Source organism: Paenochrobactrum pullorum (assembly GCF_041929845.1).
GTDB lineage: Bacteria > Pseudomonadota > Alphaproteobacteria > Rhizobiales > Rhizobiaceae > Paenochrobactrum > Paenochrobactrum pullorum.
In genome coordinates this window covers 546,200-603,870 of sequence record NZ_JBHEEH010000001.1, presented here as the reverse complement: position 1 = coordinate 603,870, position 57,671 = coordinate 546,200, and the positions used below count along the sequence as shown (strand labels likewise).

Sequence of the window (57,671 nt, the reverse complement as noted above, 5' to 3'; positions counted from 1 at the left end):
CCGAGGCCGCGCAGGTCAGCCTCAACGATGCGGCATACATTACGGGTAATGTCTTTGGCCTTAGACAAGTGGTCAGGACTCAGAAGGCCAAGCGCCACGATTGTGTCGTCATTGATCAACGGATCACCGCGTTCATCGTCTTTAACCGTGATTTCAACCAGATAATCAAACTTCTGTTCTGTATCACGTATATATTGCTGATAACGGCGAATGAAGCTGCCCCAAGGGCGTGTGCGGCAAACAAATTCAAAACCGCCGGTGCCGTTGATATCCTTGCCCAAAGGCTCGGCACGGCGCACTTCCATCGTGCCTTTTTCAAGATCAAGATTGACCAGATGGGTGGCGACATCAGCAGCATGTAAACGCTTAAAGAAATAATCCGTCATAGCCAGAGACTTGCGTCCCTTGCCTTCAACCTGACCGATAACGGTATTTGCGCCCGGATCAATCACACCGTCCGCGCCGGTTACATCATCCTTGAACACCAGAAGAACGTTGCCGTTCTCTAGTGCGTAGAGGTCTTTGGTCTTGCCGGAATAAATCTTTTCGCTGCTGTTCATTTACTTGCTCGCTAAGGTTTATGCGCTCATTATAGATCCAAAAAGAAACAATGCGCCAATCGGCGCATTGTTCTTTAACTTATTCCCACTCGATGGTGCCCGGAGGCTTCGAAGTGATGTCATAGACGACGCGGTTGATACCGCGCACTTCATTGATGATACGAGTGGCGGCTTTCGCCAAGAAGTCCATGTCGTAGTGGTAAAAATCGGCAGTCATACCATCAACGGAAGTGACTGCACGCAACGCACATACGAATTCATAGGTACGGCCATCGCCCATCACGCCAACGGTTTGCACCGGCAGCAGCACGGCAAAAGCCTGCCAAATGGTGTCATAAAGACCGGCTTTGCGTATTTCATCCAAGTAAACCGCATCGGCTTCACGCAGGATTTCCAGCTTTTCGCGGGTGATGCCACCCGGGCAGCGAATAGCAAGACCCGGACCCGGGAACGGGTGACGGCCAATGAAGCTATCCGGCAAACCAAGCTCTTTACCCAACACGCGCACTTCGTCTTTAAACAATTCGCGCAAAGGTTCGACGAGCTGCATATTCATGCGCTCAGGCAAGCCACCCACATTGTGGTGCGATTTGATCGTAACCGACGGGCCACCGGTGAAAGAAACACTTTCAATCACATCCGGATAGAGCGTACCTTGAGCGAGGAAGTCAGCGCCGCCTAGTTTTTTAGCTTCTTCTTCAAACACTTCGATGAAGAGACGACCAATGGTTTTACGCTTCTTCTCAGGGTCGGTTTCACCTTCCAGTGCGGAAATGAAACGATCCTGTGCATTCACCAAAATCAACGGAAGATTGTAATGTTCTTTGAACATTGCAACCACGTCAGCCGCTTCATTTTTGCGCATCAACCCGTGATCAACCAGAATGCAGGTCAGCTGATCGCCAACCGCTTCATGGATGAGAAGAGCTGCAACGGAGGAATCCACACCACCTGAAAGGGCGCAAATCACTTTGCCCGAACCCACCTGCTTGCGGATGGCTTCCACAGCCTGCTGGCGGTAAGCGGTCATTGTCCAGTCCGGCTTGATGCCAGCGATATTGTGGACGAAATTTTGCAGGAGTTTCGCACCGTCCGGTGTGTGCACCACTTCCGGATGGAATTGCACGCCATAATATTTGCGCTTTTCATCAGCGATAGCAGCATATGGCGCGTTGGTGGAGGTTCCGATAATTTTGAAGCCTTCAGGCAGCGCAGTTACGCGGTCACCATGGCTCATCCAAACCTGATGACGGGTGCCTTTTGCCCACAGACCGTTGAACAGCGCGCTGTCTTCCTGAACGTCCAGGAAGGCACGACCAAATTCACGGTCATGGCCGCTTTCAACTTTACCGCCGAGCTGTTCGCACATGGTCTGTTCACCATAGCAAATGCCAAGCACCGGAATGCCGGCTTCAAACACTGCCTGCGGCGCACGCGGGCTGCCGATATCAGTGGTTGAGTGCGGGCTTCCGGACAGGATGACAGCACGCGGATTGATCCGCTTGAATGCGTCATCGGCCAGCTGGAAAGGCACGATTTCAGAATAAACTCCGGCCTCACGGACACGACGCGCTATCAGCTGCGTGACCTGACTTCCGAAGTCGATGATAAGGATGGTGTCGGGATGATTGGTGCTCATGTGAAGCATCTAAAGAAAAAACTGTCTTGTTGCAATGGGCATTTTCGTCGCTTTTAACAACAGTGCAAGCAGAAATACAGGAAAACCCGTTACTCCACTCCAAAAGCCGTGTCTGTGACTTTTTAACCCTGCAACCCTTTACGATCCTGCACGACCATCACGGTCGCTGTCATCGTCGCAATCAAGCGCACTTCCGTGTCGGTCACGGCAAAGGCCTGTCCGTCGCTCACCATGATGGTGCGACCAGGCTTTGTGACTTCGCCACGGAATAAAAACCTGTCGCCCTGCCCCGGTGCCAGCAAATTGACCTTGAACTCGATGGTCAGCACGGCTGCATCTGCCGGCATCAGCGTGAAAGCTGCATAACCACAGGCAGAATCAAGCGCTGCCGAAATAATGCCGGCATGCAAATAGCCGTGCTGCTGGGTGAGATCATTGCGAAACGGCAATTCGATTTCCACAATACCCGGTTCGCAGCGCGTTAAATCCGCGCCGATCAGCTTCAAGGCCGGCTGCCTTGCGAAGCTTTCCTCAACACGCAGCTGGAAATCAGCTTCGGCTATTCTCGCATCTGACATAAGTCCTCCCAAAACATACCTGATTTCATATGACAGTTTTGTATTTATGCAGTCCGTTCTCAAAGAAGCTAGTTATTCTTTTCCTATACTGCCTGACAGATGATAAATAATCTGTTGTCAGGCGCGCTTCTTTAGAATTGCTACATAAAAACCATCAGTCATGGTTTGTTTTGGTGCGAAAACACAGCCTTTGGACAAGAAAACCGGCTGTATATCGCCAAAATCTGCGCCGGAAATGCATGAAAGGTCGATTTTCTCTTCAGAGAAATTGCTGTTTTCAGTCAAGAACTGCTCAATTTGCAGATTGTTTTCACTGTCGAAAACCGAACAGGTGACATAAACGAAACGACCACCCGCTTTCAGATAATGTTTGGCGCTGTTCAGCACCTCCTGCTGATCTTGCTGGCGCGCGGCCAATTGCTGGTCGGTCAAGCGCCATTTTGCATCCGGGCGACGGCGCCATGTGCCTGCTCCCGTGCATGGTGCATCAGTCAGAACCAGATCCATCTGGCCTTTCAAAGGCTCCAGATCAGCCTGCTTATTATAGCCTTGCGTGTTGCGCACACCGGCACGCTGCAAACGATCATAAATCGGTGACAGACGGGCAGCTTCCGCATCAAAAGCATGGATTTGGCCGCGATTTTCCATGGCAGCCGCCAGTGACAAGGTTTTGCCCCCTGCTCCGGCGCAATAATCGAGCACCTGCTCGCCAGCTTTTGCATTGGCGAGTTTCGCCGCAATTTGCGAACCTAAATCCTGCACCTCAAACCAGCCATCCTGAAATGCCTGTCCGGTTTGCACATTGGGATGGCGACCCAGCGCTTCAATGGGTGGAATACGAACCGCATCATCAAGGAAAGGTGCAGCAGTCGCATCTGTGCCATCCAATGCCTGCAACACCTGATCACGGGTGGCTTTAAGGCGATTAACACGTAAATCTACCGGCGGACGATCAGCCAAAGCGGCAGATTGGGCCACCCAATCATCGCCGAATGTACCGCGCAATTTATCAACGCACCATAAAGGCACATCCGCCTGAATATACTCTTCGGCTTTGGTAATATCGCTGTTCTGCCAATGCTCAAGCTGTTCGCCCGACAATTCCGGCGGGCGAAATTTGTCATTCGCGATAGCGACCATGATATCTTCATAAGTCAGGCCACCATCACGCAGCAATGCGCCATAGGCAAGCGATGATGCGCTGTCGCTGCCCATCAGCCAGCCAAGCGAAAGCTTGCGGCGCAAAGCATCGTAAACGATATTACCAATCACTGCGCGATCCCCCGCGCCGGCAAAACGATGCGATGAGCCCCAATCTTTTAAAGCATCAGAAGCGGGGCGCTTTTTGGCCTCAATATCTTCCAGTACTTCTATCGCCGCCTGTAGGCGTCCGCCAAGCCGCATTATTTTTCCCTAGCCATCCTTATTACCAGTATTACCAGCTCCGCATAATCATGCCCGGCTGCAAATGGCAACATAAAACACAATAAGGATGGTATATTGATGCGGCTTAAGCCATTGATCAGACCCAACTTCGCTTTTTGGATTATTTCAGCAACGCATAGCCCATTGTATGGCACTGCCCTGCACCGCATTGCAATAATACTGAAACCGTGTTCACAACAGCAATGAGAAGCACATAAGAGCTCAGAACGGTTGCTGCGATCTTAAGTAACGGAAATGCTTTGATTTTTGCATTGCTGCGATAGTTGATGCCGCCCCATAGCATCATTTGTAATGCTGTCGCCAAAATAAGAGCCAAACCAATTAAAACTGACCATACCGGCATATGCAAACCAAAAACAGCACTGCCAATATATTCATGCCCTGGACGGACATAAATATCGAGAAGTGTTTGGCGTACAGAAACAATCATCAGGAATATCGCAAAAAACAGAGTGACGCCAGCATGTTGGAACGTCAGACCGTAGCGAAATTGCAGCATCACACCAAAGCACACACCCAACATGGCAAGACGTTGCAGCAAACAAAGCGGACAAGGCAATTCACCATAAGCATATTGCAATATCATTGCTGCGGTCAAAATCGCAGCAACAACAAACATCATACCGAGTAAATATAAGAAATGAAATCCCGTCCATTGGTGCTGCCTAACGGAGCCATTCTGATCACCTGTATTGAAAATACTCATATCAATCCGCCTTCAAATTGACTTCAAATCATAGCTGAAGCCACGGCATGCTATAGCCATAATCAGAGCTGTGAATTTCCCATAAAAACTCTTTAATCGCGAAACTTAGGCAAAAAACTAAAAAAACCAGCGATAATTTTCGATAGCCAAGCCAATTAAAACCGAGTGCCATCGTCATAAAAACAAATAAAAACAACATCATCTTATTCGCCTTCCGTCATAGAATCAAAAGCGATTACCTGATTAAGATAATTCAAAGATCAATAAAAATATATCATTAAGAACTATAGATAGTAATTTGCCTCGATAAGATGACAATCAATTATATAAATTGAAAATTCAAAACATAATATTCTATTTATTTATATAAATGGCCATAACAAATCTATATGATCAACATCAAAATATTAACAATGCAGTAAAGACATTTTAATCATCTGATTGCTCTTTTTAAAAAAGAGGGGTTGCCCCCTCCTTTTCAATCCGTTCGATTTATCACACGCCTTAAGCGTTGATACCCGCTTTTTCCTCGTTGGAAATCGTATTGGCATCATAGCCGTGGGCTTGGTGGAGAGCCTTACGTACACCCGCTTCATAATCCGGATGGATCAGCTTGAAATGGCCAAGCTGGCGCTCGATGATAAAGCCCGGCACGCCACCCATTGCTGCAGCAATATTCGAGAAAAGACGTGCTTTTTCGCCATCATTAAAAAGATTAAACAAAGCGCGTGGCTGTGAATAATCATCGTTGCCGATACGGTGATTGTAACGCTCGGCATCACCGTTGATTCTCAGTGGCGGCTCTTTGGCAGAAGGCTGCTCGACCGGGCCATTGAAAGAATTCGGCTCATAATAAGCATCAGGATTGCCGGTTGCGATACCACCGAATGTATTCATCTGACCATCGCGGTGATAGTGATGCACAGGGCATTTCGGCTGGTTGACCGGAATATGCTCATAATGGGTGCCCAAACGATGGCGATGTGCATCCGCATAAGAGAATAAGCGTGCCTGCAACATTTTATCCGGCGAATAGCTGATCCCTGGCACAATATTGGATGGAGAAAAGGCTGCGTTTTCAATTTCCGCAAAATAGTTTTCCGGATTACGGTTCAATTCCATCACACCAATATCAATTGGCGGATAATCCGCATGCGGCCAGACTTTGGTCAGATCAAACGGATTATAAGGCGTCTTGTCGGCATCCGTTTCAGGCATGATCTGCACCTGCACTTTCCAGCGCGGAAACTCGCCTTTTTCAATAGAACCGTAGAGGTCTTCCTGTGTCGATTCACGGGTTTTACCCACAACATGCTCAGCTTCATCATTGGTCCAATGCTTGTGACCCTGCATGGTTTTAAAGTGGAATTTTACCCAATAACGCTCACCCTGATCATTCCAGAAAGAATAAGTGTGCGAACCATAACCATTGATGTGGCGCACATCGGTCGGCAAACCGCGGTCAGACATCAAAATTGTCACCTGATGCAGACTTTCCGGTGACAATGACCAGAAATCCCACATCGCTGTGGCCGAGCGCAGATTGGTTTTCGGATGGCGTTTCTGCGTATGGATAAAATCCGGGAACTTCATCGGGTCACGCACAAAAAACACCGGCGTATTATTGCCAACCAAATCCCAATTGCCTTCAGGCGTATAGAATTTCAAAGCAAAGCCGCGTACATCGCGCTCGGCATCCGCTGCACCCTGCTCACCGGCAACGGTCGAAAAACGCGCCAACATCGGGGTAACAGCTCCCGGCTGCAATGCGGAAGCCTTGGTATATTTGGAAATGTCACCAGTAATGGTCAAAGTGCCATGTGCACCCCAACCTTTCGCATGCACAGCACGCTCAGGAATGCGTTCACGATTTTGATGCGCCAGCTTTTCAATCAGCTGATAATCCTGCATCAAAACAGGGCCGCGCTCACCGGCGGTCAACGAGTTTTGATTGTCCGGAACAGGTGCACCACCGGTTGTGGTCATAATCGGGCGATCGGTCATAAATGGTCTCTCCCTTTTGGTATAAACATGTTAAATGCTCCTGAATGGAGCCAAGGCTCACGTCTATAAATACAAGTCTCTCACAGACGCGCCCTTTGATAAAGGCAGTTTAGAACTATTCTTATCATAATCTCTAATTGCATTTTCATGAAAGACTGATAGGAATACCTTATCATGTTTACAGTCAGACAAATGCGCTATTTCGAAGCGCTCGCCACTACGCTTCATTTTCGCAAAGCCGCTGAAACAGTGCATGTTTCGCAGCCAGCCTTGTCGGCACAAATTGCCGAAATGGAAGATCTCGCCGGTGCGCCTCTTTTCGAGCGCACCCAGCGCAGTGTGATCATCACCGAGCTTGGCAAAATTCTGCGCCCGCGTATTCAGGCAATTTTGATGGATATTCAGGCACTGGAAGATGTCACGGCAATTAATAAAGGCTTGCTTAGCGCCCGGATGCGGCTTGGTATCATTCCAACCATCGCGCCCTATATTGTGCCGCTGCTCATCCCGTTACTGCGTAATCAATATCCGCAATTCCGCCTTGAACTGCGCGAAGCAATGACGGCACGCTTGCTGGAAGATCTCAACAATGGCGAGCTGGATGCCATTGTCGCCGCACTGCCCGTCGACGATGATCGCTTGGCGCATACATCGCTTTTTAACGACCGTTTTCTTATTGCAACCGCCACCAATGACACTGATATTCTCGATGGACCAATGACACAGGATCGCGTTGCACTGGATCGGTTGCTATTGCTGGAAGAAGGTCATTGTCTGCGCGAACAAGCACTGGAATTCTGCACCAAACCACATCAACGCCAATTGGTGAAATATGGCGCCACCAGCATGGCCACGCTGCTGCAAATGGTCAGTCACGGCATGGGGTTGACGCTCATTCCGGAAATTGCTGTACGTGCCGAAGCAAGCCACATGAAAATGCGAATTATCCCTTTCGAAGGCGAACAGCCATCACGCGAAATCGGCATGTTATGGCGCAAACAAAGTCTGCGACGGGCTGATTTTATGGCGCTTTCTGATTGTATTTCAAAAGCTGTGCAACAGCTTAAGGTCAGCGATCAGGAGCTGAAATCACTCGCGAAGATGCAAAATTAACGCAAAAAAGCCCGCTTTGAGAAAAGCGGGCTTTTTTAATGTAATATTCAATCAAGCTTATTATGCGCTTGGGTAATTCGGGCTTTCACGGGTGATGGTCACACCATGTGAATGGCTTTCCCTCAAACCTGCATTAGAAATACGTACGAAAGTTGCTTTTTCGCGGAATTCTTCCAGATTTTTTGCGCCCACATAGCCCATTGATGCGCGAAGACCACCAGCCAACTGATGCAGCACATTGCCGACAGGGCCTTTGTAAGCCACCTGACCTTCAATACCTTCCGGTACCAGCTTCAGTTCGTCACGTACTTCTGCCTGGAAATAACGGTCGGCAGAACCACGAGCCATTGCACCAACCGAACCCATACCGCGGTAAGCTTTGAATGAACGCCCCTGATGCAGGTAAACTTCGCCCGGGCTTTCTTCCGTACCGGCAAGCAAGGACCCAGCCATAGCAGCAACCGCACCAGCGGCCAGTGCCTTGGCGAAATCGCCGGAGAATTTGATACCACCGTCAGCAATCACCGGAATATTGTGTTTCTGCGCCACTTCAACAGCCGACATAATGGCTGAAAGCTGCGGAACCCCAACGCCTGCAACAATTCGGGTGGTGCAGATTGAGCCAGGGCCAATACCAACCTTAACAGCATCGGCACCGGCATCTATCAGCGCCAAGGTACCACCGGCGGTTGCCACGTTACCAGCCAGAATGCGAACACCGCTGGAGAGTTTTTTGATGCGGGTCACTGCATCGAGAACGCGCTGCGAATGGCCGTGGGCTGTATCAACAACCAACAGATCAACGCCGGCATCAATCAGACGTTCGGCACGTTCAAAACCGTCTTCACCAACACTGGTGGCCGCAGCTGCACGCAGACGGCCTTGCGCATCTTTGGCAGCATTCGGGTTTAGTTGGGTTTTTTCAATGTCTTTGACTGTAATCAAACCAACGCAACGACCGGCATCATCAACAACCAGCAATTTTTCAATGCGGTGTTGATGCAGCAAGCGCTTGGCTTCGTCCTGATCCACATTTTCACGCACGGTGATCAGGTTTTCATGGGTCATCAGCTCATGAATTTTCTGATCAGGATTGGATGCAAAACGCACATCGCGGTGGGTTAGAATACCAACCAGACGACCTGGTGTACCATTTGCCCCTTCAACAACCGGAATGCCGGAAATGTGGTGCGCGGACATCAAAGCCTGTGCTTCAGCCAGAGTAGCATCCGGAACAATCGTGACCGGATTGATAACCATACCGGATTCAAATTTCTTGACGCGGCGAACTTCTTCAGCCTGACGTTCCGGTGTCAGATTACGATGAATAACGCCAATACCACCGGCCTGCGCCATCGCAATGGCCAGACGCGATTCGGTTACAGTATCCATTGCAGCTGAAAGCAGCGGCAGGTTGAGTTCAATATCACCGGCAATAATTGTGCGCAGATCTGTCTGACCCGGCATCACCTCAGAGTGACCCGGCTGCAGCAGCACATCATCAAATGTTAGGGCTAAATGTCCCGTAGGCGTTTCAATAATTTTTGCCATTGCCAGTTCCTTTAAATAACAAAAGGCTGCTCAGTCATACATTGGTTCTAAAACAACCATGGGGGGCAGAGCAGCGAATTCTCAAGTATTTTTCCTTGGATTGGCAAGGGCTGGTAACACGATTATGGCAAAATGAAAAGTCAAGAATAAAAACTATTTGTTGGAACTCTCAATTTTGTGAAAATTCGCCGTCAAATCAGCGCTTTTCATCAAGGCTGTCCGTTCCGACCAACCGATTGGATTCTCAATTCATGATAAATCTTGAAAATGGTGCTTGACGCAGACCTGTTCCCACCTAATACTTTAAGCATAAACTATTTTTAAAGCCGGCAAAGATCGGTGCGTCGAACAAGGGAACATATCATGCGTATCGTCTGCATCGGCGGTGGTCCGGCAGGGCTGTATTTTGCACTTTTGATGAAGAAACTGCACCCCGAACATCATATTCGTGTGGTTGAGCGCAACCGCCCTTATGACACATTCGGCTGGGGTGTAGTGTTCTCTGACGCAACGATGGAATCCATGCAGGAATGGGATCCTAAAAGCGCCAATGAAATTCAGGATGCATTCAACCATTGGGATGATATTGAGGTGCTTTTCAAAGGCACCAAACAGCGCACATCCGGCCACGGCTTTGTTGGTATCGGGCGCAAAAAACTGCTCAATATTTTACAGCGCCGCTGCGAGGAATTGGGCGTGGAGCTGGTTTTTGAAACCGAGGTCAACAGCGATCTCGATTATCAAGATTCCGACCTGATCATTGCCAGTGACGGCGTGAACTCGAAAATCCGCAATCACTATGTCGAAATTTTCAAGCCGGATATGCTCAAGCGGCCAAACCGTTTTATCTGGCTTGGTACCGACAAACTCTATGATGCTTTTACCTTTGATTTCCGCAAAACCGAACATGGCTGGTTTCAAGCGCATATTTATAAATTTGACGATCAGACCTCGACATTTATTATCGAAACCACCGAAGACACCTATCAGGCTTCCGGCTTCGACGCGATGGATCAGGATCAGGCCATCCACTTTTGCGAAAACCTGTTTTCGGAAGTGCTTGAAGGTGCATCGCTCAAGAGCAATTCCCGTCATTTGCGTGGCTCTGCATGGCTCAATTTCAACCGTCTGATTTGCGAAAAATGGAGCCATTTTAACGGTCATTCGCATGTGGTGTTGATGGGTGATGCAGCGCATACCGCGCATTTTGCCATTGGTTCAGGCACCAAGCTTGCCATTGATGATGCGATTGAACTGACCCGCCAATTTGAAATTCACGGCCATGACAAGAGCCATATTCCGGCAGTGCTGGAGGATTACGAGGAAATCCGCCGTGTTGATGTGGCGCGCATTCAAAATGCGGCTCGCAATGCGATGGAATGGTTTGAAGTCGTCGGCCACCGTTATGCCGATGTAATGGCGCCGGAACAGTTCATGTATTCGATGCTGACCCGCTCGCAGCGTATCAGCCATGAAAATTTACGTCTGCGCGATGCCACATGGCTTGAAAATTACGAGCGTTGGTTTGCCAAACAAGCAGGACTTGCGATAAATGATGAGCGCTCGCTGCCGCCGATGTTTACGCCTTACACCATGCGGGGCACAGTGCTGCCAAACCGCATTGTGATGTCGCCAATGGCGATGTATTCGGCTGAAGATGGCCTGATTAATGATTTCCACATAGTGCATTTAGGCAGCCGTGCCATTGGTGGCGCGGGGTTGATTTTTGCCGAAATGACCTGCGTGTCACCCGATGCCCGCATCACGCCGGGCTGTCTGGGGCTTTGGAATGATGAACAGATCGAGGGCTGGAAACGCCTCGTCAATTTCATCCATCAGAACAGTTCAGCCAAGGTCGGTATTCAGCTTGGTCATGCAGGGCGCAAGGGTGCTACTAAAGTCGCTTGGGAAGGCATCGACCAACCGCTGGAAAGCGGTGGCTGGCCGCTCTATTCCGCATCAGCGATTGCCTATCTGGAACATGGTGTCACGCCAAAAGCGATGGATCGCGCCGATATGGACCGCGTCAAAGCGGACTTTATCGCCGCCACCAAACGAGCCGCCGAAACCGGTGCCGACTGGTTGGAATTGCACGTTGCCCACGGCTATCTGCTGGCAAGCTTCTTATCGCCGCTCACCAATATCCGTACCGATGAATATGGCGGCTCTCATGAAAACCGTGCTCGCTATCCACTGGAAGTGTTTGAAGCGGTGCGTGCCAATTGGCCGGAAGTCAAGCCGATTTCCGTGCGCCTTTCCTGCCATGACTGGGTGGAAGGCGGCAATACGCCGGATGATGCTGCCATTTTTGCAAAAATGTTCAAAACGGCTGGTGCGGATATGATCGACTGTTCTTCCGGCCAGACATCAAAAGCTGAAAAGCCGGTCTATGGCCGTCTGTTCCAGACACCATTTTCCGACAAAATCCGCAATGAAGTGGGCATTGCGACCATTGCTGTCGGTGCGATTTCGGAAGCCGATCACGCAAATTCCATTATTTCCGCAGGTCGTGCTGATCTATGCGCCATCGCCCGTCCGCATCTGGCCGACAATGCATGGATTTTACATGAAGCGGCCAAAATCGGCATTAAGAGTATTGCTTGGCCGAAGCAATATCACTCGGCCAAATATCAGTATGAAGCCAATCTCGAACGAGCGGCGGCGCAAAAATAACAACAGGAATTGCCATGCAAAAAGATGCAGCATTGCTGAACGGCCATCATGCATTGATCACCGGTGCTGGTTCGGGCATCGGCGAAGAAATTGCGCGCCAGCTTCATGGTGCCGGAGCCAAGGTAACATTGGCTGGACGCCGTTCCGAGCCATTGCAAAAGCTGGCAAATGACTTGGGCAGCGGCAGCTTGGCGCTTGGTGATTTTGACGTTACATCTTCTGCCGCCATTCACGCAGGCCTTGAAAAAGCGCGTGCGCAATTCGGCACGGTTTCAATTCTCGTCAATAATGCCGGACAAGCCCCAACCGAGCTGTTTGAAAATATGAGCGACGAGCAATGGGAAGAGATTATCGCGGTTAATATGACCAGCGTTTTTCGTCTTTCCCGTGCGGTATTGCCTGACTTAAAACTGCACGGCGAAGGGGCAAGGCTCATCAATATTGCATCCACTGCGGGGCTGAAAGGCTACCGCTACGTGTCTGCTTATTGTGCGGCCAAACATGGCGTTATCGGCCTCACCCGTGCGCTGGCGCAGGAGCTCGCCAAAACCGGCATTACAGTCAATGCGGTCTGCCCCGGTTTCACCGACACGCCACTCATTCAAAAATCCATTGAAAAAATTATTCACAAAACAGGACGTACGCGAGAAGAGGCTGTGGCGACACTGGCCAGCACCAATCCGCAAGGCCGCCTCATTCAGCCGAAGGAAGTTGCCAATTGTGTTTTATGGCTTGCAGGCTCCGCCAGCGGTGCCATTAACGGACAAGCCATCAGCGTCTCGGGAGGAGAAATATAATCATGGTTACACAGAGCAGTATGGGCGCGATGCAAAAGCCTTTAAAAGATTATACGCCTAAGCACTTTCTGTGGTCGGTCAGTGATGATGGTCGTGTGGCGACATTGACCCTTAATCGGCCAGACCGCAAAAACCCGCTGACTTTTGAAAGTTATGCCGAGATGCGCGATTTGTTTCGTGATCTTGTCTATGCCTCCGATATCCGTACGATTATTTTAAAGGGTTCCGGCGGCAATTTTTGCTCCGGCGGCGATGTGTTTGAAATCATCGAGCCGCTGACAAAAATGACCATGCCCGACCTCATAGCCTTTACCCGCATGACCGGCGATCTCGTCAAAGCAATGCGCAATTGCCCGCAGCAAATTATTGCCGCTGTTGATGGTGTTTGTGCCGGTGCCGGTGCGATACTTGCTATGGCGGCAGACTTACGTCTCGCCACCCCTGAGGCTAAAACCGCATTTTTGTTCACTCGCGTTGGTTTGGCCGGTGCGGATATGGGCGCTTGCGGAATTCTGCCGCGTTTAATCGGTCAGGGACGGGCGGCTGAACTGCTTTATACCGGTCGCTCAATGAGTGCCACAGAGGGCGAGGCATGGGGCTTTTACAATGCGCTTCATGCTAAAGATGAGCTGGATGCAGCCGCTGAAAAGCTAGCCCGTACGATTGCCGATGGCCCGTGGTTTGCCCATGGCATGACCAAAAACATGCTCAATCAGGAATGGTCAATGGGCTTGAACGAGTTGTTGGAAGCCGAAGCTCAGGCGCAAGCCATCTGCATGGCGACACAGGATTTCACCCGCGCTTTTGAAGCCTTTGCCAACAAACAACGCCCAGCCTTTGAAGGAAATTAAGGCGATGGATAAAACCAGCCTTGCCCCTTCCACCGAGCATCTGCAATGGCCGTTTTTTGACGAAAACCATAAGGCTATTCATACGAAATTGCATAGTTTTGCCATCAGTGGCGCGCTTGAACATATCAATCATGAAGATACCGACAATAGCTGCCGTAAATTGGTGAAACAACTTGGCGAAGCAGGATTGCTGGCAATCGCCACCGGCAATGCAGGGCAGAATATTATTGATTCACGCGCTGTTTGTCTGGCACGCGAAACACTGGCTTGGCATGATGGTTTGGCGGATTTTGCCTTTGCCATGCAGGGGCTTGGCACCGGCGCCATCGGCCTTGTCGGTTCAGATCAGCTGAAACAAGACGTGCTGCCGAAGGTCACCAGTGGCGAATGGATCGCAGCTTTCGCACTCTCGGAAGAAGAGGCTGGTTCCGATGTTGCAGCCATGCAATGTGCAGCCACTCGCGAAGGCGACTATTATGTGCTGAACGGCGAAAAAACATGGATTTCCAATGGCGGCATCGCCGATGTCTATACGCTCTTTGCCAGAACCGGCGAAGCGCCGGGCACAAGAGGCATTTCAGCTTTGGTCGTCTATGCCACGGATCCGGGATTTTCGATCACCAAACGTATTGATGTGATCGCGCCCCATCCGTTGGCAACCATCCGTTTTGACAATTGCCGCATTCCGGCAGGTCGGCTGCTTGGCAATGCTGGTGAAGGCTTTAAAATCGCCATGCGCACTCTCGATATTTTCCGCGCCTCAGTTGCCGCCGCCTCAGTGGGCTTTGCCCGCCGCGCCTTGGATGAAGCGTTAAACCACGCCAAAACCCGTAATATGTTTGGGGCGAAACTCATCGATTTACAGCTGACCCAAGCAACCCTTGGCGATATGGCAACCGACATTGATGCGGCCGCCCTCCTCACCTATCGCGCGGCATGGCGGCGTGATGTGCAAAAACTGCCGACAACGCGTGAAGCGGCGATGGCAAAAATGCAAGCATCCGAAATGGCGCAGCAAGTCATTGACCGCGCCGTACAGATGTTTGGCGGACGCGGTGTCGCACGCGGTGAAATTGTTGAAAGCCTTTACCGCGAGATACGGGCTTTGCGCATTTATGAAGGCGCCACCGAGGTGCAAAAACTCATCATCGCCCGCGAATTGATGAAAACATGAGACTTAAACCTGCTCGCATGAGCGCCGACCAATCCTTGGCCGTGAAGGCTCTTAATTATCCGGAGTAGACATGAAAAAAATCTTGCAACCTGAAGGTTGGGCAGCACCAATCGGCTATGCCAATGGTATTGAAGCACAAGGGCGCACCATTTTTGTCGGCGGACAAATCGGCTGGAACGGTCAATGTCAATTTGAAACTGATGATTTTGTCGGCCAAGTGCGCCAGACTTTGCAAAATATTGTCGATGTGCTGGCTGTTGCCGGTGCAGGGCCTGAGCACCTGACCTCAATGACATGGTATTTTATCGACAAAAAAGAATATCTCGACAATATGAAAGGCATTGGTCAGGCTTACCGCGAAGTAATCGGCAAGAACTTTCCGGCCATGGCCGCCATGCAAGTGGTGGCGCTCATTGAAGACCGAGCGAAGATCGAAATTCAGGCCACTGCGGTTATTCCTGACTAAGCCAAATTCAAGAAAGGCTGCCTGATGACGAGCTCCCATTCAAGCACACAATTTTCTGATACAATCAGTGCGATTGTTGAAGATAATGTCATGCTGATTACCATTGATAACCCGCCGGTCAACGCAGTCAGCGCCTCGGTGCGACAGGGTTTGATGGCGGCTCTCGATCAGGCAGAAACAACAGACACCATTCAAGGTGTTGTGATAACCGGTGCGGGCAACACTTTTGTTGCCGGTGCCGATATTAAAGAATTTGGGCAACCCGTCACCGAGCCAACCCTGCCGCAAGTGACCCAGCGACTGGCAAATTTCGGTAAAACCATCATTGCCGCCGTCAATGGCGCGGCCTTGGGTGGAGGTGCCGAAATTGCCATTGCCTGCCATGGCCGTGTAGCGAGTGAAAAAAGTATCTTCGGGATGCCGGAGGTGAAGCTCGGGCTTGTACCGGGTGCTGGCGGAACACAACGTCTGCCGCGTATGATTGCTGTCGATATAGCACTCGATATGATCGGCACAGGCCGCACGCTCAAAAGCGTTGAATGCTTGGAAATCGGGCTGATTGACGAATTAGCAGATGAAGATACGCTGATAGCACACGCAAAAAATGCAAGCCTCAAACCAGCACCAAAGCGCGTGACACCGCAATATGATGCGCAAAAATTCGCAAATATTAAAACCGGTATTTTGCGTAAAAGCCGCGGGCAAAATGCGCCACGACAAGCCGTCGAACTAGTGGAACAAGCCAAACAGATAGACTTAAACGAAGGACTAGCACAAGAGCGGCAAATATTTTTGCAACTTAGAGACAGCGATGAAGCGAAGGCGCTGCGCCATGTTTTTTTGGCTGAGCGTATGGCCAAAAAACCAGCAATGCTGGAAGGTAGCAGCCCGAAAGATGTTAAAGTTCTAGGCATCGTCGGTATGGGGCTGATGGGCTCCGGCATTATCGTCTCGGCACTCAATGCCGGTTATCAGGTGATCGGCGTTGAACAGACAGAAGAAGCAGCCCTTGCCGGACATCAGCGAATTTTAGGACTTTTGGAGAAAAACCTGCAATCTGGTCGCTTAAGTGCGGATGCCTTCGAGCGCCAGAAAAAAGCGCTGACCATTGCCGGAAATCTGGAAAGTTTGGGCGTAGCTGATCTCGTCATTGAAGCGGTGTTTGATGATTTGGAAGTCAAGGTAAAACTGTTTCAGGCACTGGATCAAATCATTCGTGCCAATGCGATCCTTGCCACCAATACCAGCTATTTAAACCCTGACGAGATTGCCGCCGCCACACTTTATCCGCAGCGCGTTATCGGTATGCATTTCTTTTCACCAGCCCATATTATGCGGTTAGTGGAAGTCATTCACACGGGAAAATCTGATCTGCAAGCCGTTGCTACCGGTTTTGCTGTCGCCAATAAAATGCGCAAGCTACCGATTTTAAGCGGTGTGATTGAAGGTTTTATCGGCAACAGTATTTTTTCGGCCTATCGGCGTGAAGCAGAATTTTTGTTGGAAGATGGTGCCTATCCGCAAGATATTGACGCGGCGCTCGAAGACTATGGTTTCGCCATGGGGCTTTTTGCCGTTTATGACATGGCAGGTCTGGAAATTGCCTGGGCAAAGCGCAAACGCGAGGCTCTCACCCGTGACCCGCAATTGCGCTATGTCAAAATTGCCGATCAGCTTTGCGAGCTTGGTCGTTTTGGCCAAAAATCCGGCCTTGGCTGGTATCGATACACACAAGGCAAACGCGAGATTGATCCGGTTGTGACTGATTTGATTGATGCAGCACGAAGCGAAAAAAACATCACACCGCACAAGTTTAGCAGAGAGCAGATACAACAACGCCTGCTGCAAGCCATGCAAACCCAAGGCAATCTCTTGCTGGGAAATGGCATTGCAGCGAGCGCCAGCAACATTGATCTGGTGATGATCAATGGCTACGGCTTCCCAGCCCATAAAGGCGGCCCCATGTTTGCCTGTGCTATTGACGAGTAAAAACTGTTTTTAGCCGTTTTCTATCTAAAGTGACAAACTCACTCATTGTGCGTTTACTTTTATGCTTTATTGGATGAAATAATAATATTTCAGCCGATACAGGGATTTTATCATGGCCAATACTGCGCAAACGCCTGAAGGGGAAACTCCATCCCGTGACCCATACAAGGATCGCAAAAGCCTTGAATTTTCATTTCGTGCCAAGCGTTTCGAACATATCCGCAAACTGATTGAAGCAGCACTGGCTGAAAAAGAAAAAGTAGAAATTCTGGATCTCGGCGGTTCAGAAAAATACTGGCTGATCGGTGAGGACTACATCAATCAGCATCGTGACCGCTTGCATTTCACCCTGATTAATCCGGAAAAGCAGGAAGAAAAGAATACAGATCTATTCACCTTCATGATCGGTGATGCGACAGCGCCTGATTTATTCACCGGCAAAAGCTTCGATATCGTCCATTCCAATTCGGTGATTGAACATGTCGGGAACTGGGATGCTATTACCCAGTTTGCCGAAAATACCCGCCGTTTGGGCAAGCGCTATTATATGCAAACGCCAAACCATTGGTTTGCTTATGAGCCTCATTTCCGCTTTATCGGCTTCCATTGGCTGCCGGTTTCGGTGCGCGTCTGGTTAATGACCAAAATGCGGCTTGGCTTTTTTGCCCGTCAGGAAAGCACTGAGGAGGCCCGTTTTCATGTTGAATCCATCCGTTTGCTGAACAGCAAGCAAGTTAAAACTCTCTTTCCGGATGCCAAGATTGAATATGAAATGGTTGCCGGTATGGCGAAATCAATCATGGCAATCCGCGATTAATTCTTCAATTATAAAGCATAAAAAACCGCCCTTCGGGCGGTTTTTTATGTCAAACAAGCTGGCTCAAACGACGGGTTTCAATTTCGAGTAATTTTATCCAGCGCCTTGTCATCAACACGGCAACCATCGCAAGGCCTGCTGCCAAGCCAATCCAGATCCCCATACCCTTCCAATCTGCCCAGAAGGCCAGTGCTGCACCCAGCGGCAAACCAATGCCCCAATATCCAAGCAGCGCCAATAACATCGGAATACGGGTGTCTTGCAGCCCGCGCAACATACCGGCCGCAACCACCTGCCCGCCATCAAAAATCTGGAAAATTGCCGCCAACACCAAATAAGACATTGCCAGTTGGATCACTGCGGCATTGGCCGGATCATTTAAAGGCAAGAAAGCCCCGATGAAAACTTTTGGCATAACTGTCATCAAAAATGCCATGAAAGCCATAAAGCCGATGCCTAAAATATAAGAGCTCCAGCCGGCATAATAGAGCCCCTTGGCGTCACGCGCACCGTAAGCGCGCCCGACACGCACTGTCGCCACCTGCCCAAAACCAAGCGGCACCATAAAGCTCAAACTTGCAATCTGCATCGCGACCGCATGAGCTGCCAGTGATGTCGGGCTAATTTTACCCATCATCAAAACAGCTGCGTAAAAAATTGACGATTCAAACACGAAGGTCAGCCCCATCGGCAGCCCCAAGCGCCACAGTTCCAGCAGACGCGGCCAGTCAGGACGCCAGAAACGGCCAAACATGGCATAGCGCCGGAACTTCTTATGGGTGACAATCACCATTGCCAACCCGAAGAACATCATCCAGCTGGACAAGGTGGTGGCAATACCTGCCCCGCGCAAGCCCAGTGCCGGCAAACCGAAATGGCCGAAAATCAAGCTCCATGCAGCTAAAGCGTTAAAGGCAATCGCCATCATCGCAATCAGCAGTGTCCAGAGCGGTTTTTCAAGTGCTGCCAGAAACGAACGCAAAACGATATAGCCAAGATAGGGCAACAACGCCCATTGCAAAGTGTGCATCAGCTCGATTGAGCGCGCCGCTACATCAGGGCGTTGACCGAGAGCGATGAAAATATGTTCCGCATTCCAGAGCATGATCCAGAAGGGAATGGAGATCATGATAGCTGTCCATAACCCCTGACGAACGGTGCGGCGAACCTCGCGCACCGAATGTCTGTTTTTACCCAAAGTGATCGCCACCATCGGCATAACGGCTGTGACCAGTCCCATGCAGAAGATCATGGTTGTGTGGTAAAAAGACGTTGAAAGTACCGCTGAAGCCAAAGTGTCAGGCCCCAAACGACCGATCAGAATCACATCGGTTGCGGTGAGAGCTGCTTGTGACAAATTGGTAAGGATGAGCGGCCATCCCAGCTTCATGGCACTGATGAATTCAGCGCGCCAGCGTGCTGTGCCGCTTTCGGGCATTACTTGTGTTGTCATGCAAACAGCCTCCGGCACTGTACCTCACTATTAGCGATTTACAGGTGAGCAATGCCATTATAAAAAATGTTATTCAAAGTGCTGATAAATCTTCAGAACTTAACCGATACCAGAGCTTTCGAGATAATCAACACCACAATTAGATTTTATGATGCTGATATAACATCATATCAATACTGATCCTTCTTACACAGCATCAGTCACAAAGGCAGGAGCGCATAATGCCACTGGTCAGAATTTCCATGTTATCCGGGCGTAGTGACGAGGAAAAGCATGAGCTCGCACAAGAAATAACGAAAAGCTTTGAGCGTATCTGGAATAATAAACCCGAAGCCATCACCATCATATTTGATGAGGTGGAAAAAACGGACTGGATTGTCGGCGGTGTGCCTTATTCCAAAAAATAATATAAAAAACACCCCTGTCTTGAACGAGACAGGGGTGTTTTTATTGATCATGAAGCATCAAGACTTACTTCTCGACAAATGCCTTTTCGATCACGAAGTGACCGGCTGTGGTCTGGCTGCCCTCTTCCAAACCCTGACCTTCCAAAATCTCGCGCATTTCAGCAAGCATTTCAGGGCTGCCGCACAACATCATGCGATCGTTTTCTTGATCAAAAGCCGACATATTGATGTCGGAGAATAATTTCCCCGAGCGGATGAGATCAGTCATACGACCCTGATTTTTATAAGCTTCACGGGTAACGGTCGGATAATAAATCAGCTTTTCACGCACCATTTCGCCCAAAAACTCATCTTCAGGCAATTCTTTAGTGATGAAATCTTTATAAGCAAGCTCGGCCACTTCACGCACACCGTGCACCAAAATAACCTTTTCATAGCGCTCGTAAACTTCCAGATCACGGATGATCGACATGAAAGGTGCAAGGCCGGTGCCGGTTGATAAAAGCCAGAGGTTTTTGCCCGGCAACAAATTATCATAGAGCAATGTGCCGACTGGTTTTTTACCAGCCAGAATCTTGTCGCCAACTTGTAAATGCTGCAAACGGGATGTCAGCGGGCCATTCGGCACTTTGATGGAGAAGAACTCCATCTGTTCATCATAAATGCTACTGGCGATGGAGTAAGCGCGCAGCAATGGTTTGCCTTCAACTTCAAGGCCGATCATGATGAATTGGCCGCTTTGAAAACGAAAACCCTGATCGCGCGTGGTACGGAAAGAAAACAACCGGTCTGTCCAGTGATGAACTTCAAGGACGGTTTCCTGATTGAAATTGCTCATGATGGAATGTGTCTCTGCTTTGCTACCAGATTGATACCTGAGGGACTTGGGAAACCCGACAGGCTGATGAAATATTCAAAAAATAAGCGCTGTTTCATGAACCATGAAAACAGAGCTTAAATTCAAGTTCCCGGACTGTGTCCTGAACATGCAGCCATTGCGGTCAGGCAATATCAACGCGCTTGTTCGAACCACCAATGAACATGAGCGCCATTACCAATCCGGAATAATGTCTGACGCCGAAATAATCTTTATCAGCACAGACATCAAGCCTTTTTGCCATCCGGCACGGAAACGTAAAAGCACCAGCCATTGGTTGACTGTCGTATTCTTTTTCCTTGCCGCTTGCGCCCTTAACATCAATCGTTTATTTTACAAGGAATGTCTTTTTAAAATAGATTGCGTTGAAGATGTCAAGAAATGACCTACTAAATTCCGAAACTATCTTGGCACGTTCTCCCGGGCAGCGGATTTTGATGCTGTTAAAAATGCATGGCGCCAATACAGCCGCTGTTTTGGGTAAAAAACTGGGCATCACCGGTGAAGCCGTACGCCAGCAATTGGTAAGGCTCAATGAAGAAGGTTTGGTTGTCTCTTATTCACAAAGCCGCGGCGTGGGTCGCCCGTCGCAATATTGGGATTTGACGGCACTTGGTCACGCAAGATTTCCCGATACGCATGCGCAATTAACAGTGCAGCTTTTAAGCTCTATACGCGATTTATTAGGGCAAGATGCACTTGATATACTGATCAGCGCCCGCGAAAACCAAACGCGCGAGCTTTACCAGAGCGCCATGAACCAAACTATAAGCTTGACAGAGCGCGTGGCAAAACTGGCAGAACTTCGTTCGTCAGAAGGCTATATGGCGGAAGTGGAAACGGATAAGGACGGCAGATTGATTTTCATTGAAAATCATTGCCCGATTTGTGCTGCTGCAACAGCTTGTCAGGGCTTTTGCCGTGCGGAGCTTAATATTTTCCGCGCGCTTTTAGGAACAGATGTCAAAGTCGAGCGGGAGGAATATATCTTGTCGGGCGACAGACGCTGTACCTATTCGATACAGCGTCTGGAAGCACATTAAGCAGCCATTTCAACCGACTCTTCAGCAACCGGCTTTACAGCCCGTTGTTTGCGTAAACGCACGACGATGCGGGTCATGAAAATCGCCAGCACCGGCAAGGCCGTCAAGGAAATAAACAACCACAGAGCTGCATTGGCAACGCCGCCAGCACCACCCGGATTGCTCAAACCGGCCAGATTAGCGATAGTTCCGGCTAAGGCCGCACCAAAAGCTGTTGTGACCAACTGAACAGTGGTGAGTGAGGCAGACGCAAGGCCTTGCTCGTTTTGCGGGGTGATCTGCAACACATTGGCAAGCAAATGCGGCCATGTCAGACCAACACTATAACCAACGATGAAAAGACTGATGCACATTGGTGCCAGATCAAGCCAGCTACCATGACTTCCGCCCGGCACCATCAGTGCCAGAATGATCAAACCGGTCAATCCAACAAAAGGCGCCGACACAATCACACGATTGGTATTGCTGGCAGAAAGGCTGGATGTGGTGAGTGAGCCCAATGTCCAGCCAAGCCCCATCAAGGCTGCCAGATAACCAGCAACCAATGGTTTTTGGGCATGTAATGTCTGGAAGAACAATGGGATAAAGACTTCACTACATGTGACCATCAAGCTCAACAACGCCATAGTGATATAAAGCGGCGCAAGCTTTTTCATGTTGAAAGCATCACGCGGCAACACATGATTGGGCGATTTGCGCTCAATGACATAGGTCAATGCCAACAGTGCGATTGCCGCCAAAATGCCCAGTGCATTATAAAAGAAGGACGGTGAAAGGCTTGCCCATGACACCAGTAAAACGGCTGCGGTCAACAGCACCAATTGTGCCCAAGGCAAACCGCCCGTTTTATCCCCCTTGCCGGCTTCTTTCGGCAGAATAAACACTGCCAGCAAACCAAACAGCACAATCACCGGAATGATCGAACCGAACGCCATGCGCCAATGGCCATATTGCGCGAATACACCACCAATGGCAGGGCCAACCAGTGATGCCACGCCCCACATGCCGGAAATCAGCGCAATAGCAAAAGTCCAAAGCCGTGGTTCGAACACCAGACGCACCATCGAGAAAGACAAAGCCAGCAAAAAGCCGCCGCCAAAACCCTGCACACTACGCCCGGCGAGCATGATTGGCATGGAAGGCGCAAAAGCACATATCGAAGTGCCGATGGCAAAGATGATTGCAGCAACTAGATAGGCGTAGCGTGGCCCCACCTGACCCAGCAGGCGTGGCGCCATCATTGAACCCAAAATGGAGGCCGCTACGAAAAGCGTAGTATTCCATGCATAAAAATCAAGACCGCCAATATCTTGAATGACAGTTGGTAAAATCGTTGTCGAGATAAATACATTAATTGCATGCAGAGCCACACCGCCCACCAGCGTTAGACTGCGAATTGCATTGGAGCCGGAAAAAAGCTGACCCCAGCTTCCGGCTTGTTGTTGAGTTTGCATCTTATGTCCTTCAAACCAGCATTGCCGGCATAAAAGCCCTATCGCGAGTGAATAATTATTATGAATTAATAATCGCGGACTGCAAAAAGCAGTGAGAGCTATGTCGATTGTCGACTAATCCCGACACTACATTTTGTCAAGACATCGCTTGGAAAATTATAAGTTGGGAATTTGATAAAAACTGCCTATATAGGATTAACAGCAGCGCTTAATATATTTGGTATAAAGCAATGTCGCATATCTAACCTGCAAAGCTTGGTATTGCGGTTCTTGGGTATTCTATATATTGCATAAGATAAATTAAGCAGCTGCATCTTTGTAATTACGTCACAAGCTTACTGTAAGCTTCAGGCTAAGTGCAGCAATTAACATTTCTTTCCCGATGGAATGCTCATGATCCAGACCCCTTATTACCTGATCGATAAGTCGAAGCTTTTGCGCAATATGGAAAAGATTGCTTATGTGCGCGAGAAGTCCGGTGCCAAAGCACTGCTGGCTTTAAAATGCTTTGCTACATGGTCTGTGTTTGATCTGATGAGCCAATATATGGATGGCACCACCTCTTCATCCTTGAATGAAGTGAAGCTTGGCCGTGAGAAATTCGGCGGTGAAACCCATGCCTATAGTGTGGCTTATGCCGATTATGAAATTGATGAAGTGATTGAAAATGCCGACAAGATCATTTTCAACTCGATCAGCCAGCTGGAACGCTTTGCCGACAAAGCTTCATCCATTAAACGCGGCCTGCGCCTCAACCCGCAGGTGAGCACTTCAAGCTTTGATCTGGCCGATCCGGCACGCCCTTTCAGCCGCCTTGGCGAATGGGATGTTACAAAGGTTGAAAAGGTGATGGATCGCATCAGCGGCTTTATGATCCACAACAATTGCGAGAACAATAATTTTGCCCTGTTTGACGAAGTTTTGAGCCAGACAGAAGAAAAATTCGGCTCGCTTTTGGAGCGCGCTGAATGGGTAAGTCTTGGCGGCGGCATCCACTTTACCGGTGATGATTATCCGCTTGATGCTTTTTGCGCCCGATTGAAACAGTTTTCCGAGCGCTTCCATGTGCAGGTCTATCTGGAACCAGGTGAAGCTTCGATTACCAAAAGCACCACGCTGGAAGTCACAGTCCTTGATACATTGTTCAACGGCAAAAACTTGGCCGTTGTCGACAGCTCGATTGAAGCCCATATGCTGGATCTGCTGATCTATCGTGAGACCGCAAAAATGGTGCCTAATAATGGCAAACACCAATATATGGTTTGTGGTAAATCCTGCCTTGCCGGTGATGTTTTCGGTGAGTTCAACTTTGAAAAAGAATTGAAAATCGGCGATCGTTTGTCTTTTGAAGACGCAGCCGGTTATACTATGGTCAAGAAAAACTGGTTTAATGGCGTGAAAATGCCCGCTATAGCAGTTCGCGAATTAGACGGTCAAATCAATGTGGTTCGCGAATTTACCTTCGCGGACTTCGAGCAGTCTCTTTCTTAAACAGAAGGCTTGAAACTCCTTCTTTTTAAGAGACTTGGTAACTGGTGTAAGTAATTAAAAGGTGCATCAACATAAATGAAGAAGAACGTTCTCATCATCGGCGCCGGTGGCGTAGCACAGGTCGTGGCGCATAAATGCGCTCAAAACAGTGATGTATTAGGAGATATACACATTGCGTCCCGGACGGTTGAGAAATGCCGCGAAATTATTAAATCCGTGCATGACAAGAAGAACCTGAAAACTCCGGTTAAGCTTGAAGCTCATGCGCTGGATGCTCTTGATATCGAAGCCACTAAAGCTCTGATTACCAAGCTTGGCGTCAATATCGTGATCAATGTCGGCTCGCCCTTCCTCAATATGTCTGTTTTGCGCGCTTGTATCGACACGGGCGTAGCCTATATGGACACAGCCATTCACGAAGATCCGAAAAAGATCTGCGAGACCCCGCCGTGGTATGGCAACTACGAGTGGAAACATGCTGCCGAATGTGAAGAAAAAGGCATCACTGCCATTCTCGGCATCGGCTTTGATCCCGGCGTGGTCAATGCCTATGCACGACTGGCTGCCGACGATTATCTCGATGAAGTTAAATCCATCGATATAGTCGACATCAATGCCGGCGATCACGGCCATTGGTTTGCCACTAATTTTGATCCGGAAATCAACTTCCGCGAATTTACCGGCACCGTTTATTCCTGGCAGAACCAGGAATGGCAGAAGAACAAAATGTTCGAAATCGGCAAAGAGTTCGATCTGCCGGTGGTTGGCAAACGCAAAGCCTACATGACCGGCCATGATGAAGTGCATTCGTTGTCGAAAAACTATCCGAATGCCGATGTGCGCTTCTGGATGGGCTTCGGTGATCACTATATCAATGTTTTCACCGTGTTGAACAATCTCGGCCTTCTCTCCGAACAGCCGGTTAAAACCGCTGAAGGTCTGGAAGTTGTGCCGCTGAAAGTGGTCAAGGCTGTACTGCCGGATCCGGCATCATTGGCTCCAAATTATGTTGGCAAGACCTGCATTGGTGACTTTGTGAAGGGCACGAAAGACGGCGCTGAACGCGAAGTCTTTATTTATAACGTTGCCGACCACAAAGAAGCCTATGAAGAAGTGGGGAGCCAAGGCATTTCTTACACTGCCGGTGTTCCGCCGGTTGCAGCAGCCATGCTGATTGCATCGGGTGAATGGGATACCAAGCGCATGGTCAATGTGGAAGAACTGAACCCGCGTCCGTTCCTGCACATTATGAACCATATCGGTCTTAAAACCCGCATCAAAGATGCAGATGGCGACCGCGCTCTGACATTCGAATAAAATATGAAAAAAAGCCCCCGACAGGTTTTGGGGGCTTTTTTTAACGACACCTATCAGCATGCAAAAGCTTCTCAACGACTAAGCTTCAAAATCCAAGCCGATATCAAGATTTGGTGCACTATGGGTCAACCAGCCGATTGATAAAAGGTCAACGCCGCTTTCGGCAATTGCCACCGCTGTTGCCGGTGTGATACCGCCCGATGCTTCGGTGATCGCGCGACCATCAACAATCTTCACCGCCTCCACCAACATAGCTGGCGACATATTATCAAGAAGCACCGCATCGACACCAACAGCCATTGCTTCATGTAATTGCTCAATCGTGTCGACCTCCACCTCGATTTTCACCATATGGCCGACATTGGCGCGCGCGCGTTTGATCGCCTCGCCAACACCGCCTGCCACCGCCACGTGATTGTCTTTAATCAGCACCGCATCATAAAGTGCAAAACGATGGTTTTTAGCGCCCCCTGCCCGCACGGCATATTTTTCTATCGCACGTAAGCCCGGCATAGTTTTGCGGGTGCAAGTGACATGTGCTTTGGTGTGGTTGACCGCCTGCATTAATTGATAGGTCACCGTCGCAATACCGGATAGATGGCCCAGCAGATTAAGGGCTGTGCGCTCCGCCATCAAAAGGCTGCGCGATAATCCACTGACCTTGGCAATGACAGATCCCGCCTCCAGCTCATCACCATCCTGGCAAAGTGGTTGAAACCCCACGCTCGGATCAACCAGCTCAAAGCTTAGAGCAGCAAGATCCAAACCTGCAATCACACCTTTGGTGCGGGCACGAAAAACCATTATCGAGCGATGATCCGCCGGAATAACGGCATTGCTGGTAATATCACCCGCAAGACCTAAATCTTCGGATAAAGCAGCACGCACCAATGGCTCTATCGTGAAGCGCGGCAAAGAGGTTAATGTCATGATGATCTCCTGCTTATTTCTTATTTAACCGCCAGCATCCGCTCGACTGCAAAGCGTGCAGGTGCTGCAATCGCCGGATCAATCACCACTTCATGGCGGTTGTTTTCCAACGCATCACGGATGTTTTTCAAGGTGATCAACTTCATGTGCGGGCAGAGATTGCACGGGCGGATAAAATCCACTTGCGGATGCTGCACGGCCACATTGTCGCTCATCGAACATTCGGTCAAAAGCACAACGCGGGCAGGTTTTTCAACCGCCACAAAATCCGACATCATTGCGGTGGAGCCGGAAAAATCGGCAACTTCTACCACTTCGGGTGGACATTCGGGATGCGCCAAAATCACCACGCCCGGATGGCTATCGCGCAGTTCGGTAATATCTGATGGCGTAAAGCGTTCATGGACTTCGCAATGGCCTTTCCATGCGATGATTTCGACATCGGTTTCACGCGCAATATTTTGTGCCAAAAACTCGTCGGGTATCATCAGCACTTTCGTCACACCTAAAGATTCCACCACCTTTTTGGCATTGCCCGATGTGCAGCAAATATCAGATGCAGCCTTCACTGCCGCTGATGTGTTGACATAAGTGATAATCGGCACACCCGGATGGGTCTGACGCAACAGAGCGACATCTTCGGGTGTAATTGAGTCTGCTAATGAGCACCCTGCCCCCAGATCAGGGATCAGTACTGTTTTGGACGGGTTCAGCAATTTAGCCGTTTCAGCCATGAAATGCACACCCGCCACCACAATCACATCAGCATCCGCATTGGCGGCCTCACGCGCCAGCGCCAGACTGTCGCCAACAATATCTGCTACCCCGTGAAAGATTTCCGGTGTTTGGTAATTATGCGCCAGAATAACCGCATTGCGGCTGCGCTTGAGCTCTAAGATCGCCTCGACATCATCTTGATAAGACAGCCATTCGGCTTTTGGCAAAACACGTGCGACGCGCTGGTAAAGTTCTGAAACTGATGTGAATTGGTTCATGACCCCTCCTTATACTCTTTATGAGTATATTATGGGTGCGCAGATATACTCATAAAGAGTATAATGTCAACCGCGGGAGAGAGGTAATTTTGATCCGGTTAAAGCGCGTTCTTCAAGGATGGAGTGACGGAAACGGAAAAGCTTGGCCGGACGCCCCCCGGTTTCGCTGTCGCTCTCGCCGGTTTCTTCCACCAAGTTCTGCTGCTCCATCAAGCGGCGGAAGTTTTGTTTGTGCAGACGTAAACCCGCCAGCGCTTCCACAGTGCGCTGTAATTGCAGCAATGTGAAGGTTTCCGGCATCAGTTCAAACACGACTGGCCGATATTTGATCTTGGCACGCAGACGTGCAATGGCGGTTGCCAGAATGCGCCGGTGATCAGCAAACATCGGCATACCAAACCCGCTTTGATGCCCCGCCTCTTTAACCAAACCAGCTTCGAATAATAATTCATAGCGTTGCAGGGTCAGGTCTTCATTCCAGCCGCCATCATCAAGCCCAAAGGCAAAAGCAATGCGGCGATGACGATAGCTTGCCTGTTTGGCATCACCCGCCATATTCGCCCAGTTTTTAAGTGCTATTGCGATTTCATCCAAACATTCAGGCTGCCCCTGACGATGATCTTCCCACGGAAAATATTCATACCAGCCGCGCCAACCAGCACCACCTTGAGCCGCCGGATTTTCCCGTCCCAAACCTAAATAGCTGATCGAAATGGTGCGCTGACCATCAGGATGACGATCACGGTCGGCAAATGTGTAAAGCTGTTCCAGATAGCCAAGCGGACAATTGGTTTGTGCCTGCACCCAAGCCCGCAAACCTGCTTGCAGCGAGCGATGGCCCGTTTCAAACGGCCCCGAAGGCAAGGCTGTGCCCTGACTGATTGTCATCACGCGCGGTTCTTCCAGTGTGACCGCCGCCAAAACCGCGATCAACTCTGTATGGGCAATATCGCTTGTCACGTTAATAATAAATTTCCTGCATTAAAGCGTAAAAAACAAAATCAATCATAACCCGAACAGACGTTCAAAACAAATAGTTGCCAAGATTTTACAATCAGGTTGTCGCATGTTTTCAACCGTTGCGTAGCCACAATACGGTTTTCACAACAAGCTGAGAGAGAATAAGCTGAACCTGCCTATCTTTTGACCTTAAAAACGCGATTATCCAACAGTTTGGTTGTGCCGATCCGCACAAAAAGGGCGACCAGTAAATCATCATCTTTTAAAGAACTGACACGTTCCAATGTATGAGGATTTCTAACCGCCACCATCTCTGGCTCCGCCAAGGGTTCGGTTCTGATAAAATCACTCAAAGCCTCTTCCAAACCGGCTGCATTGAGTCCCCCTTCGGAAACCAATTTTTCAGCCAATACCAGCGCCTGCGGAACGATAACAGCTGCCTTTCTTTCGCCTTCGCTCAAATAACTATTACGCGAAGAATAGGCCAAACCATCGGGCTCACGCACTGTCGGCACTGCGATCACCTCAACAGGCATCAGCAGATCTTCAACCATACGCTTGATGATCACAACCTGCTGAAAATCCTTCTCGCCAAAATAAGCACGATCCGGTTGCAAAATATTGAAAAGCTTGGATACAACAGTTGCCACTCCTGCAAAATGGCCGGGGCGCACTTCGCCTTCCAATTGCGAACCAAGGGTCGGCACATCCACCACCGTCTGCATGGGTTGTGGATACATTTCACGCACCGATGGCGCAAATAATACATCGACACCGCCTGCGCGCAATAAGCTAGCATCACGCTCCAAATCACGCGGATATTTCGACAAGTCTTCATTGGCACCAAATTGCAGCGGATTGAGAAACACCGACACAATGGTGAAATCATTATTCTCGCGGGAATGGCGCACCAGTTCCATGTGTCCTGCATGCAAATATCCCATTGTCGGCACGAAACCGACAGACTTCTCAAGCTTGCGTTGACCGGCAATCAGGCTGCGCAGCTCAGAGATGGTGTGGATAATTTGCATGATGCCCCCGCGATATGTCTATGCGTGCATCTGGTAACGATTTTTCTGCCCGAAAACAACAAAAAGTCCGGTATAAATGAATATATCGGACTTCTGTATCAGTCATCAATTACTGACCTGTCGCACTTTCTAACGTGCCGCCAATCGCCTGACCAAAACGGTCGATCTGCTGGTTATAAGTGCGTCTTGTCGTTGGGTCGAAAATCGCAATTGGTGTACTGACCGCAACAGAAGCAGCGCTACCTACACCTTGCCCGACCCCCAAGGCCACGGCACCAATACGCTCACCCAAACCAATATCGGAATCGGTGATGGTTTGTCCGGCAACGAGCCGCTTGCCGATCAATTGCACCACTTCAGGACTTTCAGCAAATTTACCATGATTAAGACGGTCACCAACCTTCAGCTTGGTAAGATCAATGACGGTAATACCTGTTGCCTCCAAGGCCGAGCGATAAGGCTCTTGTCCGGGATTGATTTGTCCCAAACGATCAATATTGCCCGCAATACGACGCGAGACTTTAAGTGCGCGATCATCCTGCGAAACAAAAATTGTCATTTTCGGCGCTTGTTTCTGCATGACACGCCATTGCTGGCTAAACACATCCACGTCCAGATCAGGCGACGCCAAGATCACATCCTTCACCTTCGGCATGATATGTCCGTCACGGATGGCAATCTGGCGCAAGGTTTCCATGGTCAGCCATGTACCCATCGAATGCGCCATGATGGTGATATCTTTAACTTTTGGATGGGCGGCAGCCGCACGGATCACCTCTTCCAGCGCATCGCGCGAATAGGTGGTGCTGTCTTTATCATAATTATAATCGAAAATGCTGGCGCGGGACGGCCATGTGAAAATGATCGGCGCTACTTTTGCTTCTGAGTCATGCACAATCTGCGCAAAACGATAGACCGAATCTTCAAATGTATTGTTGAAGCCGTGAATGAAAATCATCACGCTGCCATTGGCAGGAATATGTTTATCAAGCCATTGCTTCTCGCCGTCTTTTTGCTCAAGACCGGCGACACGATAAGTGGTAAACTCTTTTAACGGATTAGCAGGCAATCGTTTTGGCCATTGCACCTGTCCGATTGTACGGTTGGCATCCGGCGGAATCGAAATACCAATATCGGTTACAATCAAACTGCTGCCACGTTCTCCTGAAAATAATGTACGCGGATCATAGGTCGGCATACGTGTGGTTGTAACCAGCAAATCAACCTTGGAAACGTTTGGCTCATTAACAGGAACCGGTATCAAAACCCCTTCCGGTCGGGAAGCGCAACTGCTCAGCACCAAGCTGAAGGCAAGAATGCACACTATCTGCCTGAATGAATTGAGCAAGAAAAACCCCGTACAACTATCTTGAAGACTGCGGCAGTCTGTTTGATCGCAATGTCAGAGTCCAGCGTAAAGACAAGTTGTCCGGTGCTTTTTTATGTGCGAGACGTAAAGTAGCCACATAATTAAAAGCCAAGACTAAAAAAACCGCCCTGAACAACAGAACGGTTTCACTTTTTAGAATCGCTCAAGCCATTTTTGACTGCGACTGATATCTTCTTGCGACAGATTATGACCCGCTTTAAGCATGTCTGCTTGCAGCTTAGCGGCGCCAAGTTGCAGCGCCTCCACCAAAGGCTTGGCAAAGCCGCCGTAAATATCATCCTCTCCGTTCAGCATCAGCAGGCAAACATCTGATAAATCCGTCACGGGTGCATTTTCCAGCACCTCGCCACCGCGCAACAAAATCACCTTTTGCAACACATGCGGATGCAGACGCAAAATAGCTCCAAGCAAATTAGCTCCATTGGAATAACCCAAAAATACCGTTTTGCTTAAATCCACCTGATAAGACTTCACAATGCCTTCCACAAAAGCCATGAAGGCTTCCGCTTCAAATGCAATATCCGCCTGATCAAAACGGCTCATCGTTATACGCTTGAACCAGCGATGCACACCCTCTTCAGTCGCACGTCCCCGCACCCCGATCAGCGTGGCGTTGGGCGCAATCTTATGCGCCAATGGCATCAGATCATTTTCATTGCCACCTGTGCCATGCAATAGCACCATAAATGTGCCATCCGGATTTTCCGGCTGGTAAATCCGGTGGATGAAAGGCAATTCACGGTAAATAATCCGCTCCTCACCTGGCAAAGCAAATTGCGGCAAACGCAAGCTGTTATCACCCAGATCATCTTCGGATGCGGGCGGCACAAACAAGGTTTTACCAAGATCAGCCAGCGCTTCATCCACGCTCATGCCCGGCGCATCGGTGGCAAACTCAATCAGGCTGCCGCCCGGTTCACGTACATATAGCGAATGAAAATATTTACGGTCATGCACCGTCGTTTCCACCGCATTAAGCTTGGAAAACTCAACAGAAATGGCATCAATCTCGCCTAAGTTTTTGGCACGAAGCGCAACATGATCCACCGTACCTGTGCCCTGCATTGCTTCCCAAAAACCGGTTGCATCACGCACATCCAGATAGTCACCGCTTTGCGAGGCAAGACGGCTGATTGTGTCTGTCCGCAAATCCGGCTTCAAACCAAAATGCTTAACCAGAAAAGCCTGTGTCTGCTCCGGCACTTCCGACAGAAGCGTTACGCCTTGCAAGCGCTGTACTGCTGCGAAGGTTGGAATATCACCAGCGACGGCCGCATCAGGCGATTTTAATGTGGAAGCAACCAGCTTGACGATTACACCATCAGGGTCTTTCATGCGTAAAACAGTTTCGCCCATTTCCACCTTCGGCCCTTCAATGGCGATGTTATGGCGCAAACCACGTTCCATCCAAAAGCCGATAGCGCTTTGATCGATAGCAAGCGCAATTTCGCTGATCTGGCCGTGACCGGCACGCCCGCGCACGCCGTCTTCCCAGACCAGAAATGTTATCAGTGAACCCGGATTGCCGTGCTGATCGCCGTAAAACAAATGCAGCTGCTCGGTATCTTCATAACCGGCCGTTTGCTTGACAAGACGAAGCCCAAGAAAGCCCGCATAAAAATCCACATTCGGCTGAACCTTACCGGTAATCAGAGTGACATGATGGATGCCGTTGCTCATGGTTTTTCGCCTTTACATTATTGTTATTATACATCTGGCGCAGATATAGGCACTTTTTCTCAAAAGCCAAAGAGCAGCAGACCGAACACAATGTGTATCAGGCAATGACAATAGAACGGGGAAAAGTAATTGGCGCACAAAAAATGAGCAAAAAAAAGGCCGCGCGGGAGGAGGATGCGCGGCCCAATCTTTGAACGCGGCTGGGAGGAGGAGTGCCGCATTCCGGTATCGGACTTTGGGAGGAGGAGTAAGTCCGATGACGCATACATACCGATCTAAATCGTTTAGATCAACGAACAATCATGCATAGCTGATATGCAAAAGAGGCAAGAGAGCATCATAAAACCAGTTTCAAATATAAGAAACCATCGTTTTTCAATGCTTCAGATGCTGCATGTCCCCGACATAAGCCTTGGCCACTGCTTTCCTCATATATTTTTGCATCAAGCACCAAATAGTTTGAACCACTTTTTGAATGCAAGCTTATGTAGGCACACAGCTTTTGCGTTTAGCGGCAGTTTTCAAAAGCAACAAATGAATGACATTCATTTCAGAAATACATGTAAATTCGGAAATTACTATTATTACAATAGATACTGTATAGTTAAAATTATTACTTATACAGAAAATGTATTATCAAAAACAAAGCAGATTGCAATCAATATTATTATTTTTATTCTTGCACTATTTTAAAGACGGCGCATAATAACAATGGGAACGAGGAGAAGAAAAATGGCAGATATCACACATGGACGCTGGATAGAACGCAAAGGCCAGTTTGATACAGGCAGAGTGAGCGGTCACCGCACCTTTCAAACTGTTCGTTCACATAGCCGCACCGCCAATATCCCACAAAAGACCAACGCCATTCATCCGGCTACAGTCTTTTTAGGCATTATGCTGTGTACACTCATCGCACCTGCAGCCATTTTAGGCTGGGCACTTTTCCACGCCAGTTTCAATATAATTAACTGATATCGGTGAATAAACTGCTTGATAAAAGCTTTTGCCAGTGTAACTCTGCGGCACTGAATGACAGATTATGACGGTCAACCCTCAGGAGGAACCATCGTAAGGCGATTACGATGGAATGAGGATTGACAGCTGCCGGTGGAACCAAAGATTTTATGACAGCCGATAATGCGCTTGAACATGCGCCAGACCCTCATCGCTCTGTGAGCAATTCAAGCACAACAGAAAAAATCTGGCTGAAATCCTATGCACCTGAAGTGCCGGAAACTATCCCCTCTCCCGTATTCAATTCTATTTCCGCCATGATCACCGATGCCTGCAAGCGGTTTGATGACAGACCAGCTTTTACCTGCATGGACAAGTCGCTAACCTATCGTGCGCTTCATGAGCAATCCGGTTGGCTTGCCGCATGGTTGAGCGCCAAAGGATTGGTGAAGGGCGACCGCGTTGCCGTGATGATGCCCAATATTTTACAATATCCGCTCAGCATTGCCGCCATTTTGCGCGCAGGACTGGTCGTGGTGAATATCAATCCGCTTTATACGCCGCGCGAGCTGGCGCAGCAATTGAATGATGCCGGTGCAAAAGCCATCATCATTTTAGAAAATTTTGCCAGCACGCTGGAAAAAGCCCTGCCTGAAATTAAAATTGCGGATATTCAAAAGCCACATATTTTGGTGGCGAGCATGGGCGACATGCACGGGCTAAAAGGACATCTGATCAATCTGGTGGTGCGCCGCATTAAAAAACTGGTGCCGCGATGGCATTTGCCACATTATACGCGTTTTAAAGCAGCGCTGAAAATCGGGCGTGCTCATGCTGTTCCTATGCCTGTTTTAAAGCGTTCCGACCTTGCTTTTTTACAATATACCGGCGGCACCACCGGCGCTTCCAAAGGCGCAATGCTGTCTCACGGCAATATTCTGGCCAATCTTGATCAGATGCGGCTTTGGCTGGATGTGGCTTATCGCATCAAAGGCAAGCCAGATGATGTCAATTATATCTGCGCCTTGCCGCTTTACCATGTCTTTGCACTCACTGTGAATGCGATGATCGGCATCCAGCAGGGTGCGCGCAATATTCTCATTCCCAATCCGCGTGACATCAAAAGCTTTGTCAAAGAGCTGCAAAAATATCCGTTTCATATTTTTCCGGCACTCAACACGTTGTTCAATGCTTTGATGAACAATCCGGATTTCAAAAACCTCAATTTCAAGCCGCTGATCCTCACCCTAGGCGGTGGTATGGCAGTGCAAAAACCTGTCGCAGAACGCTGGCAGCAAATGACAGGTTGCCTGATCACTGAAGGTTATGGGCTTTCTGAAACATCGCCGGTTGTTGCGGCCAATGGTTTGGATGCCACGCAATTTACCGGCACAATCGGCTTACCAATGCCCTCCACCGATATTGCTATTCTGGATGATGACGGCAACTATCTGCCGCTTGGAGAGGTGGGCGAAATTTGTGTGCGCGGCCCGCAATTAATGCTGGGCTACTGGCAACGCGATGACGACACTGCCTGCTCATTCACCAAGGACGGTTTTTTCCGCACCGGTGATTTGGGCTTCATGGATGAAAATGGCTACACCAAAATTGTTGACCGCAAAAAGGATATGATCCTTGTCTCCGGCTTCAATGTCTATCCTAACGAATTGGAAGAAGTGTTGGTTGCGCATGATAGCATTAAAGAAGCCGCCGCCATCGGTGTACCAGATGCAATATCCGGCGAAGTGGTCAAACTCTTTATTGTGCGTAAGGATCCTAATTTAAGCGAAGAAGAGGTGAAAGCCTATTGCGCCGAGCGCCTGACCAATTACAAGCGCCCGCGCATGATCGAGTTTCGTGACGAACTGCCGAAAAGCAATGTCGGCAAAATTTTACGCCGCAAATTACGAGACGCAAATTTAAGCAAATAAAGCCGGAATATCGGCAACAGAGGGCAAAACAATATCGGCGAGCGGTTCTAAAATATCCGCTCCCGCATTGCCGGAAAGCACACCGATGCTCAAGCCAGCCTGTGCCGCATGCGCGGCCTCCATATCGTGGCTATTATCGCCGACCATTGCTAATTGCGACAATTCAATGCCGGTTTTTTGCGCAAAATAAATCAAAGGATCGGCAAATGGTTTTGGCCGTGCCGCCGTATCATAGCCGATAAAGCCCGAAAAAAAGTGATCAATGCCTAGCAATTGCGCGGTTTTCAGTGCTCCCGCTTCAGAATCATTGGTGCAAATGCCCAGGATAAAACCCTGCGCTTTGAGTGCTTCCAAAGCCTCATAAAGCCCATCAATCGCCACCGCTGATCGCGGGCCCGCCTCAAGGCTTGCCTGATTGTAGCGGTCAACAATTGCAGATTGTGTGACAGCATCAATATCGGGGTGCCACAGCGCCACCATTTCCTCAACCGTTCCCGCAGCAATTACCGAATTGCCGCGAAAACGTTTGGCTTCCCAATCATAGCCGCCAATATCCATCAAATGACGGGCTTTTGCCTCGTCACCATTGGCGGCTTTCTCCGCCATAGAATAAGAGAACGCAAACCATGTGCGTTCAAAATCAATCAATGTGCCATCCTTGTCGAACAGGATGGCACGGATTGATTTCAATTTGTCAGCCAATTCGCTCATGCTTCCAAAGCTCATTATGCCTCTAAGGCTCCGGCACGTTTGGTCACTTTAGAAGGCTTGTCGCCCAACAGTTTCAACACGTCATCACCACGGCGCAGATAGCGCAAAGAACGGCGTGTTAGAATGCGCCCTGCCTGCGGAGCAGTCAGAACAATATCACCACTCGGGCTTCCAGGGGTTGTGACGATTGTCGCAAGCTTTGCACCTTCGCTTACCACATCACCCGGTTTCACATGATAGAAAACCATGCCGCCTTGCGGGGCGCGGATCATTTCCACATGGGTGAGCGGCGTAACAAGACCTTGATAATCAAGGTTTAACTGTACTGAACCGTCTTCAATAACACCGCGATGCACTAAAAACTTATAAAGTCCGGCAGCATCTTCTGCGCCCTGCTCTGCATAAACATCGCTTAAGCCCCGAAACTCAACCGTCGTGACAGCGCGACGTTTCATATTGCGTTGATCACGCGGTATTTGCAAAACAGGATGCGCACAAGCTTCTTCGAAAGCGGCATCAGCAGTGGTATCCCATGCCAGAATAGCGGTGGAATTCAGCGCTACGGCCAAATCTTTCATGTCTTCGACGAAGTCTTCAGCAATATAAAGATAGTTTTCGCTCTCATCATCGCAGTGCAGATCCAGCACAATATCATGCGGCAATGCAAAGCGTAGCAGAGCCGCCTTCAAGCGCTTGATCAGTGCTTCCGGCGCATCCGGTTGCGGCAGATTTGATGTGTCAAAGTCCGGCAACAGCGGAAAAGCGCGGTTGAAATTGACCGCTGAAAATGTATCAAAACGGCCTTGATGCTGGTATGCCTGCCACTGGTTGGAAGCAACCGGATTGGCCTGTGGCACCACGGTAATATTGCCTTTGATGCGCCCTTCATCAGCCGCCTTTTGCAGCATCGGCACCAGAAAATGAAGTGCTGCCTGCCCCGGCAATTCACCACCATGAAGGGATGATTGCAGATAGGCAGTTGCTGCCGTTTCATCATGGCCTTCAAAACGCAAAACACGCAGTTCAATTTCATTGCCCGGCACATCACAGGCAAATTTAATCAATTCCGTCTTCATGAAATCTCAGCGCTCCTCCATGCCAGATTTGCCGGTTCGCTTTGAACCGGCAATATTTCCCGACAATGTCAGTGTTTGCGACGTACATGCAAGTGATTTACCAGCCCTTGCGTTGAACTGTCACGATTGCCAACTGGTTTGTCACCCGTCACCACATCGAGCAATTCGGTGGCAAGCTCCTTGCCAAGCTCCACGCCCCATTGGTCAAACGCATTGATGCCAAACAATTGCGCCTCGACAAAAACACGGTGCTCATAAAGCGCAATCAAACGCCCAAGCGCAAATGGTGTCAGCAGATCATGAACAATGGTGAGAGAGGGACGATTGCCGGAGAAAACACGATGCGGAGCGATTTCTTCAGCACGCGCTTCATCCATGCCCTTAGCCAGCAATTGCGCGCGCGCTTCTTCCAATGTGCGGCCTTTCATCAAAGCTTCAGATTGCGCCAAGCAATTTGCGAGCAGCATTTCATGCTGATGATCAAGCTGCGGCTCATGCGATTTGCAGCCAACGATAAATTCCAGCGGTATTGTATCTGTGCCTTGATGCAACAACTGGAAGAAAGCATGCTGACCATTGGTGCCAGGCTCCCCCCACACAACCGGCCCTGTCGGCCCATTCACAGGGGAACCATCCAGCATCACGCTTTTGCCGTTTGATTCCATATCCAATTGCTGCAAATAAGCAGGCAAACGGGCAAGGCGCTGATCATAAGGAATGACAGCACGGCTGGTATAATTGCAGATGGCGCGATGCCAATAGCCAATCAGCCCCAGTACAACCGGCATATTTTCAAGCAATGGTGCATCGCGGAAATGCTTGTCCATTGCATGCGCACCGGCCAGCATTTGCGCAAAATTTGTCCGACCAACTGCGATCATCACCGGTAAACCGATAGCCGACCAAACCGAATAACGGCCACCAACCCAGTCCCAGAAACCGAAAACACGGGTTTCATCAATGCCAAAATCTGCCACTTTGTCGAGCGCTGTGGAAACAGCGACAAAATGATCAGACACTGCCGCTTCGCTCAAATTCTGTACAATCCATTGACGCGCGGTCTGTGCGTTGGTCATGGTTTCAATAGTAGTGAAGGTTTTTGAGGCAATAATGATGAGCGTTGTCGCCGGATCAAGTGGCCCCAGCACATCAGCAATATGTGCGCCATCAATATTGGACACGAAATGTGTACGCGGTCCGTCATGATAAGGGACAAGCGCAGTGGTCGCCATCACCGGCCCCAAATCGGAACCGCCAATGCCGATATTGACGATATCGGTAAATGCTTTGCCGGTTGCACCTTTTAAATGGCCGGAACGAATGGCATCCGAAAAATCACCCATACGCGCAAGCGTTGCTTTGACTTCGGGCAATATATTTTCGCCCGCGACCAAAATTGCATCCGACGATGTGTCACGTAAAGCCACATGCAAAACGGCACGATTTTCACTGGTATTAATCGGCTCGCCGGCAAACATTGCTGCACGGCGCCCTTCCACATCGGCAGCTCTTGCAAGTCTTGCCAAAAGCTGCATAGTCTCTTCATTGGCCAAACATTTTGACCAGTCGAAAAGCAGGTCATCGAATTGCAGCGAGAATGATTTAAACCGATTTAAATTTTCGGCAAAAGCTTTGCGCATATCTTTTGGTGCAGATGTGCTCCAATGGTTTTTAAGCGCTGCAACTGCCTCGGTTACCTGAGCTTCATTCCGTGCCATTTAACAACTCCCGAATCAAATTTAGCCAGAGTGTAAACTAAACATTCACAGTTTAGTATTTTGTTGGCATGCTTTCACGAGGATTTCAGCAAAAGTGCCAGATTGCATAAAACAATATCACCGCTGGTAATCGTCTTTCATCAACTACGTCTATAACAGTCTTTAGCATTCATGCATGAAGTCTAAGCAACAATTATGGAGATATCATGGATTTGACCGGTGAAGAGCGCATATCAGCCCCTCGTGAAGCAGTGTGGAATGCGCTCAATGACATTGAGACGCTGAAAGCTGCGATTCCTGGTTGCGACAATTTGGAGCGAATCAACGAACATCAAATCAGAGCCAGTATAAAGGTGAGTTTTGGAGTCATAAAAGTCGGCTTTCACGGGCTTTTGGAGCTTTCCAATATGGTGCCGCCGCACTCTTATACCATCTCCGGAAAAGGGGAAGGAACCATTGCCGGTTTCGCCGAAGGTGCCGCTGATGTGCGCCTCACGCAAGATGGTGAAGAAACAATTTTATCCTATGCAATACAAGGAGATGCAGGCGGGAAAATTGCACAAATCGGCACCAGGATTCTAGGCTCTGCAGCACGCAAAATTGCTGACCGGTTCTTTGCCAATATTGGTGAAGCTGCTGCCGCGCAAGTCGCCGCAAAAAACTAAAACCATCATCTTCTCTCGCACGTTATTTTATCTGGTTGAAAGCAAGTTTTCGTCAATAATTGACCAAATGATAAAAAATTTGACCTTCTGAAAAAATCTGTCATGCTGATAACAGCATAAGCATTCTCCCGTACAAGAAAGCTTAAAAGCTTTCAGGAGAAGCTGCAATTTAAGGGACAAGGCGGAATAACCGCCACCCGCATATAGAAAAGCTGGCGTCAAAAGGAACAGCGCCGCTTGAACTTAAAAATGGGAGATGCGATCTGATGGGATCAGCAGATAACACATCTATTCGTGCAGAAAACACGCAAAACCAGCCGGACATCAAAACGGCGCGGTTAGACCACTCTGCCTATGCAGATGTCTTTGATGATCTGCATCCGCCCCTCACACATCATGAAGCGATTGTAGAGGCGGATCGGTGCTATTTTTGCTATGATGCTCCGTGCATGACCGCATGCCCGACCAGCATCGATATTCCGCTTTTTATACGCCAAATTTCGGCTGAAAATCCAAAAGGCGCGGCAAAAACCATTCTTTCAGAAAACATTCTCGGCGGCATGTGCGCCCGTGTTTGCCCCACTGAAACCTTGTGCGAAGAAGCCTGTGTGCGTGAAACCGCCGAAGGCAAGCCGGTTAAAATTGGCCTGCTCCAGCGCTATGCCACTGATGATCTGATGGAAGACGGCACACATCCGTTTAAACGTGCAGCCGCTACCGGCAAAAGCATTGCCATTGTGGGCGCAGGCCCTGCCGGTCTTTCCGCTGCACACCGCCTTGCGATGCATGGTCATGAAGTCAGCATTTTTGAAGCCCGTCCAAAAGGCGGCGGCCTCAATGAATATGGTATTGCCGCTTATAAAACCGTTGATGATTTTGCCGCCCGCGAATTGGAATTCGTGCTGAAAATCGGCGGCATCAAAATTAATTACAATAAGGCTTTAGGCCGCGATATTTCGCTTGATGCCTTGAAATCCGGCTATGATGGCGTCTTTCTTGGAATGGGTTTGCCAGGCGTCAATGGTTTGGGACTGATAGGCGAAGATGCACCCAATGTGATGGATGCGGTGGATTATATCGGCCAGCTTCGCCAAGCCAAAGACCTCTCCAATCTGCCGGTCGGACGCAATGTGGTGGTGATTGGTGGTGGTATGACCGCCATTGATATTGCCATCCAGATCAAGCTTTTGGGCGCTGAAAATGTCACCATCGCCTATCGTCGCGGTCAGGAACAGATGAATGCCAGTGCATATGAGCAAGAATTGGCGCAGGTTCATGGGGTCAATATCCGCCACTGGGTGCAGCCTTCAAGCCTGACCCGCAATGCGGATGGTACTGTCAGCCATATGGTGCTGGAATATACGACCCAAAAAGATGGCAAGCTCTCCGGCACCGGTGAAACCATCACGCTCAAAGCCGATCAGGTTTTCAAAGCCATCGGGCAAAATTTCCTCGCCGAACCGCTTGGTAAAACCGGTGTGGCACTCGCCAAAGGCCGTATCAAAGTGGATGAGCACAGACGTACATCCGTTGAAGGTATCTGGGCTGGCGGCGACTGCGTGGAAGGCGGCGAAGACCTCACCGTTGCATCCGTTGAAGACGGTAAAGTCGCGGCAGAATCCATTCACCACACCTTGATGAACCTAACGCAAGAAGTTGTCGGATTTGCCGATGCGGTACTCTCCGCACAAGGCGGCGCCAATAACGGCCAGCGTCATATTCAAGGGCCTGAACCCATTGAATGGGGTCACTAATTTTTTCATCCGTGGTTTTAAAAAGCGGCCGTAAGAGCCGCTAAAAACCGGTAAGTCGTATCAGGGGAATTTCGACAATGGCTGACCTTTCCACCAATTTTCTCGGGATCAAGTCGCCCAATCCGTTTTGGCTGGCTTCTGCCCCTCCAACCGATAAAGCCTATAATGTGGAGCGTGCTTTCAAAGCAGGTTGGGGCGGTGTGGTATGGAAAACGCTGGGCTCCGAAGGCCCGCCGGTTGTTAACGTCAATGGTCCGCGTTACGGCGCTATTTATAGTGCTGACCGTCGTTTGATCGGTTTGAACAATATTGAGTTGATTACCGACCGCTCGCTGGAAATAAACTTACGCGAAATGAAAGAGATCAAGCGCCGCTGGCCGGATCGAGCCCTCATTGCCTCCATCATGGTGCCATGTGAGGAGGAAGCATGGAAAGCCATTCTGCCACTGGTTGAAGAAACCGGCGCTGACGGTATCGAGCTCAATTTCGGTTGCCCGCACGGCATGAGCGAACGCGGCATGGGTGCGGCTGTCGGTCAGGTTCCGGAATATGTCGGCATGGTGGTGAAGTGGTGTAAGCAATATACGCGCATGCCGGTCATTACCAAGCTGACACCCAACATCACCGACATCCGTTATCCGGCACGCAATGCTTTTGCCAATGGCACTGATGCTGTGTCACTGATCAACACGATCAACTCGATCACCAGTGTCAATCTTGACAGTTTTGCACCTGAACCTACCATTGACGGACGCGGTTCGCACGGCGGTTATTGCGGCCCTGCGGTCAAGCCGATTGCGCTCAATATGGTGGCGGAAATTGCCCGTGATGCGGAAACTGCCGGTCGCCCGATTTCCGGTATTGGCGGTGTATCGACATGGCGCGATGCGGCAGAATTCATCTCGCTTGGTTGCGGCACTGTGCAGGTCTGTACCGCTGCCATGACCTATGGTTTCAAGATCGTTCAGGAAATGATCGACGGCCTGTCCGATTGGATGGATAGCAAAGGCTTTGAAACGCTGGATGATTTCCGCGGTCGTGCCGTGCCGAATGTTACCGATTGGCGTTATCTCAACCTCAATTATGTCACCAAAGCCAAGATCAATCAGGATCTTTGCATCAAATGCGGCCGCTGCTTTGCAGCTTGTGAAGATACTTCGCACCAAGCGATTACCTCACTGGTTGACGGCGCCCGCCACTTTGAAGTGATTGATGAAGAATGCGTTGGCTGCAATCTCTGCGTCAATGTCTGTCCGGTTAATGATTGTATCACGATGGAACCAATCAGCGGTTTTGATCCGCGCACTAAAGCGCCGATCGATCCAAACTACGCCAACTGGACAACCCATCCGAACAATCCGATGTCTGTACAGGAAGCAGCAGAATAAAGCTCCCCCCGAAGACCGGCAGGGCATGATGATAAAGATCATGCCCTGCCTGAAGATGTCTTTGAAGCTTTGAGGATTTCATGAGCGTTTGAAACAATCGCCATTGAGGAAGTCCGAACTTCAAATCTCAATCCGGCGCAAAGCGTGCAATCGACACCTTGCGCATGGTGATACAATCAGAATGAACGCGGACGGATACCGTTGAGAACAATGCCGACTATCGCTTCGGCGGTTTCTGCCCGGAATGAAGACCTGTCAACTTTTTCGCCCATAATGGCGCGAACCTGTACGTCAAAGTCAGAATAATGCTGTGTCGTTGCCCAAATGGTGAAAATCAAATGATAAGGATCAACAGGAGCTATTCGTTTTTCAGCAATCCAGCGATTGATCACTTGCGCCTTGCCATCGACCAATTCACGCAAATGGGTTTTCAAAAATGTGCCGATAGCCGGTGCGCCATGCATGATTTCATTAGCAAAAAGGCGCGAGGCTTCAGGTTTGCTATCCGACATTTCAAGTTTGCGGACAATATATTTTTTCAACTCTTCCAGCGGATCGCCTTGCGGGTCGATTTCTTCAAACGGGCGCAACCATTCAACCAGGGTATCTTCCAAGACATTGACGTAAATATGCTGCTTGCGCGGGAAATAATACAACAAATTGGGCTTGGACATGCCCGCTTTTTCGGCAATCTGATCCAGCGTAGAGCCTCTGAAACCAAAGGCAGAAAACACATCCAATGCAGCGTCCAGAATAATGCGTCGGTTGATACCCTGAATGCGTGTTTCGTTTTCGGGACTATCGCTTTTTTTACGCCTTGCGCCTTTGCGGGCAGCAGTGGGAGCAGCTGTGGCCATTTGACACCTTCCGCCGGACGGAGAAACTTTCGAAAGCGCTTGACCGCCATCGATGCCTCTTCTAGCCTGTATTTTTACCAAGTAGTCAAGTTTTTTACGCAAGTCAAAAATATTGCCGCCGTAAGTGCGACTGGTAGCGGGAACAATAGAGCGGCGTTTGAACCGCGGCAAGGGGGAGAGCCAGCATGTCATATGCGACAAGCCTGCCCATCTTTTTAACACGCAACGGCTGCATGAGCAGGTGCGTGGACAGGGAAGCTGTATCTGCATCTGAATTTCAACGTAAAAATTCAGGACACACCGGCACGCAATCTATTTTTGATCAGGTTTTTTAATAGCATGTAACAGAAAGGCAGCTCTCTCATGGCGCTTAACAGCAATCTCAAGATCAACTCCGATCGCTTGTGGGATAGTTTGATGGAGATGGCCAAAATTGGCCCCGGACTGCGCGGCGGCAATAACCGTCAGACTTTGACCGATGAAGATGCGCAAGGCCGCAGACTTTTCCAATCATGGTGTGAAGATGCCGGTATGACTATGTCTGTCGATACGATGGGTAACATGTTTTTCTATCGTGAAGGCACTGATCCGGATGCCGATCCGGTTTATATGGGCAGCCATTTGGATACACAGCCGACAGGCGGTAATTTTGACGGCGTGTTGGGTGTACTTGGTGGCTTGGAAGTTGTGCGCACGCTCAACGATCTAAAGATCAAAACCAAGCATCCGATTGTTGTGACCAACTGGACCAATGAAGAAGGCACCCGCTTTGCCCCCGCCATGCTGGCATCCGGTGTTTTTGCAGGCGAGCTTGATCAGGACTGGGCTTATGAGCGCGTTGATGCCAAGGGCAAAAAATTTGGCGATGAATTAAAACGCATTGGCTGGCTTGGTGACGAGCCGGTAGGCAAACGTAAAATCCATGCCATGTTTGAGCTACATATCGAACAAGGGCCAATTTTGGAAGCTGAGCATAAAGATATCGGCGTTGTGACCCACGGACAGGGGCTGTGGTGGCTGGAAGTCACGATTACCGGCAAGGAAGCTCATACCGGCTCGACACCAATGCCGATGCGAAAAAATGCCAGCCTTGGCTTGGGCAAATTGCTGCAACTCGTCAATGATATTGCCATGGAACATCAGCCGGCCGCTGTTGGTGGTGTCGGCCATATTGATGTGACGCCCAATTCGCGCAATGTGCTTCCCGGTCAGATCGTCTTTACTGTCGATTTCCGCTCGCCGGATCGTAAAGTGCTGGATGGCATGAAGGCAAAATTTGAAGCTGAAGCGCCAAAAATTGCCACCGAACTTGGCATACAGGTTGAAATCGAAGCGATCGGCCATTTTGATCCTGTTACTTTTGACGAAAATTGTGTGAACTCCGTGCGTAACGCCGCAGAGCGGCTCGGCTATAGTCACATGAACATCATTTCGGGCGCAGGACATGACGCTTGCTGGGTTAATCGGGTGGCGCCGACTGCCATGATCATGTGCCCATGTGTCGACGGCTTAAGCCATAATGAAGATGAATCCATTTCCAAAGAATGGGCAAGTGCGGGAGCTGATGTGCTTTTGCATGCAGTGCTGGAAACGGCTCAAATCTGCGAGTGATTACAGTATAAGCTGGCGGGACTCAATCACCCCGCATCAGTTCCGTTAATATCTGCAACTGTTCGCAACGAAACCAAAAAGGGGAACGAACAATGGCAACCAAGGTGATTAAAGGCGGTACCATCATTACTGCTGACCGTACATATGATGCGGATGTTCTCATCGATGGCGAAAAAATCGTAAAAATAGGCAATAATCTTTCCGGTGATCAGATCATTGATGCAACAGGCTGTTACATCATGCCAGGCGGCATTGACCCGCACACCCATTTGCAGATGCCGTTTATGGGCACCTACTCATCCGATGATTTTGACACCGGCACCGCCGCCGCCCTTGCAGGCGGCACCACAATGGTGATTGATTTTGTCCTGCCCGGATCTGAGGGCAATTTGTTGGAGGCATTGCAGGAATGGTTCCAGAAATCCGGCAAAGCGCGCACCGATTACTCTTTCCATATGGCGATTACCGGCTGGAGCGAGCGCGCCTTCAATGAAATGCCGGAAGTGGTCAATCGCGGCATCAATTCATTTAAACATTTCATGGCCTATAAAGGCGCATTGATGGTCAATGATGATGAAATGTTTGCTTCATTCCAGCGTTGCGCTGAACTGGGTGCCACAGCATTTGTGCATGCCGAAAATGGGGACGTGGTAGCGCAGTTACAGCAAAAACTGCTGACTGAGGGCAACAAAGGCCCTGAAGCCCATGCCTTCTCGCGCCCACCGGAAATTGAAGGGGAAGCCACCAACCGCGCCATCATGATTGCCGATCAGGCCGGTGTGCCACTTTATGTGGTGCATACATCCTGCGAACAAGCGCATGAAGCCATCCGCCGTGCGCGCCAAAAAGGTATGCGTGTGTATGGCGAACCGCTTATTCAGCATCTGACATTGGATGAAAGTGAATATTTCAACCAAGATTGGGACTATGCCGCACGCCGTGTCATGTCACCGCCATTCCGCGACAAACTCAATCAAAACAGTCTCTGGGCAGGTCTTTCTGCCGGAAGCTTGCAATGCGTTGCTACAGACCATTGCGCCTTCACCAGCGAACAAAAGCGCACCGGTATTGATGATTTCACCAAGATTCCAAACGGCACCGGAGGACTGGAAGAGCGTCTGCCGGTATTATGGACAAAAGGTGTTGTCACCGGCCGTCTGACACCAAATGAATTTGTGGCCGTGACCTCCACCAATATTGCGAAAATCCTCAATATGTATCCGCAAAAAGGTGCCGTTCTGGAAGGATCGGACGCCGATCTCATCATCTGGGATCCGAAAGCCCAAAAAACTATTTCGGCCAAAACGCAACATTCTTCCATTGATTATAATGTGTTCGAGGGCATAGAGCTGACCGGGCTGCCACGCACGGTGTTGTCGCGTGGCAGAATTGCCTTTGATCAAGGCAAAGTGCTGGCGGAACCGGGCGATGGCCGTTTCATCGAGCGCGAGCCAAATGCAAGCGTCAACAAGGCACTTTCCACATGGAAAGAAGTTGTTGCACCACGCAAAGTCGAGCGCAAGCCGGAACATATGCCATACGGGGTCTGATCCATGAACAGACCGCAATCTGATGCACAGCTTCGGGAAGCGATCATAATGACAGATTATCAATCAGCTCCCTCAAGAGCCCCAATAAAAACCAATATCACCGGCGCAGCCAACAGCGAAAACTGCGTCATTGATATTAAAAAACTATCGTTGATTTTTGAAACCAATGACGGGCCAGTGCAGGCTTTGTCCGATATTGACCTTCACGTCAATCGTGGCGAATTCGTATCTTTCATCGGCCCTTCGGGCTGCGGGAAAACTACGCTGATGCGCGTGGTCGCCGATCTGGAAAAACCAAGTTCCGGTAGCATTACCGTTAATGGCATGACACCGGAACAGGCACGCTTGAAACGTAGCTATGGTTATGTTTTTCAGGCCGCTGCCCTTTTTCCGTGGCGCACGATTGAAGATAATATCGGTCTGCCGCTGGAGGTGATGAAATTCAGCCCGGCGGAAAAGAAAGAGAGGATCAGAAAAAATCTTGATCTGGTCAATCTTTCCGGCTTTGGCAAAAAATATCCGTGGCAATTATCAGGAGGCATGCAACAGCGTGCCTCCATTGCCAGAGCCCTGTCTTTTGATCCGGATATGCTATTGATGGACGAACCTTTCGGTGCGCTGGATGAAATTGTACGTGATCACCTCAACGAACAATTGCTGAAATTATGGGCGGCTACTAAAAAAACGGTCATTTTTGTCACCCACTCCATTCCGGAGGCCGTATTTCTATCGACAAAAATTGTTGTTATGAGCCCACGCCCGGGTCGTATTCATGAAATTATTGATTGTGATCTGGGGCCAGACCGCACATTGGAAATCAGAGAATCTGAAGCATTCTTGAAAATTGCCCATCAGGTTCGTGAAGGTCTACGGCTGGGGCATTCTTATGATGAGGTGCACTCTTGAGCAGTAAACCACCTCTCACTTCTCAGATCTTCGGATCAAATTTTTTCAGGGATCGTTTCTTTCCTGTCCTCGTCGTATTGGCCGCCATTATCCTCATCTGGTACATAATGGCGGCCTTTTTGAATGCGCCTTTTGAACGGGATCAGGCGGAGCGAGCCGGTGTTGAGATCAGCACCTCCACGGTGATTAAAAACACCATGAACCAAGCGCGTCCTGTATTACCCACTCCGCATCAGGTAGCGGCAGAAGTCTGGAAAACAGTTTTCGAAGTTAAACCAAGCTCCAAGCGCAGTCTCGTCTATCACGGCTGGGTGACGCTTTCTTCAACACTGTTGGGCTTTGTTTTTGGCTCATTGCTCGGCATTTTGCTGGCGGTCGGCATTGTCCATTCGCGCACGCTTGATAAAAGCCTGATGCCCTGGATTATCACCTCACAGACAATCCCCATTCTGGCCATCGCCCCAATGATCATTGTGGTGCTCAACGCCATTGGCATTTCCGGCCTGCTGCCTAAAGCCATCATCTCCACCTATCTGTCTTTCTTCCCTGTCGCTGTCGGTATGGTGAAGGGCTTAAGATCACCGGATGTGATGCATATGGATTTGATGCGCACTTATAATGCTTCCAACACACAAATGTTTTGGAAGCTGCGCTGGCCAACAGCCCTGCCCTATCTTTTCACCTCCATGCAAATTGCGGTGGCGATCAGCCTTGTTGGGGCAATTGTTGGTGAATTGCCCACCGGTGCAGTAGCAGGGCTTGGAGCGCGTTTGCTGGCAGGCTCTTATTACGGGCAGACCGTGCAAATCTGGGCAGCATTGGTGGTGGCGGCCATTATGGCGGCCGCATTGGTCGCACTTGTCGGCATTGCCGCGCATTACGTCAACAAGCGTATGGGCATTAAGCCGGAAAGGGCAGCGGCATGATCAAACCTCTACTCTTCTTATTTTTCCTCGTCATTGTCTCATGGTTTTCGGTCAAATGGCTGGCAAGCCTGCGCACGTCTTCACGTCAAGGCCAACACTTGCTCGACATTGCCGTACCAACCCTATTCGGCATCTGGATGTTGGTGTTCTGGGAAGCAACAGTCAAAGGATTTGAAATTCCATCGGTTTTATTGCCCGCTCCTTCGATGATCTGGGCACGTATCACCAATTCAGTACCAATCCTTTGGGCCGACTTTCGCCAGACTTATCTTAAAGCAGTGATTGCCGGTTATGCAATGGGTTGCGGGGCCGGTTTCATCACCGCCATTCTGGTAGATCGTGTGCCATTTTTACGCAAAGGCCTGCTGCCGGTCGGCAATCTGGTGGCGGCATTGCCTATTGTGGGTGTTGCCCCTATCATGGTGATGTGGTTCGGCTTTGACTGGCAATCGAAAGCAGCAGTCGTGATTATCATGACTTTCTTTCCAATGCTGGTGAACACAGTGGCAGGGCTTGCAGCCGCAGGCTCGATGGAGCGGGATATGATGCGAACCTATGGCTCATCATATTGGCAGTCCTTATTTAAGCTGCGCCTGCCCGCAGCCATGCCTTTTATTTTCAATGCTTTGAAAATCAATTCCACCCTCGCCCTGATTGGCGCGATTGTGGCCGAGTTTTTCGGCACACCGGTCGTCGGCATGGGTTTCCGCATATCAGCAGAAATCGGGAGAATGAATGTTGATATGGTCTGGGCGGAAATATTCGTTGCAGCGCTTGCCGGTTCGATTTCATACGGGCTGTTGGCATTGCTCGAGCGACGTGTGACATTCTGGCATTCTTCTTACAGGAGAGGCTGAAGCATGACAAAAAACGGCATCCGCCAAACATAAGGCGGAGCCGCAACCAGAGGAGAACTAAAAATGAAAAAAATAATCACAAAAACGCTGGGTGCTGTGGGAGCAACCGGCCTTGTTTTATCTTTAATGGCAGGCTCGGCATTGGCAGCCGATAAGCTCACCTTACAACTTAAATGGGTAACGCAAGGGCAGTTCGCCGGTTATTATGTCGCCAAAGATAAAGGCTTTTATGAAGAAGAAGACCTCGATGTCGAGATCAAACCGGGCGGTCCTGATGTGGCACCACCACAAGTGATTGCCGGTGGCGGCGCGGATGTGGTGGTGGATTGGCTGCCATCGGCTTTGGCAACCCGTGAAAAAGGCGTGCCGCTTGTCAATATTGCCCAGCCTTATAAAAAATCCGGCATGATGCTGACCTGTCGTAAAGACACCAATATTACCAAGCCTGAAGATTTCCGCGGCCGGACCTTAGGTGTCTGGTTTGGCGGCAATGAATATCCGTTTCTGTCATGGATGAGCCATTTAAATATTCCGACCGAAGGCGGAAAAGATGGTGTTGTCGTGCTCAAACAAGGCTTCAATGTCGATCCACTCATTCAAAAACAAGCCGATTGCATCTCCACCATGACCTATAATGAATATTGGCAGGTGATTGATGCAGGTATTCCGGCAGATCAGCTCGTTGTCTTCCCTTATGAAGAGCAAGGCGTTGCCACACTGGAAGACGGCCTCTATGTGCTTGAAAAAAGCCTTGAAGATCCGGCTATGGTCAACAAGCTTGCGCGCTTTGTGCGCGCAACCATGAAGGGCTGGAAATATGCCGCTGAAAACCCGAAGGAAGCCGGTGAAATCATCGTGGAAAATGACTCGTCCGGTGCCCAGACGGTAGAAGTGCAAGAGCGCATGGTGGCCGAAATCGGCAAGCTTCTGGATGATACCGGCGTGTTGGATACGGCTGCTGCAGAACGCACGGTTGATACATTGCTTGGCGGCGGTTCTGATCCGGTGATTACCAAACGCCCGGAAGGCGCATGGACATCTAAAGTGACCGACGCGATGAAAGAGCTTTAAGCGCCGTTGATCTTAACCAAACAAAAACCGCGGCGGATTGAACATCCGCCGCGGTTTTTATTTATTACTTGATGGATGTCTTATTCACCTTTTTGCTCCACCAAAGCCGCGTGACGCAACTCGTCATCAAGGCGTGCTGCCTCATGGGCTTTCGGATTGACGAAACGACCAAGCAACAAATAAGCAACCGGTGTGACATAAAGCGTTGCAATGGTTGCAAGGCCAAGCCCGCCGACAATAACCCAACCAAGCGAGATACGCGCTTCTGCACCAGCACCTGATGCCATTATCAGCGGCACACCACCCAGCACACCACAAATCATCGTCATACAGACAGGACGCAGACGAATGTTGGCTGCCTCTTCAATCGCCTCACGCAGCTGATAGCCCCGGTCTCGTAACTGATCGGCGAATTCCACGATCAGAATACCGTTTTTCGCCATAATACCCACCAAAAGTACCAGTCCGATCTGACTATACACATTAAGATTGGTGCCCGTTAACAGCATTGCGACCACGGCACAGCCAAGCCCCAGCGGCACTGTTGCCATCACGATGACGGCACTGATAAAACTTTCAAACTGTGCAGCCAGCACCAGCAGAATAATGACAATCGCAAAACCGAAAACCAGCATCAGACCTTGAGATGTTTCATCCAGCGTGCTTGCTTCTGCCAACGGAATGATGTGCGAACCGGCAGGCAACAAAGGTGCAGCCACTGTCAAAGCAGTCTGATAGGCATTACCAAGGGCAAAATCATCACGTAAACCAGTGGTGATAGAAACCGAACGCATACGTTCTTCACGGTTTAATTGCGGCGGGACGGCCTTTTCTTCAATGTCTACAATAGAAGCCATTGGCACATAGCGGCCATCCGATGTTTTAAGAAAAATATTCTCCAGATCAGTCGGATCATCAACCGGATGGGTGGTGGAGACGAGCTTCACGTCAAAGCTGCGGTCACCCACATATACCGAACCGATTTTTCGACCATCAAGCATCGCCTGTACAGCATTAGCAAGACCAGTAATATCAATACCTAAATCAGACGCACGCTCTCGATTGATTGTGATTGATAATTGCGGTTGTGTCGGCTCTACCGACAAACGCGGTTGGTCAAAGCGCGGGTCTTTTTCCAGTTCACGTACAATCGCTTGTGCAGCATCTTGCAATTTATCGTAATCGTTGCCCAAAATCGCAAATTGCAAACCATTACCCGCTCCGCGAATGCCAAGACTGTTTGGTTGCATGGAGAAAATACGCGCACCCGTTATGCCGCGCAAACGCGCATTGGCATCGGTCATAATTTCCTGCTGGCTGCGGCTACGCTTGTCCCACGGCGCCAAAGTCAGCACCACAAAACCGCTATTGGATGATCCAAAGCTACCGGAAATGGCATAGGTGGTGAGAATTTCGCCACTTTCACGTAATGGACGCAGTGCAACTTCCACTTTGTCCATCTGCTCACGCAAAAAATCAACACTAATGCCTTGTGGACCTGTCACGCGTAGCATGGCGGCCGAGCGGTCTTCACTTGGTGTCAATTCCTGACGGATCTGCGTATAGCCAATATAGCTGAAGCTTGCAAAAATCACCGACAGCAACACAATTGCGAAAGGCACATTGAGACAAAAACGTAAAGACACACGATAAATATTGCTTAAAGCACCACCGACTTTACGAATGGTACCGGGCGCTTTTTCGTGGTTATCTTCGCCATTGCTCTCCTTGAGAAAACGTGAAGCCAACATCGGACAAAGGGTGAGTGCGACAACACCTGAAAGCAGCACGGCAATCGCCAGTACGAAACCAAATTCGCGGAAAAGACCGCCAGCCTGCCCCGGCAGAAATGAAATCGGCACAAAAACCGCGACAAGTGTCAGGGTCGTGGCAATCACCGCAAAAAACACTTCCTGTGTACCAAGCACGGCAGCAGCACGTGGCCCCAGCCCCATATTACGACGGCGTACGATATTTTCCAACACCACAATCGCATCATCCACAACCAGTCCTGTGGCCAGCACCAGCGCTAAAAGCGTGATAATATTGATGGAGAAACCCGCCAGATAGACGGCTGCCACTGTACCAATCAACGCCACCGGCAGCGACACCGCCGGAATGATGGTTGCGCGCAAATCCCACAAGAAGACGAAAATTACCAGTACCACGATGATACCGGAAATAATCAGCGCCAAAATCACCTCATGAATAGCGCCATTAATGAAGGTCGCATCATCACTGGTAACACTAATTTCAATGCCTTCCGGCAGCGTGTCTTGCAAGTTTTCAACGGCTAGGCGCACACCTTCAGAAATATCAAGCGTATTGGACTGCGCTTGGCGTACAATACCAAGACCAATGGCCGTTTTGCCGTTGGAGCGCACTTCAGAAGTGATAATATCAGGCCCCAGGGTCACCGTTGCCACATCACGTAGTTTGGTGCGGTCATTCAGGCTGATATTTTCAAAGCCTTCCGGTGTAGTCACATTGGCGGTTGCACGCACCACTATCGACTGATCGCTGCTGCGCAATGAACCGGCAGGTGCATCCAGTGCCATTGAGGCCAACGCTTTGGTAATATCGGCAATGGTCAGACCATAACTTGCCAACCGCCCCTGATGAATATCAATGCGGAAAATCTTGTCGCGATCACCATTGATCTGCACATCAGCAACGCCCGGCACAGCGGAAAGCACATCGGTGATCTGATCATCGACCAACACGGTCATATCATCGATCGACATCGTGTCGGAGGTGACCGCCAGACGCATCACCGCATCTGCATTGGCGTCCGCTTTAATAATGCGCGACGCATCCGCTTCATCGGGCAGCGAATTGACAATACGCGAGATCGCATCCCGCATATCAGCAGCCGCCACATTCAGATCAACACCATCGTTGAACTCAACCGTGACACGGCTACGGCCGAATGAAGAATTTGATGAAATCGCCTTTACACCAGAAACACGCGCCACTGCATTTTCAATCACCTGCGTCAGCTGACGGTCAATCGTTTCAGCAGAAGCCCCGCTAAACTCGGTGCTGATGGTGACAACCGGACGATCGACATCCGGCAGTTCACGAATATCAATGCCTGAAAAAGCAGCAAGGCCAGCCACGATGATCAGGATATTAAGAACAAGAGCCGAAACCGGACGGCGAATGAATAATGCAGTCAAGCCGCCGGATTTGTTGTTATGACCTGATGGGGTTTTTAATTCACTCAACGCTTTTCCCCTCAGTCTGCTTTCGCAGTGGTTTTAGAGGATGCATTTTTAAACGTTACCTGCATCCCCTCGCGCAATGCCTGTACGCCTTCGGTCACAATCAATTCGCCTTCATTCAAAGCACCATTGACCAAAACGCTGGCTGAATTACGCTGCACTATAGTGACCGGTACCCGTTCCACTTTATCGTCTTTAATACGCCAGACATAAGCACCTTCTGCGCCCCATTGAATCGCCAAAGCACTGACGGACGGGTATTGATCACCCGGAAAAAGCATGGTGGTGGAAAAAGACATACCGGACAGCAAACGGTTTTCGACATTTTCAAACATGCCGCGCACCCGCATCGTACGGCTTGCCTCATCCAGCATATTATCCACTTCGATGATCTGCCCGTCATAGATCTGACCCGGCAGAGCAGTCGATTCGGCCTGAATTTTCTGACCGATCTTGATTTGTGGTACAAACCGCTCCGGTACATAAATATCAATCAACATTTTGGATGTATCATCAAGACGCGCCAGCACTGTCTGAGCGGTGACATAATTGCCGGCATCTACCGGCAAAATACCCACAGTGCCGGAAATCGGCGCTTTCACGGTCCGTCGCGAAAGCGCCAATTCAGCATCCTGTACCGTCAGTTTAGCCTTGGCAACAGCAAGCTCGGCAGTCACTTCCTGCACCTGCGTTGCTGTATTGGTTTTACGCAAACGCACAATACGCTCTAGCGTGTTCGCCAAATCTTGCAACTCTGCTTTGGCTTTTTGTAAAATAATTTCTTCGCTTTCAGAATCCAGCTCGGCAATCACGTCGCCAGCCTGCAAAGCCTGTCCGGCTTTGACCTTCAGCGCCATCAATGTACCGCTGGTATAAGGAGTAATAGAAACCGTTTGAAACGCCCGCACAGTACCGATCGCTTCCAGGCGTCCGTTAACAATATCCGTTCGAACCGCATCGCTGACCACAAGTTGCGCGCTTCGTCCGCCGGAACCACCATGCGCAGCGCCACCTCCAAAACCTGCATTTTGAGAAACCGCAGCGTTCGAACCAGTGTCGGTTTGACGTGCTTTATAAGCATACCAACCTGCACCAGCTGCAATAATAACGAGCAGACAAATAACCAGCTGCTTCCATAATTTCATTCGTAACCCCAGCGTAAAATGCAAAATAACCGTCTAAAACGGCATAAAAACAATCACTACAAAATGCACGTGAAAAACGTCTAGTCCAATTAAACTTCTGTAATGGAAAACAAAGCGCAGCTTAACATATGGCAAGCACAAAAATATAACCTATATATGACGAGAAACATCTTTCCCTTTAAAAAAGGCAATTCAGCCGTATCCGACTTCTGCATACCGAAAGATCAGCATGGCCTCCGAACCCGCGCATCTGCGTCAGTCAGACCATTATCAGCCTGCTCAAACTATTGCCCACGCGAATGAAGCCGTGGCAGAATCGGCTGCACCCGCTGCTAAAATCAAAAGACCTGCTTTTTTTCAGCGTTTGAGCAATAAATTCCTGCTTCTTACTATGCTTGCGGTTCTGGTTGCCGAAATTCTGATTTTTATTCCCTCGACAGCCAGCATGCGGATAAGGTGGCTTACCAATCTATTGGATACTGTCGCACCGGTTGCACTGGTGTTGGAAGATGAAAAAGACGGGATCAGGCCACGCGAGGCACAAGACAAAATTCTTTATGCCACCAATGCCAAATCAATCAGCATTACAACCAATGATCAAAAAACATTATTGGCTGCCAGTGCACAGCCATTCATCATTGATGCCAGCGTAAATCCACGCCAGACCAGTGAATCACAAGCCATTTGGGATGCTTTTGCGACGCTTTTTGATCCGGCAGAGCGTAATATCCGCGTTTACAGCGCCATACCCAATACTAACAAAACCCTCGAAATTGTCATTTCCAGCCAACCTTTGCGCAATGCCTTATTGGTATATGCGCGTTATGTTTCGATCATATCCTTGCTTATTTCGATCATGGCCGCTGGCTTCATTTATTTGATTATTCATGAAATGCTGCTGCGCCCTGTCATCCGTATGCATCGCGATATGATCAAATTTGCTGAAAAGCCGGATGATCCGGCACGTATCATCCAACCCGAACAACGCCATGACGAGCTCGGCATTGCCCAGCAACAACTGGCTTTGATGCAAACCAATTTGCAGCAAACCTATACCGAGCGCAAACATCTGGCCGATCTCGGTATGGCGGTTTCAAAGATCAATCACGATATGCGCAATATTCTGGCCTCAGCACAATTAATGTCGGATAGTCTGGCAGATGTGAAAGATCCCGCGGTCAAGCGTTTTGCACCGCGTCTTATACGGACATTAAGCCGTGCCATCAGCTACTCTGAAAGTGTGGTGGCTTACGGGCGCACCAGAGAAGCGCCGCCCAATCCGCGCCGGATCGTCTTGCATGCAATTGTGCAGGATGTTGAAGAGGTCATCAATAGCGATCAGTTGCATAATATCAGCTTCATTAATGCTGTGCCGCAAGATTTCATTCTGACAACAGATGACGAACAGCTTTTCCGTATTCTCACCAATCTCTGCCGCAATGCAATGCAGGCGCTGCAAAGCATGCCCGCCCCGATTGGTGAAGATAATTTCAAAAAGCAAATCATTGTCGAGGCGAGTTGCGACGACAATCAGATTTACATCGATGTCAGAGACAATGGCCCCGGCCTTTCACCCAAAGCCAAAGAAAACCTTTTTACCGCATTTCGTGGCTCCACCCGCAATGACGGTACCGGATTAGGCTTGGTAATCGTGCAGGATCTGGTTCGTGCCAATGGCGGGGAGATTCTCTATTGTGAAGAAAGCGAGCCGGGCACGCATTTCAGAATTATTTTACCCGCTGAAGCTGTTTAAAATCTATCCACATAAGCAAAGGCTCAAGAAACCTGACTAATTTCAATATTTTATCAGTTATGTACATTTTTTTCATTTAGGTGCTTGCATTTAAATTCGATCCGGATTACCAACCGCAAGCACTCTTCGATGAGAGATAATGATAATTTCTTATTGAAAAGTCGCTTTAAGTGATAAGC

General features: G+C 49.6%; 47 protein-coding genes (1 of these 47 cut by a window edge). 25 read left to right on the top strand and 22 right to left on the bottom strand.

The window, feature by feature from the left end:
• The 6 genes from JNC77_RS02830 to katA all read right to left on the bottom strand — a co-directional run.
• Positions 1-560: the 5' portion of a phosphoribosylaminoimidazolesuccinocarboxamide synthase gene (locus tag JNC77_RS02830; protein WP_374829229.1), read on the bottom strand. Its footprint begins 151 nt before the window's first position; only the first 560 of its 711 coding nucleotides appear in the window; its start codon is at positions 558-560; its stop codon lies off the left edge, out of view.
• 79 nt (positions 561-639) lie between these two features.
• Positions 640-2,199 (bottom strand): glutamine-hydrolyzing GMP synthase, encoded by a 1,560-nt coding sequence (guaA, locus tag JNC77_RS02825; RefSeq protein ID WP_374829227.1) that lies wholly within the window; start codon positions 2,197-2,199, stop codon positions 640-642.
• Between the two features lie 122 nt (positions 2,200-2,321).
• Positions 2,322-2,777 (bottom strand): PaaI family thioesterase, encoded by a 456-nt coding sequence (locus tag JNC77_RS02820; protein WP_184221145.1) that lies wholly within the window; start codon positions 2,775-2,777, stop codon positions 2,322-2,324.
• Positions 2,778-2,894: 117 nt separating this feature from the next.
• Positions 2,895-4,181 carry an RsmB/NOP family class I SAM-dependent RNA methyltransferase gene (locus JNC77_RS02815; protein WP_374829225.1) on the bottom strand — a complete coding sequence of 429 codons (1,287 nt, stop codon included), beginning with the start codon at positions 4,179-4,181 and terminating at the stop codon, positions 2,895-2,897.
• 142 nt (positions 4,182-4,323) lie between these two features.
• Positions 4,324-4,929 carry a disulfide bond formation protein B gene (locus JNC77_RS02810; RefSeq protein ID WP_374829223.1) on the bottom strand — a complete coding sequence of 202 codons (606 nt, stop codon included), beginning with the start codon at positions 4,927-4,929 and terminating at the stop codon, positions 4,324-4,326.
• Between the two features lie 504 nt (positions 4,930-5,433).
• Positions 5,434-6,933, bottom strand: a complete 1,500-nt coding sequence (gene katA / locus JNC77_RS02805; protein ID WP_374829221.1) for a catalase KatA — start codon at positions 6,931-6,933, stop codon at positions 5,434-5,436.
• Between the two features lie 174 nt (positions 6,934-7,107).
• On the opposite strand from katA, the gene JNC77_RS02800 reads away from it, so the two are divergent.
• A complete protein-coding gene (locus tag JNC77_RS02800) occupies positions 7,108-8,046 on the top strand; it encodes a hydrogen peroxide-inducible genes activator (protein ID WP_374829219.1) in 939 nt (312 codons plus the stop codon).
• Between the two features lie 60 nt (positions 8,047-8,106).
• On the opposite strand, the gene guaB is transcribed toward JNC77_RS02800, so the two are convergent.
• Positions 8,107-9,597 (bottom strand): IMP dehydrogenase, encoded by a 1,491-nt coding sequence (guaB, locus tag JNC77_RS02795; RefSeq protein ID WP_374829217.1) that lies wholly within the window; start codon positions 9,595-9,597, stop codon positions 8,107-8,109.
• Between the two features lie 363 nt (positions 9,598-9,960).
• On the opposite strand from guaB, the gene JNC77_RS02790 reads away from it, so the two are divergent.
• The 7 genes from JNC77_RS02790 to JNC77_RS02760 all read left to right on the top strand — a co-directional run bounded on the left by JNC77_RS02790 (position 9,961) and on the right by JNC77_RS02760 (position 18,364).
• Entirely contained in the window at positions 9,961-12,270 is a 2,310-nt protein-coding gene (locus tag JNC77_RS02790) for a bifunctional salicylyl-CoA 5-hydroxylase/oxidoreductase (protein WP_374829215.1), read from the top strand.
• A 14-nt stretch (positions 12,271-12,284) separates the two neighbouring features.
• A complete protein-coding gene (locus JNC77_RS02785; protein ID WP_374829213.1) occupies positions 12,285-13,067 on the top strand; it encodes an SDR family NAD(P)-dependent oxidoreductase in 783 nt (260 codons plus the stop codon).
• A gap of 2 nt (positions 13,068-13,069) precedes the next feature.
• Positions 13,070-13,918, top strand: coding sequence for an enoyl-CoA hydratase family protein (locus JNC77_RS02780; RefSeq protein WP_374829211.1), 849 nt, complete (start codon positions 13,070-13,072; stop codon positions 13,916-13,918).
• Positions 13,919-13,922: 4 nt separating this feature from the next.
• Complete coding sequence (locus JNC77_RS02775) at positions 13,923-15,092, top strand: acyl-CoA dehydrogenase family protein (protein WP_374829209.1); 1,170 nt, start codon at positions 13,923-13,925, stop codon at positions 15,090-15,092.
• Positions 15,093-15,162: 70 nt separating this feature from the next.
• Entirely contained in the window at positions 15,163-15,558 is a 396-nt protein-coding gene (locus tag JNC77_RS02770; RefSeq protein WP_374829207.1) for a RidA family protein, read from the top strand.
• A gap of 24 nt (positions 15,559-15,582) precedes the next feature.
• On the top strand, positions 15,583-17,547 hold the full coding sequence (locus JNC77_RS02765; RefSeq protein ID WP_374829205.1) for a 3-hydroxyacyl-CoA dehydrogenase NAD-binding domain-containing protein: 1,965 nt from the start codon (positions 15,583-15,585) through the stop codon (positions 17,545-17,547).
• A 112-nt stretch (positions 17,548-17,659) separates the two neighbouring features.
• Positions 17,660-18,364, top strand: coding sequence for a class I SAM-dependent methyltransferase (locus JNC77_RS02760; protein ID WP_374829203.1), 705 nt, complete (start codon positions 17,660-17,662; stop codon positions 18,362-18,364).
• Between the two features lie 49 nt (positions 18,365-18,413).
• Here JNC77_RS02760 and JNC77_RS02755 read toward each other — a convergent pair whose 3' ends face one another.
• The gene (locus tag JNC77_RS02755) at positions 18,414-19,817 is read right to left on the bottom strand and encodes an MATE family efflux transporter (protein WP_374829201.1); all 1,404 of its coding nucleotides are present in this window, start codon (positions 19,815-19,817) and stop codon (positions 18,414-18,416) included.
• 221 nt (positions 19,818-20,038) lie between these two features.
• Here JNC77_RS02755 and JNC77_RS02750 point away from each other — a divergent pair, with 221 nt between their 5' ends.
• On the top strand, positions 20,039-20,224 hold the full coding sequence (locus JNC77_RS02750) for a tautomerase family protein (RefSeq protein ID WP_374829199.1): 186 nt from the start codon (positions 20,039-20,041) through the stop codon (positions 20,222-20,224).
• 64 nt (positions 20,225-20,288) lie between these two features.
• Here the strand turns inward: JNC77_RS02750 and JNC77_RS02745 are convergent, their stop codons facing one another.
• Positions 20,289-21,065: a ferredoxin--NADP reductase gene (locus tag JNC77_RS02745; RefSeq protein ID WP_374830459.1), complete on the bottom strand. Its 777-nt coding sequence runs from the start codon at positions 21,063-21,065 to the stop codon at positions 20,289-20,291.
• 100 nt (positions 21,066-21,165) lie between these two features.
• Between JNC77_RS02745 and JNC77_RS02740 the strand changes: the two genes are divergently transcribed.
• Both JNC77_RS02740 and JNC77_RS02735 read left to right on the top strand, forming a co-directional pair.
• On the top strand, positions 21,166-21,486 hold the full coding sequence (locus tag JNC77_RS02740; RefSeq protein WP_374829197.1) for a hypothetical protein: 321 nt from the start codon (positions 21,166-21,168) through the stop codon (positions 21,484-21,486).
• Positions 21,487-21,538: 52 nt separating this feature from the next.
• A complete protein-coding gene (locus JNC77_RS02735) occupies positions 21,539-22,144 on the top strand; it encodes a helix-turn-helix transcriptional regulator (RefSeq protein WP_374829195.1) in 606 nt (201 codons plus the stop codon).
• On the opposite strand, the gene JNC77_RS02730 is transcribed toward JNC77_RS02735, so the two are convergent.
• On the bottom strand, positions 22,141-23,598 hold the full coding sequence (locus JNC77_RS02730) for an MFS transporter (protein WP_374829193.1): 1,458 nt from the start codon (positions 23,596-23,598) through the stop codon (positions 22,141-22,143). The genes JNC77_RS02735 and JNC77_RS02730 overlap by 4 nt on opposite strands.
• Positions 23,599-23,991: 393 nt before the next feature.
• Here JNC77_RS02730 and nspC point away from each other — a divergent pair, with 393 nt between their 5' ends.
• The gene (gene nspC / locus JNC77_RS02725) at positions 23,992-25,089 is read left to right on the top strand and encodes a carboxynorspermidine decarboxylase (RefSeq protein ID WP_374829191.1); all 1,098 of its coding nucleotides are present in this window, start codon (positions 23,992-23,994) and stop codon (positions 25,087-25,089) included.
• Positions 25,090-25,164: 75 nt separating this feature from the next.
• Positions 25,165-26,406 (top strand): saccharopine dehydrogenase family protein, encoded by a 1,242-nt coding sequence (locus JNC77_RS02720; RefSeq protein WP_374829189.1) that lies wholly within the window; start codon positions 25,165-25,167, stop codon positions 26,404-26,406.
• A gap of 78 nt (positions 26,407-26,484) precedes the next feature.
• On the opposite strand, the gene nadC is transcribed toward JNC77_RS02720, so the two are convergent.
• The 6 genes from nadC to JNC77_RS02690 all read right to left on the bottom strand — a co-directional run bounded on the left by nadC (position 26,485) and on the right by JNC77_RS02690 (position 33,392).
• Entirely contained in the window at positions 26,485-27,336 is an 852-nt protein-coding gene (nadC, locus tag JNC77_RS02715; protein ID WP_374829187.1) for a carboxylating nicotinate-nucleotide diphosphorylase, read from the bottom strand.
• 20 nt (positions 27,337-27,356) lie between these two features.
• On the bottom strand, positions 27,357-28,331 hold the full coding sequence (gene nadA / locus JNC77_RS02710; protein ID WP_374829185.1) for a quinolinate synthase NadA: 975 nt from the start codon (positions 28,329-28,331) through the stop codon (positions 27,357-27,359).
• Positions 28,332-28,397: 66 nt separating this feature from the next.
• Positions 28,398-29,291 (bottom strand): NUDIX hydrolase, encoded by an 894-nt coding sequence (locus JNC77_RS02705; RefSeq protein WP_374829183.1) that lies wholly within the window; start codon positions 29,289-29,291, stop codon positions 28,398-28,400.
• A gap of 176 nt (positions 29,292-29,467) precedes the next feature.
• Positions 29,468-30,322 carry a pantoate--beta-alanine ligase gene (panC, locus tag JNC77_RS02700; protein ID WP_374829181.1) on the bottom strand — a complete coding sequence of 285 codons (855 nt, stop codon included), beginning with the start codon at positions 30,320-30,322 and terminating at the stop codon, positions 29,468-29,470.
• Positions 30,323-30,431: 109 nt separating this feature from the next.
• Positions 30,432-31,670: an alpha/beta hydrolase gene (locus JNC77_RS02695; protein WP_374829179.1), complete on the bottom strand. Its 1,239-nt coding sequence runs from the start codon at positions 31,668-31,670 to the stop codon at positions 30,432-30,434.
• Positions 31,671-31,844: 174 nt separating this feature from the next.
• Positions 31,845-33,392, bottom strand: coding sequence for a VOC family protein (locus JNC77_RS02690; protein ID WP_374829177.1), 1,548 nt, complete (start codon positions 33,390-33,392; stop codon positions 31,845-31,847).
• Between the two features lie 732 nt (positions 33,393-34,124).
• On the opposite strand from JNC77_RS02690, the gene JNC77_RS02685 reads away from it, so the two are divergent.
• Together JNC77_RS02685 and JNC77_RS02680 are read left to right on the top strand one after the other, a co-directional pair.
• A complete protein-coding gene (locus tag JNC77_RS02685) occupies positions 34,125-34,367 on the top strand; it encodes a hypothetical protein (RefSeq protein ID WP_374829175.1) in 243 nt (80 codons plus the stop codon).
• A gap of 152 nt (positions 34,368-34,519) precedes the next feature.
• Positions 34,520-36,280 (top strand): long-chain-fatty-acid--CoA ligase, encoded by a 1,761-nt coding sequence (locus tag JNC77_RS02680; protein ID WP_374830457.1) that lies wholly within the window; start codon positions 34,520-34,522, stop codon positions 36,278-36,280.
• Here the strand turns inward: JNC77_RS02680 and JNC77_RS02675 are convergent.
• From JNC77_RS02675 to pgi, 3 genes are all read right to left on the bottom strand, one after another.
• Positions 36,269-37,006, bottom strand: coding sequence for an HAD family hydrolase (locus tag JNC77_RS02675; RefSeq protein WP_374829173.1), 738 nt, complete (start codon positions 37,004-37,006; stop codon positions 36,269-36,271). The genes JNC77_RS02680 and JNC77_RS02675 overlap by 12 nt on opposite strands.
• On the bottom strand, positions 37,006-38,067 hold the full coding sequence (locus tag JNC77_RS02670) for a succinylglutamate desuccinylase/aspartoacylase domain-containing protein (protein ID WP_374829171.1): 1,062 nt from the start codon (positions 38,065-38,067) through the stop codon (positions 37,006-37,008). The genes JNC77_RS02675 and JNC77_RS02670 overlap by 1 nt, the downstream gene beginning before the upstream one ends.
• A gap of 68 nt (positions 38,068-38,135) precedes the next feature.
• A complete protein-coding gene (pgi, locus tag JNC77_RS02665) occupies positions 38,136-39,785 on the bottom strand; it encodes a glucose-6-phosphate isomerase (RefSeq protein WP_374829169.1) in 1,650 nt (549 codons plus the stop codon).
• A 206-nt stretch (positions 39,786-39,991) separates the two neighbouring features.
• Between pgi and JNC77_RS02660 the strand changes: the two genes are divergently transcribed.
• The 3 genes from JNC77_RS02660 to preA all read left to right on the top strand — a co-directional run bounded on the left by JNC77_RS02660 (position 39,992) and on the right by preA (position 43,592).
• On the top strand, positions 39,992-40,450 hold the full coding sequence (locus tag JNC77_RS02660) for an SRPBCC family protein (protein ID WP_374829167.1): 459 nt from the start codon (positions 39,992-39,994) through the stop codon (positions 40,448-40,450).
• Positions 40,451-40,716: 266 nt separating this feature from the next.
• Complete coding sequence (locus tag JNC77_RS02655; RefSeq protein WP_374829165.1) at positions 40,717-42,204, top strand: NAD(P)-dependent oxidoreductase; 1,488 nt, start codon at positions 40,717-40,719, stop codon at positions 42,202-42,204.
• A 77-nt stretch (positions 42,205-42,281) separates the two neighbouring features.
• Complete coding sequence (gene preA, locus JNC77_RS02650; RefSeq protein WP_374829163.1) at positions 42,282-43,592, top strand: NAD-dependent dihydropyrimidine dehydrogenase subunit PreA; 1,311 nt, start codon at positions 42,282-42,284, stop codon at positions 43,590-43,592.
• Positions 43,593-43,768: 176 nt separating this feature from the next.
• On the opposite strand, the gene JNC77_RS02645 is transcribed toward preA, so the two are convergent.
• The gene (locus JNC77_RS02645) at positions 43,769-44,449 is read right to left on the bottom strand and encodes a TetR family transcriptional regulator C-terminal domain-containing protein (protein ID WP_374830455.1); all 681 of its coding nucleotides are present in this window, start codon (positions 44,447-44,449) and stop codon (positions 43,769-43,771) included.
• A gap of 363 nt (positions 44,450-44,812) precedes the next feature.
• Between JNC77_RS02645 and JNC77_RS02640 the strand changes: the two genes are divergently transcribed.
• From JNC77_RS02640 to JNC77_RS02615, 6 genes are all read left to right on the top strand, one after another.
• Positions 44,813-46,060 (top strand): Zn-dependent hydrolase, encoded by a 1,248-nt coding sequence (locus JNC77_RS02640; protein WP_374829161.1) that lies wholly within the window; start codon positions 44,813-44,815, stop codon positions 46,058-46,060.
• A gap of 92 nt (positions 46,061-46,152) precedes the next feature.
• On the top strand, positions 46,153-47,610 hold the full coding sequence (gene hydA, locus JNC77_RS02635; RefSeq protein WP_374829159.1) for a dihydropyrimidinase: 1,458 nt from the start codon (positions 46,153-46,155) through the stop codon (positions 47,608-47,610).
• 3 nt (positions 47,611-47,613) lie between these two features.
• Entirely contained in the window at positions 47,614-48,516 is a 903-nt protein-coding gene (locus JNC77_RS02630) for an ABC transporter ATP-binding protein (RefSeq protein WP_374829157.1), read from the top strand.
• Positions 48,513-49,442, top strand: a complete 930-nt coding sequence (locus tag JNC77_RS02625; protein WP_374829155.1) for an ABC transporter permease — start codon at positions 48,513-48,515, stop codon at positions 49,440-49,442. Before JNC77_RS02630 ends, JNC77_RS02625 begins: the two co-directional genes overlap by 4 nt.
• Entirely contained in the window at positions 49,439-50,299 is an 861-nt protein-coding gene (locus tag JNC77_RS02620; RefSeq protein WP_374829153.1) for an ABC transporter permease, read from the top strand. The genes JNC77_RS02625 and JNC77_RS02620 overlap by 4 nt, the downstream gene beginning before the upstream one ends.
• Positions 50,300-50,362: 63 nt before the next feature.
• Positions 50,363-51,370: an ABC transporter substrate-binding protein gene (locus JNC77_RS02615; protein ID WP_374829151.1), complete on the top strand. Its 1,008-nt coding sequence runs from the start codon at positions 50,363-50,365 to the stop codon at positions 51,368-51,370.
• Between the two features lie 80 nt (positions 51,371-51,450).
• Here the strand turns inward: JNC77_RS02615 and JNC77_RS02610 are convergent, their stop codons facing one another.
• Positions 51,451-54,597: an efflux RND transporter permease subunit gene (locus JNC77_RS02610; RefSeq protein ID WP_374829149.1), complete on the bottom strand. Its 3,147-nt coding sequence runs from the start codon at positions 54,595-54,597 to the stop codon at positions 51,451-51,453.
• A gap of 11 nt (positions 54,598-54,608) precedes the next feature.
• On the bottom strand, positions 54,609-55,739 hold the full coding sequence (locus tag JNC77_RS02605; protein ID WP_374829147.1) for an efflux RND transporter periplasmic adaptor subunit: 1,131 nt from the start codon (positions 55,737-55,739) through the stop codon (positions 54,609-54,611).
• Between the two features lie 229 nt (positions 55,740-55,968).
• On the opposite strand from JNC77_RS02605, the gene JNC77_RS02600 reads away from it, so the two are divergent.
• Entirely contained in the window at positions 55,969-57,492 is a 1,524-nt protein-coding gene (locus JNC77_RS02600) for a sensor histidine kinase (protein ID WP_374829145.1), read from the top strand.
• The last annotated feature ends 179 nt before the right edge of the window (positions 57,493-57,671 follow it).

Excerpts from the sequence above, each read along its gene's own strand:
- katA (WP_374829221.1), bottom strand. The coding sequence starts at position 6,933 with ATGACCGATCGCCCGATTATGACCACAACCGGTGGTGCACCTGTTCCG.
- JNC77_RS02685 (WP_374829175.1), top strand. The coding sequence starts at position 34,125 with ATGGCAGATATCACACATGGACGCTGGATAGAACGCAAAGGCCAGTTT.
- guaA (WP_374829227.1), bottom strand. The coding sequence starts at position 2,199 with ATGAGCACCAATCATCCCGACACCATCCTTATCATCGACTTCGGAAGT.
- JNC77_RS02770 (WP_374829207.1), top strand. The coding sequence starts at position 15,163 with ATGAAAAAAATCTTGCAACCTGAAGGTTGGGCAGCACCAATCGGCTAT.
- JNC77_RS02690 (WP_374829177.1), bottom strand. The coding sequence starts at position 33,392 with ATGAGCAACGGCATCCATCATGTCACTCTGATTACCGGTAAGGTTCAG.
- JNC77_RS02815 (WP_374829225.1), bottom strand. The coding sequence starts at position 4,181 with ATGCGGCTTGGCGGACGCCTACAGGCGGCGATAGAAGTACTGGAAGAT.
- JNC77_RS02600 (WP_374829145.1), top strand. The coding sequence starts at position 55,969 with ATGGCCTCCGAACCCGCGCATCTGCGTCAGTCAGACCATTATCAGCCT.
- JNC77_RS02820 (WP_184221145.1), bottom strand. The coding sequence starts at position 2,777 with ATGTCAGATGCGAGAATAGCCGAAGCTGATTTCCAGCTGCGTGTTGAG.
- JNC77_RS02620 (WP_374829153.1), top strand. The coding sequence starts at position 49,439 with ATGATCAAACCTCTACTCTTCTTATTTTTCCTCGTCATTGTCTCATGG.
- JNC77_RS02755 (WP_374829201.1), bottom strand. The coding sequence starts at position 19,817 with ATGACAACACAAGTAATGCCCGAAAGCGGCACAGCACGCTGGCGCGCT.
- preA (WP_374829163.1), top strand. The coding sequence starts at position 42,282 with ATGGCTGACCTTTCCACCAATTTTCTCGGGATCAAGTCGCCCAATCCG.
- JNC77_RS02740 (WP_374829197.1), top strand. The coding sequence starts at position 21,166 with ATGAAAACAGAGCTTAAATTCAAGTTCCCGGACTGTGTCCTGAACATG.
- JNC77_RS02660 (WP_374829167.1), top strand. The coding sequence starts at position 39,992 with ATGGATTTGACCGGTGAAGAGCGCATATCAGCCCCTCGTGAAGCAGTG.
- JNC77_RS02790 (WP_374829215.1), top strand. The coding sequence starts at position 9,961 with ATGCGTATCGTCTGCATCGGCGGTGGTCCGGCAGGGCTGTATTTTGCA.
- JNC77_RS02655 (WP_374829165.1), top strand. The coding sequence starts at position 40,717 with ATGGGATCAGCAGATAACACATCTATTCGTGCAGAAAACACGCAAAAC.
- nadA (WP_374829185.1), bottom strand. The coding sequence starts at position 28,331 with ATGAACCAATTCACATCAGTTTCAGAACTTTACCAGCGCGTCGCACGT.
- pgi (WP_374829169.1), bottom strand. The coding sequence starts at position 39,785 with ATGGCACGGAATGAAGCTCAGGTAACCGAGGCAGTTGCAGCGCTTAAA.
- JNC77_RS02775 (WP_374829209.1), top strand. The coding sequence starts at position 13,923 with ATGGATAAAACCAGCCTTGCCCCTTCCACCGAGCATCTGCAATGGCCG.
- JNC77_RS02720 (WP_374829189.1), top strand. The coding sequence starts at position 25,165 with ATGAAGAAGAACGTTCTCATCATCGGCGCCGGTGGCGTAGCACAGGTC.
- nspC (WP_374829191.1), top strand. The coding sequence starts at position 23,992 with ATGATCCAGACCCCTTATTACCTGATCGATAAGTCGAAGCTTTTGCGC.
- JNC77_RS02645 (WP_374830455.1), bottom strand. The coding sequence starts at position 44,449 with ATGGCCACAGCTGCTCCCACTGCTGCCCGCAAAGGCGCAAGGCGTAAA.
- JNC77_RS02630 (WP_374829157.1), top strand. The coding sequence starts at position 47,614 with ATGAACAGACCGCAATCTGATGCACAGCTTCGGGAAGCGATCATAATG.
- panC (WP_374829181.1), bottom strand. The coding sequence starts at position 30,322 with ATGCAAATTATCCACACCATCTCTGAGCTGCGCAGCCTGATTGCCGGT.
- JNC77_RS02750 (WP_374829199.1), top strand. The coding sequence starts at position 20,039 with ATGCCACTGGTCAGAATTTCCATGTTATCCGGGCGTAGTGACGAGGAA.
- JNC77_RS02785 (WP_374829213.1), top strand. The coding sequence starts at position 12,285 with ATGCAAAAAGATGCAGCATTGCTGAACGGCCATCATGCATTGATCACC.
- JNC77_RS02670 (WP_374829171.1), bottom strand. The coding sequence starts at position 38,067 with ATGAAGACGGAATTGATTAAATTTGCCTGTGATGTGCCGGGCAATGAA.
- hydA (WP_374829159.1), top strand. The coding sequence starts at position 46,153 with ATGGCAACCAAGGTGATTAAAGGCGGTACCATCATTACTGCTGACCGT.
- JNC77_RS02800 (WP_374829219.1), top strand. The coding sequence starts at position 7,108 with ATGTTTACAGTCAGACAAATGCGCTATTTCGAAGCGCTCGCCACTACG.
- JNC77_RS02680 (WP_374830457.1), top strand. The coding sequence starts at position 34,520 with ATGACAGCCGATAATGCGCTTGAACATGCGCCAGACCCTCATCGCTCT.
- JNC77_RS02640 (WP_374829161.1), top strand. The coding sequence starts at position 44,813 with ATGGCGCTTAACAGCAATCTCAAGATCAACTCCGATCGCTTGTGGGAT.
- JNC77_RS02675 (WP_374829173.1), bottom strand. The coding sequence starts at position 37,006 with ATGAGCTTTGGAAGCATGAGCGAATTGGCTGACAAATTGAAATCAATC.
- JNC77_RS02605 (WP_374829147.1), bottom strand. The coding sequence starts at position 55,739 with ATGAAATTATGGAAGCAGCTGGTTATTTGTCTGCTCGTTATTATTGCA.
- JNC77_RS02615 (WP_374829151.1), top strand. The coding sequence starts at position 50,363 with ATGAAAAAAATAATCACAAAAACGCTGGGTGCTGTGGGAGCAACCGGC.
- guaB (WP_374829217.1), bottom strand. The coding sequence starts at position 9,597 with ATGGCAAAAATTATTGAAACGCCTACGGGACATTTAGCCCTAACATTT.
- JNC77_RS02730 (WP_374829193.1), bottom strand. The coding sequence starts at position 23,598 with ATGCAAACTCAACAACAAGCCGGAAGCTGGGGTCAGCTTTTTTCCGGC.
- nadC (WP_374829187.1), bottom strand. The coding sequence starts at position 27,336 with ATGACATTAACCTCTTTGCCGCGCTTCACGATAGAGCCATTGGTGCGT.
- JNC77_RS02735 (WP_374829195.1), top strand. The coding sequence starts at position 21,539 with ATGCTGTTAAAAATGCATGGCGCCAATACAGCCGCTGTTTTGGGTAAA.
- JNC77_RS02765 (WP_374829205.1), top strand. The coding sequence starts at position 15,583 with ATGACGAGCTCCCATTCAAGCACACAATTTTCTGATACAATCAGTGCG.
- JNC77_RS02810 (WP_374829223.1), bottom strand. The coding sequence starts at position 4,929 with ATGAGTATTTTCAATACAGGTGATCAGAATGGCTCCGTTAGGCAGCAC.
- JNC77_RS02760 (WP_374829203.1), top strand. The coding sequence starts at position 17,660 with ATGGCCAATACTGCGCAAACGCCTGAAGGGGAAACTCCATCCCGTGAC.
- JNC77_RS02780 (WP_374829211.1), top strand. The coding sequence starts at position 13,070 with ATGGTTACACAGAGCAGTATGGGCGCGATGCAAAAGCCTTTAAAAGAT.